The organism is Nocardiopsis sp. LDBS1602 (assembly GCF_035818715.1).
GTDB classification, from domain to species: Bacteria; Actinomycetota; Actinomycetes; order Streptosporangiales; family Streptosporangiaceae; genus Nocardiopsis; species Nocardiopsis alba.
The window spans coordinates 694849-752519 of the sequence record NZ_JAYLVW010000002.1 but is presented as its reverse complement, the minus strand read 5'-3'; the positions used below and the strand labels follow the sequence as shown (position 1 = coordinate 752519).

The window sequence follows — 57671 nt, the reverse complement described above, 5'->3', positions numbered from 1 at the left end:
GCCCCGGTGGTGAGCACGTCGTCCACGACCACGACCCTGCGCCCTCGTACGTCCACGACACCACCGGATCGGCTCCGCGGCCCCCGGGCGCGACCCCGATCGGATGGAACGACCTCGAGGGTCCCCACCCGGTTGGCCAGACGTTCGGCCCGCCCCAGTCCGACCTGGCCGCGCGCCGTGTGGCGGTACCGCAGGACGGGGGCGACCCCGAGGGTGGCCCGAGGGCCCGAGTACAGGACGCACGCGCGCGCCAACCGGGGCACGGCTCTTCGAGGGGCACCGCCTCGACGGCCCGGGACCGGGACCAGGAGAACGTCCGGCCCCGTGCGGCGCGAGGCCAGCAGGGTACGGGCCAGCCGCTCCCCCAAGGGGCGCAGCAACCGGACGTCGCCGTGCTCCTTGTAGGCGAGCAGAACACGTCGCTCGCGACCGGCGTGGCCTCCGGCCGCCCACACCGGTGGGCACCCCGCGCGCGGCGCGCAAGGGCGCGGACCGCGTGCCAGCAGCGTCCGGCAGTCGGGGCAGAGAGGTCCCTCCGTCCCGCCACAGCCCGCGCAGAGGGAGGGCAGTAGGAGGTCGAGCAGGGCCGTGGCGAACGTGAGGAGGAGGTCACGGACCCGGAGCGCGTACCGTCCGGGCCACCGACGCGCGAACACGGGTTCGTGGTCCATGTTCCCAGGATCGGTGTTCGGCGTCCGTCCCGCCGGCCCCGTTCCGGGATCTGTGGACAACGCCCCACCCCGACCTCCGGGCGTCAGCCCGGGAAGGTCGGCGACCCGCCCTCGACCACGTTCTGCCAGTTCAGCGGATCGTTGGAGGCCCAGATGTTGCCGTCGTCGGAGCCGGCGAGCAGAGGTTGCCCCGGGGCTCCCGAGATGGTGACCATCCCCGCCGCCGGGGTACCGGCGCTGGCCGCCGGGCTCCCTCCGTCCAGGGACACCAGAAGGGCCTGCGGGGCACCGCCCTCCCGGCTGCCCAGTACGACGAGCTGATCGCTCGAACGCCAGGCCACGTCGATGAGGTCCTCCACGCCCCGGCCCAGGGTGATGAAGGCGTCCACCGTGACCTGGCCGTCCCCGTCCCGGGACACCCGTCCCACCTTCAGGGAGCGCTGCCCGTCCTGTTCGGTGATGACCGCGGCCCGGGTGCCGTCCCGGGAGATCTGGAAGCTGACCAGGGAATGGTCCCGCAACCCGTTGACCTGGACCCGGGCCACCTCGTCCCCGTCTCTCAACACCCACAGGGTGCTGTCGCCGGGTTCGGGCGGCTCCTCCGTCCCGCTCCCACTGAGGTTGGGGTCGCCCTCGGCGTCGGAGGCGTCCTCGGATTCCTCCTCGTCGTCCCCGTCCTCCTCGTCCCGGGTCTCCTCGACCACCCACAGGTCGCCGTTGATGTCCCAGGACAGATCGGTGAACAGGCCCTCGTCGAGCACCTCGTCGGTCCGCGCTCCGGGGCTCACGAAGCCGGTGACGACCTCACGGCCGCCCTGGGTGATGCCCGCGATGGTGCTCTCGTCGATGGAGACCGCGAACCTCTCCAGCCGCACGTCGCCCCGGCCGAGCGGACCGGGGACGGGCTCCACGTCGCCGAAGCTCTCCGCGCTCCAGTCGGATGCGGACCAGAGCTGCCCCTCCTGCGTGTAGTAGGCGCGGATACCGCTGGAGATGGCCCCGGGGCTCACCCTCGACCACAGTTCGCTGCCCGGTCGTGGGCGATCGGCGCTGTCCCCGTCGGAGTTGGGGAAGGAGACGTCCTCGCCGTCGATCTGGAGGGTGAACTCCTGGACCTCGGGAAGCTGGCGCAGGGTCCAGGCGATCTGGGCCCCCATCGCGTACTCGTCGGGGTCGGAGACGCCGCGGATGTCGATCACGGCGCGTTGGGAGTCGATCTCCAGATCCACCCGAGCGTCTTCGGGGAAGGCCGATTCGACGGACGGCGAGAGCCAGTCGGTGGGGCCGGAGATGAGCTTGCGGAGCAGGCGTTCGGCCAGTTTGTCCGTGCTCACGGGCAGGTAGACCGGGTCGGGGACCAGGGCCGTCCCCTCCGGGTTCAGGTAGTACAGGTTGAACGGCCGGTGCGTGCGTTCGACGTCGAGTTCGCTGAGGAGCAGTTCGTCGGGGAGGTCCTGGATCCGCCACTCGCCCTCGGGGTCCTCGTTCTCCCGGGCCAGGGTGAAGGTCTCGTCGAGGAGGGCCGCCCCGACCTGGGTCGGGACGTACTTGCCGCTCTCGTCGATGTCGGCCACCAGGTTGCTGCGCACCCGGACGGTCGCGGTGAGGCCGTCGGCGGAGATGTCGGCGTCGAAGTCGGCCGAGTCCAGGTCGTTGAAGACCCGGACCGCCCCGTTGGGCGACCAGTCCTCGGCCGTCGGCGGCAGCATGTAGCTGCGCGCGGCCTTGTGGTCGTCCTCGAAGCTGCCCATGTCCTTGAGGAAGCCGTCGACCAGCCCTTCCGGGGCCACACCGGGTTGGGGGCCCGCCGGAAGGAGACGCACATAGCCGTCATAGGGGTCGCCCGAGACGTCCCCGCCCTCTCCGGGGACCACCGGACCGGTCATGGGGATGGTCGCGCAGGCCGTCAGGGACACGCAGACGGACAGACAGACCGCGATGGTACGCGTGATCACGGTGGGTCTCGCCGACCCCGCCTTGTGCGTCACAGGGCCTCCTCGTCGTCGGTCCCTCCCCGCGCCTTGGCGGACTGGTCTCCCATGGAGGTGAAGTTACGGCCCAGGGCGATCTCCGGCGGCACCAGCGGCAGCGGCGATCCGCGCAGCTCGGCCCCCGAACGTCGGGGCAGGGACAGGCGGAACTGGGACCCCTGACCGGGCATGCCCCAGGCCTGGAGCCAACCGCCGTGCAGGGTGGCGTCCTCCTTGGCGATGGACAGCCCGAGCCCGGTGCCCCCGGTGGTGCGCACACGGGAGTAGTCGGCCCGCCAGAAACGGTCGAAGCACAGGTGCTCCTCCCCCTCCTTCAGACCCACGCCGTAGTCGCGCACGGCGACGGCGATGGCGTCGCGGTCCCCCGCGGCGGCGACCACCACGTCCCGTCCCTCGCTGTGCTCGATCGCGTTGACCACGAGATTGCGCAGGATGCGGTTGATCCGTCGGGTGTCGAACTCCGCCAGGCAGGGCTCGGCCGGAAGCCGGAGGACGACCTTGATGCCGCGCCGTTCGGCGATCTGCTCGGCGTCGCCGACCGCCTTCATCACCGAGTCGCGGATGTCGGCGGACTCGATCCCCAGGGTGGCGGCCCCGGCGTCGTGGCGGCTGATCTCCAGCAGGTCGGAGAGGAGTTCCTCGAACCTCTCCACCTGGCTCTGGAGCAGTTCCACCGAGCGACGGTGGGAGGTGTCCAGTTCCTCCCGATCCTCGAAGAGCAGGTCCCCCGCCATCCGAATGGTCGTGAGGGGGGTGCGCAGTTCGTGCGAGACGTCGGAGACGAACTGGCGCTGGACCTTGGACAGCTCCTCCAGCTCCTGGATCTTCTCCTGGAGGTTGCCCGCCATGTCGTTGAAGGACATCGCGAGCCGGGCCAGGTCGTCCTCGCCGCGCACGGTCATGCGTTCGGTGAGGTCGCCCGAGGACAGACGTTCGGCGGACTGGGCCGCGGAGCGCACCGGCGTGACCACCTGACGGGTGATCATGAAGGCGATCAGTCCGAGCAGGATCACCAGCAGGACCGCGATCAGCGCGACCGTGTTCTGGAGCAGGTCGAGGATCTCCTGCTCGTGCTGGAGCGGGAAGACGTAGTAGAGCTCGTAGGCGTGGGTGAGCTGGGCGCCCACGACCAGCGCCGGCTCGATCGATCCGTCCTCGGTCTCGATCCGCGTGTACGTGTGGTACTGCTGATCGGGTGTCTCGGAGAGCCGGATCTGTTCGACCAGACGATCCGGGATGCTCTCGTCGACCGTCTCCTCGTCGACGGTCGCCCAACCGCGCTCGTCGCTCACCGACGGCAGGATCACCACGCCGTACAGTCCGGTCTCGCCGCTGCGGCTGGTCAGCTCCCGGGCGATGTCGTTCAGGAGCCGTTCGCGGTCGCTGCTCTCGTCCTCGCGGAGCTCGGCCAGCGCGTAGCCGAGCCCGGCCCGGTGGTCGTTGACCGCGGCGCTGGTCTTGGCCTCCAGCAGCCCTCCGCGCACCTCGGAGATGAGCACGTAGCCCAGACCCGCCATGACCACCAGTGACAGCACCAGGGTGGTGCTGATGACCCGGAGGTAGAGCGAGCGACGCCAGTTGGTGTGCACGACGCTCACCAGGGCGCGTGCGGCCCGCTGCGCGAGGAAGTAGGCCCGGGTCAACCCCGTGGTCTGTTCCCGGCGCCGTCCCCCGGCCTCGGACAGCCCTCCGGAGGACGGGACGGACCGCACCCCTTCGGGGTCGGCCGCCCGCCCCTCCTCGGGTTCGGACACGGTCATAGGGAACCCGGCCGGATCAGGCGGTACCGGCCTTGTAGCCGACGCCGCGAACGGTCACGACGACCTCGGGGTGCTCCGGGTCCTTCTCGATCTTGGCGCGCAGGCGCTGGACGTGGACGTTGACCAGGCGCGTGTCGGCGGCGTGGCGGTAGCCCCAGACCTGCTCCAGGAGCACCTCGCGGGTGAAGACCTGGCGCGGCTTGCGGGCCAGGGCGACGAGGAGGTCGAACTCCAGCGGGGTGAGGCTGATCTGCTCGCCGTCACGACGTACGGCGTGACCGGCGACGTCGATGGTGATGTCGCCGATCTGGAGCACCTCGGGAGCGGGCTCCTCGGTGCGGCGCAGTCGAACGCGCACGCGGGCCACGAGCTCCTTGGGCTTGAAGGGCTTGACGATGTAGTCGTCGGCCCCCGATTCCAGGCCCAGAACGACGTCCACGGTGTCGCTCTTGGCGGTGAGCATGACGATGGGCACGCCGGACTCGGCGCGGATCTGACGGCAGACGTCGATGCCGTCGGCCCCGGGGAGCATCAGGTCGAGGAGGACCAGGTCGGGCTTGGTCTCGCGGAAGGCCTCCAGGGCCTTGTCCCCGTCATGGACGAACGAGGGCTCGAACCCCTCACCCCGCAGCACGATCCCCAGCATTTCGGCGAGGGCGAGGTCATCGTCGACAACCAGTACACGTCCCTTCATCGGTGTGTCCGGCACCGGGTGTCCGTCACCGCCTCGTGGGCGGAGAGCCCGGCGCCTACTCCTCTCTCCTGGAACACTCAAGACTGCGTCAGTGATTCGGTGCCCGTGGTTCCCCGGTCCGGGGAGCCGGGGAACCGGGTTTCGTCCTCTCCAACCTTGCCGGCTTCCGGCCCGGTAGGAAGAGCGATCAACGGCGTTGGGCCCTTTTGGACCGTTTTCGGCCACCGGCCGTGTCGTTCCTGTCCAGGAGAACCTGGAAAGCTCTACGACTTGGCCACTTGGTAACAGAAAGCATACAAAAGGAATGAAGTGCGTCGGTTGTCCTGGGCCACACTCCACACCCGCTGAGGAGCGGTGGAGCCGGCCGGTAGGTTGGTTTCCGATAGTTCAGAATTCGCGCGAAAATGCTCGCGCCGAGTAACCGAGCCTCACGGAGGGCGGGACGGATGACCCAGGAGGACGACCACCGGGACACCTCCGGGCGGACCCCGGACGGGACCGAGCGACAGGGGTCGCCCGAATCCGGGGAGTCCGGGGCCTCGTCCGAGGGCTGGGCCGCTCCCGGAGGGACCACCCCGCCGCAGGACGCCCCCCGATCGCCCGCGACGCCGGACCCCACGCCTTCTCCCTGGCAGGACCGCCCCGAGGCCGCCGGTTACGGGCCGCCTCCCGGACAGGCCCCCTACGACCCCTATCCCGGACAGCACCAGGCCCCCGGATACGGATACCCCCCGCCCGGAGAGGGCGCGTACGGACACGCCCCCGGCGGCCAGGGACACCCCCCGCACCACGCGGGCCCTTACGGCCCCCACCCCGGCCAGGGCCGTCCCATGGCGCCCAAGCCCGGTGTGGTCGCGCTCCGTCCCATGAGCCTCGGCGACGTCTTCAACGGGGCGTTCGGCTACATCCGCAACAACCCGAAGACCACCATGGGCCTGGCGATCATCGTCATGGGGCTCGCGAGCATCCTGAGCACCATCGGGTCCACGCTCTTCCTGGACGACTACACCGCGTTCCTGGACGAGCTCACGGCCGACCCGTACGCGGTCTCCCCCGATGACCCGATCTTCCCGTTCTCGCCCCTCTCCACGGCCCTGGTCTACCTCGGCTCTCTGATCACCTACCTGGGCGGGGCCGTCCTGCTCGGCCTGTTGGCCGCGGTCATCGGCATGTCCGTGCTCGGCCACAGGCTCACCCCCAAGCAGGCGTGGGAGGCCGCGCGCGGACGGATCGGGGCCGTTCTCGGTCTGTCCCTGATCAAGCTGGTCATGCAGCTGGTCCTCGGCGTCGTCTTCTTCCTCGGAATGTTCCTCGCCCTCTTCGTCGGCATCATGGCCGGCGTGGCGGCCGGAGGCGACGAGGGCGTCCTGATCGGCATCGTCGTGACCCTGGCCGTGGCCCTGTTGACCCTGGCCGTGGTGGTCGCCCCCGCCGTGTGGATCTGGGTCCGGCTCTACTACGCCATGCCCGTGGTCGTGCTGGAGCGGATCGGCCCCTTCAAGGCCATGGCGCGATCCTGGCGACTCTCCCGGGGAAGCTGGTGGCGCACCCTGGGCTACTGGCTCCTGGCCATGCTCATCGTCATGGTCGTGCAGATGGTCCTGAACACCCCGGCCGCCATCGTCAGCGGCGGGATCGCCTTCCTCGCCCCCGAGGCCGCCTGGGGCGTGATCGTGTCGGCCGCCGTCACCTACGTGGCCACCGTCCTCCTCTACGCGATCACCCAGCCGTTCGTGGCGGGTGTGAACACCCTGCTCTACATCGATCTGCGCATGCGCCGCGAGGGGTTGGACCTGCGGCTGCACCAGGCCGCCCAGCGGGGCGAGGGGGTCGGACCGGAGATCTACCTGCCGGAGCGGAGCGCATGACACTCCCGATGATCGTCCCCCTGGAGACGACCGGGGAGGAGGGCCGCCGGCGTGCGATCCAAGAGCTCTCCGACCCCCTGTACCGGGGGAGGGAACCCTCCTTCCTCGACCGCTTCATCGCCTGGCTGGACGAGATGCTGGGACGCCTGGTCATGGCCGGAGACGGCGTGATCCCCGGCTGGGTGTGGGCCCTGATCATCCTCGTGGTCCTCCTGGTCCTGATCGTCGCGCTCATCGTCTTCCTGCGCCCCTCCCGCTCCCGTCGGGCCGGCGCTCCCGTGCACGAGGGCACGGTCCTGTCCGCCGCCGACCACCGCGCCGCCTCCGACCGGCACGAGGCCGCCGGCGAGTTCGCGGAGGCCGTCACCGAACGGCTGCGCGCCATCAGCGTGGACCTGGAGGAGCGGACGATCGTCTCCCCCCGCCCCGGCCGCACCGCGACCGAACTCGCCGACGAGGCGTCCTCGACCCTCCCCGGCGAGGCCGAGGCGCTGCGCGAGGGGACCCGTATCTTCAACGACGTGGTCTACGGCGACCGCCCCGCCACCGCCGAGTCCGCGCGGACCCTGCGGGAACTGGACGTCCGTCTCGCCGCGGCCCGCCCCGCGAACGCCGGGGCCACGACCGTCGAGGAGGAGCGCCGATGACGATCGCCGCACCGCCGGAGGCGCCCCCCGCCCCCGTCCGTCCCGTCCCGGACACGACGGTCCGCCGCCTGTGGCGCGCGTTCCGCTTCCCGGTCATCCTGCTGACCACCCTGTCCGTGGTGGCCGTCCTACTGTCGCTGGGCGCCGAGCGTTTCCCCGACGGGCTCCTGGAACCGGACTCCCCCTCCCCCGACGGCACCCGTGCCTTCACCCGGATCCTGGGTGAGAGGTCCGATGTCACCGTGGTCCGTGACTCCGGGGCCGCCGTGGACGCGGTGGAGCGGGCCGGGGAGGACACCGTCCTCCTGGTCTTCCTCGACCACCGTCTGCTGCCCGAGGAGCTCGACACCCTCTCCGAACTGGGCACGGACACCGTCCTCGTCCAGCCGTCCCTGCGTTCGCTCGCGGCCTTCGCCCCCGGCACCGACGTGACCGGCCGAGGCGAGGCCTCGGAGCCGGTGGCGCCCGAGTGCCCCCTGCCCGCGGCCGAGGCCGCCGGAGCCGCCAGGATCGGCGGGACGCCCCGGTTCGACCGTGAGGCGTCCACGGAGCTGTACTCGGTCGCCGACGGGGTGGTCTCCCAGAGCTGTTACCCCGGCCGGAACGGCTCCGCCCTGGTGAGGGTCGACTCCCCGCACGGTGGCGCCACCACCGTGCTCGGCAGCGGCACCTTCCTCACCAACGACGCGCTGGACTCCGACGGCAACGCCGCTCTGGGGCTGAACCTGGCCTCGGCCGAGAACGTCGTGTGGCTGCGGCCCGACCCGCCCACCCAGGTCGGCGGGGCCACCATGTGGGAGCTGCTGTCGAGCGGACTGCGCTGGTCCCTCCTCCCCCTCGTGCTGACCCTGGCCCTGCTCGCCCTCTGGCGCGGTCGGCGTATGGGAGCGCTGGTCCCGGAGTCGCTGCCCGTCGTGGTGCGCGCCTCCGAGACCACCGAGGGCCGGGCCCGGCTGTACCGTTCCCGACGGGCCCGCGACCGGGCGGTGGCCGCTCTGCGCGCCGGCTTCCTGGAACGCGCGGTCCCCCGGATGGGACTGAACTCCGACTCCGGACCCGACGCCGTGATCGCGTCGCTGGCCGCACGGACCGGCGAGGACCCCGGCACCCTGGGCCCGCTGCTGTACCCGGGCCCGACGGACCCGTACTCGGCGGACGACGAGGCGATGCTGCGGCTCGCCGACACGTTGGACGGGCTCGCCCGGAGGCTGCGGTGATCCGGGTCCGCGCGGGCCGTACCGCGCTCCCCCCCACAGACCGGAATCGACAAGGGATCAGAGAGGTAGACGGCACGTGAGCGCCTTCACACCCGAGGCATCGCCCTCCGCCGAAGAGGCACGGGCGGCCCTGAACGCCCTGCGCCGCGAGGTGGCCAAGGCGGTCGTGGGCCAGGACGAGACGGTGACCGGGCTGGTCGTGGCACTGCTGTGCCGTGGCCACATCCTGCTGGAGGGTGTGCCCGGTGTCGCCAAGACCCTGCTCGTGCGCACGGTCTCCGCGGCCCTGTCCCTGGACCACAAGCGGGTCCAGTTCACCCCCGACCTCATGCCGGGCGACGTGACGGGTTCGCTCGTCTACGACCAGCACACGGCGAAGTTCGAGTTCATGAAGGGCCCGGTCTTCACCAACCTGCTGTTGGCCGACGAGATCAACCGGACCCCTCCCAAGACCCAGGCCTCCCTGCTGGAGGCCATGGAGGAGCGGCAGGTCACCGTCGAGGGCAGCCCGATGGCGCTCCCCGACCCGTTCATGGTGGCCGCCACCCAGAACCCGGTCGAGTACGAGGGCACCTATCCGCTGCCCGAGGCCCAGTTGGACCGTTTCCTGCTCAAGGTGACGATCCCGCTGCCCGAACGCGCCGCCGAGATCGACATGCTGGGGCGGCACGCCGCGGGCTTCGACCCCGGTGACCTGGCCGCGGCCGGGGTGACCGCCGTGGCCGGCGCCGCCGAGCTGCGCGCCGCCCGTGAGGCGGCCGCCCGGGTCCGTGTGGCCCCGGAGGTCCTCGGCTACATCGTGGACCTGTGCCGGGCCACCCGTTTCTCCCCGTCCCTGCAGCTGGGCGCCTCGCCGCGTGGTGCCACCGCGCTGTTGCGGACCAGCCGCGCGTGGGCGTGGCTCTCGGGCCGCGACTACGTGACCCCCGACGACGTCAAGGCCCTGGCCAAGGGCACCCTGCGGCACCGGATCGGGCTGCGTCCCGAGGCCGAACTGGAGGGGGCCACCACGGACGGGATCCTGGACGGCGTGCTCGCCTCCGTCCCGGTGCCGCGCTGATGGTGGTCACCGGCCGGGCGGCCCTGCTCGCGCTCCTGGCGACGGTGGCGGTGGCGATCTCCGGCCAGATCGGTTCCACGGTCACCGCCATCGCCGTGTCCCTGGTGGTGCTGATCGTCGTGGTGGACGTGCTGGCGGCGACCTCCCCGGCGCGGCTGGTCCTGTCCCGGGAGGGCGACACCTCCGTGCGTTCGGGCGATTCCGCGTCGGTGTCGGTCCTGATCGCCAACCCGACGGGGCGCCGGCTGCGCGGTTCGGTACGCGACGCCTGGCCGCCGAGCTCGCACGCCTCGCCGCGCTCTCGTGAGCTGCTGGTGGGCCCCGGCGAGCGTCGACGGGTGACGACCACGCTCACGCCCTCCCGGCGTGGTGACGCGCGCTCCGCCGGAGTGACGGTGCGCAGCGTCGGCCCCTTGGGCGTGGCCGGACGGCAGCGGACGCTCCAGGCTCCCTGGACGGTGCGGACGCTCCCGCCCTTCCACAGCCGCAGGCACCTTCCGGGCAAACTGTCCCGGCTGCGCGAGCTGGAGGGCCGCCACACCGCGATGGTGCGGGGCCAGGGCAGCGAGTTCGACTCGTTGCGCGACTACGTGCCCGGCGACGACGTGCGTTCGATCGACTGGCGCGCCACCGCCCGGGACGACGGGGTGGTGGTGCGGACCTGGCGCCCCGAACGGGATCGGCGCGTCCTCATCGTGCTGGACACCGGCCGGACCTCGGCGGGGCGGGTCGGAGACACCCCGCGCCTGGACCACTCCATGGACGCCGCGCTGCTGCTGACCGCGCTGGCGGGCAAGGCGGGCGACCGGGTCGACTTCATGGCCTACGACCGTGCCGTCCGGGCCCGGGTGAAGGCCTCGGGCAAGGGCAGTCAGGTGCACCGTGTCGTGGAGGCCATGGCGCCGTTGGAGGCCGCCCTGGTGGAGTCCGATCCGGCCGGGATGGTCGGCTCCGTGATGACCCAGGGCCGCAGCCGTCGACTGGTGGTGCTGCTGACCGACCTCAACGCGGCCGCCTTGGAGGAGGGGCTGTTGCCGAGGCTTCCCCTGTTGTCCTCGCGCCACCTGCTCCTGGTGGCGGCGGTACGGGACCCGAAGGTGGCGGAGATGGCCGCCGAACGCGGGGACGCCGACGCCCTCTACCGGGCGGCCTCGGCCGAACGCACCCTGAGCGAGCGGCACCGGATCACCGCGGAGTTGCGCCGGGCGGGGGCCGAGGTGGTCGACGCCGACCCCGAGCGGATCGCTCCGGCGCTGGCCGACGCCTACATCGACCTCAAGGCCCAGGGCCGCTTGTAGGCGCTCTCCCGTGGGGCGCTCTTCCGACGGGGAGGGCGCCCCTCGTGCATCATGGGCGTATGGCCTCTCCCCCCGAAGCCCACAACACCGCGCACGGCGACCTGTACGGGGTGCTGGTCCAGGCACGTGACATCCACGGCGGGGTGACCGTGCACCTGCCTCGCGACACCTCGCCGATCGTGGACGTGTCCCTGGATCCGCCCCGCCTCGCGACCTCCGTCCGCGGACGCTCCGACCTGCTGTCGAGGCTCTGTCAGGCGATGGAGCGGGGGTCCTCGATCCCGCACGTGCTGACCGGACCCGGCGGGTTCGGAAAGACCACCGTGGCCGCGGCCCTGGCCGAGCACGCCCGTGCGCGGGGGCGGACCGTGTTCTGGGTACGCGCGGACGCGATCACGCCGAGCATGCTGGAGATCGCCGTGGAGCTGGCCGCCGCCCCCGAGGAGATCGACCGTCTCAAGGCGGCCCCGAAGGCGGCGACACGCTGGGTGTGGCGGCACCTCGACCGGTCCCCCACCCCTTGGCTGCTGGTGGTCGACGACGCCGACCGACCGGAGGAACCGGACCCCGACCATCGCCCGGGTGAGCGGCTCGGTTGGATGCGTTCGAGCCCGAAGGGGTTCGTCCTGGTCACCAGCAGGCTGGGCGACGCCGGCCTGTGGGCGCCCGCCGAGATGCTCCGGGTCGGACCGCTGACCGGCGAGGACGCGAGCGCCGCCCTGACCGAGCACGCGAGGGTCCCGGAGCTGTCGGGGGCCGACGCGCTGGCCGAGCGGCTCGGCGGGGTCCCACTGGCCCTCGCCCTCGCGGGGCGCGTCCTGGCCACCCACGGTGTGCTCTTCCCCGACGCTCGTTCCCTGCTGGAGCACCTGGACGAGAACATCGCCGGCATCGACGAACTGGCCGGGCCCCTCTCCCCCGGACCGGTCGACGAACGCCGGCTGCTCTCGGGTGTCTGGGAGCTGTCCCTGCGTCTGGTCGGCGAGCGCCACCCCCGGGCGGTCCCGCTCCTGCGCGCGTTGTCGTTGCTCGGGGCCCGGGGGCGGGCCGTGCCCCTGTGGCGGGTCCCGAGGTGCGGGATGTCCGACGCCTCCTTCGCCCGCGCCGTCGACGCGCTCGTGGTCCACGGGCTGGTCGGGGTCGAACGCACGGACGAGCGGACCTCGCTGCTCCTGCACCCCCTGATCTCGGAGACGGTGCGCGCGGGCCTGGGCGAGAACGACGCCCCCTTGGTGTCGGAGGTGGAGCGGCTCTTGGAGGAGCAGGGCGAACGGGACCCGTGGTTCGAGCTGGACGCCCTCACCTCGCTGGCGTCCCTGGCCGGCCGAGCGCCGGCGCTCGGCTCCGGCTTCCGGGTCCGGGTGGGGCTGGGGGCCGCCCGCGCACGTCTGCGCCTAGGACGTTTCGAGGACGCCGAACGGACCGCGACGGCCGCTCTGCGCACCGCCGAGGGGGCGTTCGGCGCCGACCATCCGCTCACCCTCCATTCCCGGCACCTGCTCGCCGAGAGTCTGCTCTTCCAGGACCGTGTCGAGGAGGCCGAGCGGGGCTACCTGGCGCTGCTCGCGGACCGGGAGCGGGTGCTCGGCGCGGACCATCCGCGCACGCTGGACACGCGTCACCAGATCGCCCTGGTGGCGGGGGCGCGCGGGGAGTGGAGGAAGGCGCGCGCCCTGCACGAGAGGGTGTTGGAGGCGCGGCTGCGCGAACAGGGGGCCGAGGCCGACGAGACCCTGGCCTCGATGGACGCCCTCGGGTACGCGGCGCTGCGGCTGGACGACCTGGACACGGCGGAGCGCCTGTTCGACCGGGTCCACGAGGTCCGTCTGCGGCTTCTCGGGGACGAGGAGCTCCTCACCCTGAACGCGGACTACAAACGCGGCCTGGTGGCGTTGCGACGCGAGCACCGTCCTCGGGCGAGGGAGATCTTCCACCGGGTCATGGAGGGGCGGGCACGGATCCTGGGCCCCGATCATCCTCAGACCCGTCTGGCCCGCGACCGGATGAGCGAGTCCTTCGTCGACCCCGGAAGGGAGTTCCGCGGATCGGGGGCCTCCGGCTAGGCCACGGGGACGGCGGCGGGGGCGTCGGCGATGTCGCCGGTCTCACCCTCCTCGTAGGCCTTCCGGCCGACGGTGAACACGTAGAGGAAGAACAGCGCCTCGGCGACCACGCCGATACCGATGGCGGCCCAGGTGTTGGTGATCCAGCCGGTCACCAGGCCCTCGATGAGCCCGGAGATGAACAGGACCACCACCAGCCCCAGGGCCACCGCGATCGCGGCCCGGGCCTCCTCGCCCAGGGCGCGCATACGGGTCCGGTCGCCCGGGGAGATGATGGACCAGCCGATCCTCAACCCCACGCCTCCGGCCACGAACACCGCGGTGAGCTCCAGCAGACCGTGCGGGAGGATCAGCGCGAAGAACACGTCGCCGCGCCCCAGCGCGAACATCATGCCCCCGGCCGATCCGATGCCGATCGCGTTGACCAGCAGTACCCAGAGGGTCGGCAGACCGAGGAACACCCCGAAGATGATCGCCTGCGCGGACACCCAGGCGTTGTTGGTCCACACCTGGGCGGCGAACGACGCGGGCGGTGTCTCGACGTAGTAGTTGGCGAACTCGTACTCGACGTACCGGGCGATGTCCTCGGGGGTACCGAGCGCGGCGAGGGCCTCGGGGTCGTTCGCGATCCACACACCGACGGCGGTGGCGACCAGCACCGTGCCCGCGCTGACACCCAGCCACCACCAGCGCAGACGGTAGAGGATGCCTGGGAAGACCCGGGTGAAGAAGGAGCCGACGTCGGCCCATCCGGAGGAGTGCGAACCGGTCACCGCCGAACGGGCACGGGCCACCGAAGAGGACAGTCGCCCGGCCAGTACCGGGTCCTGTCCCGAGCTGCGCACGACCGACAGGTGCGTGGAGACCCGCTGGTAGAGCTCGACGAGTTCGTCGATCTCCTCACCTGAGAGCGAACGGCGCCCGCGCACCAGTTCGTCCAGCCGTTGCCACTCTCGCGCGTGAGCCGCCGCGAACACGTCGATATCCACGTATCGGACACTACTGGATCGTCATCGGAGCTTCGCGGGCGATGCGAACACGGCCCGCCGACGCCGGGTAATGTCGGGGGGAACGTGACAGAACACCCGGCGAGGGAGTGTGTACTGGTGTCCTACCCCGGCGGCGGCGCGACCGGAGACGACGTGTACGGCACGACGCCGTTGGTCACCGGGGACGCGGTCGTCCTGGAGCTGCGTCCGGCCGGGTTCGTCACCCGTATCGCGGCCATGGCCATCGACGGCATCCTCCAGATCGTCATGATCATCATGGTGATGGTCGTGATGATGTGGGTCGGTACGTCCCTGGACACGGCGGCGACCGCCGCCCTCGGTCTGGCGCTGCCCGTCCTCATCATCGTCGGTTATCCGACCGCGTTCGAGACGATCTCGCGTGGCCGGACCCTGGGCAAGATGGCGCTGGGACTGCGTGTGGTCGGCACCGACGGTTCGCCCGTGCGCTTCCGGCAGGCCCTGGGCCGCGCCCTCTCCGCCTCCGTGGAGATCTGGGCGTCCTCCGGACTGATCGCCCTGCTCACCTCGATGATCAACCCGAACGGCCGTCGGGTCGGCGACTTCGTGGCCGGGACGATGGTGGTGGAGGAGCGCACCGGAAGCCGCCGGGACGTGGAGATCCCCATGCCGCCGCAGATGGCGGCCTGGGCCGCGGCGGCGGAACTGTCGCGTCTGGCCCCGGAGACCGCCAACGCCGCCCGCCAGTACGTGATGCGCTATGGGGAGCTCGCCGAGCACACCCGCCACGAGATGGGTTCCCGGTTGGCCGACTCGGTCGCCTCTCAGGTGAGTCCGCCGCCGCCTCCCGGAACCACGCCTCCGGTCTTCCTGGCCGCCGTGCTGGCGGAGCGGCGTCGGCGCAGTCTGGAGTCGTTGCGCGGCGCCTCGGCCCCGCGTTCCCCGTGGGAGGGCGCCCCGCACGCCCCGGGCCCGTGGTCGGCGTACCAGGGCGGGCCTCAGGGCCCCGGCGGCCCCACCCCGCCCCCGCCGCCCTACGGCCGATGATCCCCCGAGGTCAGGGACGCCAGGAGTTCAGGTAGGACTCCTGCTCCGGGGTGAGCGTATCGATGCCGACCCCCAGGGCGGCCAGTTCCAGGCGGGCGACCTCGTGGTCGATCTCCTCGGGCACCTCGACGACGCCCGGTGAAAGGTCGGTGTGCGTCCGAGCCAGCCACTCGGTGGTCAAGGCCTGGACCGCGAAGGACAGGTCCATGACGGCGGCGGGGTGTCCCTCCGCGGCGCCCAGGTTGACCAGACGCCCTTCGGACAGCAGGAGGATGCGACGGCCGTCGGCGAACACGTACTCGTCGGCCTGTTCGCGCACCCCCCGGTCGACCGAGACCGCGAGGGAGTCGAGGGCGTTGAGGTCGATCTCCAGGTCGAAGTGACCGGAGTTGGCGAGGATCGCCCCATCGCGCATCGACTCCAGGTGCTCTCGACGGACCACGTCGCGATTCCCGGTGGCGGTGACGAACACGTCGCCGAGGTGGGCCGCGACGTCCATGGTGGTGACCGTGTACCCCTGCATGACGGCGTCCAGGGCCTTGACCGGATCGACCTCGGTGACGAACACGTTCGCGCCCATGCCGCGAAAGCGTTCGGCCAGGCCTCGGCCGCAGTAGCCGTAACCGGCCACCACCACCGTGCGTCCGGCCAGCAGCGTGTTGGTGGCGCGCAGCACCCCGTCCACCGTGGACTGCCCTGTGCCGTAGCGGTTGTCGAACATCCGCTTGGTACGGGTGTCGTTGACCGCGACCATCGGAAGTCGCAGCTCCCCCTCGGCGCTCATCCGGCGCAGCCTGATCACACCGGTGGTGGTCTGTTCACAACCGCCCAGGACGCCCTCCAACAGGTCGGGCCGGTGGCTGTGCGCCGTGTTGACCAGATCGCAGCCGTCGTCCAGGAGCAGATGGGGGCGGGACTCCAGGACGGTGACCAGGTTGCGGTCATAGGCGGCGGTGTCCATACCGGCCCAGGCGTGCACCGCCACACCGTACTCGGCGACCAGGGCGGCCGCCGTGTCGTCCTGGGTGGACAACGGGTTGGAGGCGGCCAGCCAGACCTCGGCGCCCCCGGCGCGCAGGACGCGGAGCAGGTTCGCCGTCTCGGCGGTCACGTGCAGGCAGGCCGCCAGGCGCAGACCGGCCAGGGGGCGTTCGGCCGCGAAGCGTTCACGGACGCTGCGCAGCGCCGGCATGGAGCGTTCGGCCCAGGCCACACGGCGGACCCCGGCCCCGCTGAGGCCGAGGTCCGCCACCTCGTGTGAGGGGAGTGTCATCTCCGGAGGAACTCGCCTCTCAGTAGCGGTAGTGGTCCGGCTTGTAGGGACCGCTCACGTCCACGCCGATGTAGGCGGCCTGCTCCTTGGTGAGGCGGGTCAGCTTGACGCCGAGCGCGTCCAGGTGCAGACGGGCGACCTTCTCGTCGAGGAGCTTGGGCAGCGTGTAGACGCCGGTCGGGTACGCGTCGGTCTTGGTGAACAGCTCGATCTGCGCGATGACCTGGTTGGTGAAGCTGTTGGACATCACGAAGCTCGGGTGACCGGTGGCGTTGCCCAGGTTGAGCAGACGGCCCTCGGAGAGCACCAGGACGGACTTGCCGTCCTCGAAGGTCCACTCGTGGACCTGCGGCTTGATCTCCTTCTTGGAGATACCGGGGATCTTCGCCAGGCCGGCCATGTCGATCTCGTTGTCGAAGTGACCGACGTTGCCGACGATCGCCTGGTGCTTCATGCGCGCGATCTGGTCGGCCATGATCACGTTGAAGTTGCCGGTGGTGGTGATGAAGATGTCACCGGTCTCCAGCACGTCCTCCAGGGTGGCGACCTGGAAACCGTCCATGGCCGCCTGGAGGGCGTTGATCGGGTCGATCTCGGTGACGATGACGCGGGCGCCCTGGCCGCGCAGCGCCTCGGCCGAGCCCTTGCCGACGTCGCCGTAACCGCAGACCACGGCGACCTTGCCGCCGATGAGGACGTCGGTGGCGCGCATGATGCCGTCCGGCAGCGAGTGGCGGATGCCGTACTTGTTGTCGAACTTGCTCTTGGTGACGGAGTCGTTGACGTTGATCGCGGGGAAGGACAGGACGCCGTCACGCTGCATCTCGTACAGACGGAGCACACCGGTGGTGGTCTCCTCGGTGACGCCCATGATGCCCTCGGCGATGGTCGTCCACTTGCGGGCGTCCTTCTTCAGGCTCTCCTGGAGAAGCGTGAGGACGACCGAGAACTCCTCGCTGTCGGCGGTCGCGGGGTCCGGGACCACGCCGGCCTTCTCGTACTCGGCGCCCTTGTGGACGAGCATCGTGGCGTCGCCGCCGTCGTCCAGGATCATGTTGGGACCCTCGGCACCCGGCCAGGTCAGCGCCTGCTCGGTGCACCACCAGTACTCCTCCAGCGTCTCGCCCTTCCAGGCGAAGACCGGGACGCCCTTGGGGTCGTCCACGGTGCCGTCGGGGCCGACGACGACGGCGGCGGCCGCGTGGTCCTGGGTGGAGAAGATGTTGCAGCTCACCCAGCGGACCTCGGCGCCCAGGGCGACGAGGGTCTCGATGAGGACGGCGGTCTGCACGGTCATGTGCAGCGAGCCCATGATGCGGGCGCCCTTGAGGGGCTTGCTGTCCCCGTACTCGGCGCGGGTGGCCATGAGACCGGGCATCTCGTGCTCGGCGAGGCGGATCTCGTCGCGGCCGAACTCGGCCAGGGAGAGATCGGCGACCTTGAAGTCGAATGCCATGCGTTCCTCACTCGTCAAGTCGTGGTGGCGACCTTGATTCTAGGCCCGTGCCCCGGCGCCGGTCACAAACTTGACAACAGGGCGTCAGATTGATCCCGTGCGACCGTCCGGGTGGGTTACAGTCACACGCATGGCCGCCCGCGACGACGTCTTCACCGCTTCCGGCACCGAATCCGCCCCGGTGCCGATCTCGGCGGCCGCCGAACGGGTCGGCGGAACGGCCCGGATGCTCCGTTATCGGGAGGCTCTCGGTCTGCTCCCCCGTACCCAGGACCCGCCGACCGGGCGCGGCCATCGGCACCGCCGTTTCACCGAGGAGGATCTGCGGACCATAGAGGTCGGGCTGGAGCTGGAGCGCGAGTTCGACATCCCTCCGGCCGCCCTCTCCTTCGCTCTGCGCGTTCTGGCCGAACCCGAGGTGCTGGCACGGGTACGCGCGCACGGGGAACGTCTGGGCCGTCTCACCGCCGCTCCCACCCGGGCTCTGGACTTCGAGAAGGAGAAGGCGATGCGCCTCCTCCGCACCAGGCGTCCCGTGCCGCCGAGCGCTTCGAACGTCCCGAAAACCCCATAGGTCACGTACGCATCAGCAGTCTCGAAAAACCCGTTGGTCCCCTGGGAATACCTCCTTCACAGAGGCCCCAGACCAACCGTTCGGCATGTTTTGGCAAACCGTCGACGGGCTACGTGAACACACGTGAACAGCCGACTCGTCGCCCCTGTCCCGGAGGCCCTCCCGGACCGCGTGCGCGCAGAACTCACGGACGTCGACCGCCTCAGGGAGATCTGGGCCAGACGTCTCCAGCGCAACCCCCTGACGGAGCGCACCGCCGCCAGACGCGCCCTCACCCACGACCGGGTCCAGGAATGGGGCGGCGGCCCCGAGCTCGCGGAACTGCTGCTGGCCGCCCCGGCGGGGGCCGAACCGCCTCTGACCGGCCCTTACGTGGCGACCCTGGCAGGACGGGCCGCGGGACTCCCGCCCTCTCCGCGCACGTCCGGCGCCCCCTTGACCAGCGAACACACCCTGGCCCTCGCCGAGGCCGCGGGGATCACCGCCCACCCGGTGGTCCGCGCCGCCCACGCCTACGCCGAATGTGTCCGGCTCATGAACGAACTCGACGGATCCGAGAGCGAGGGCGAGGCTCTCCACGCGCTGCCGTGGGCCCTGGCCTCCCGGGTCCTTCAGCGCGCCGACCACCCGCCCCTACTGCTGGATCCGCGCACTCCCCCACCGGTGTTCCGCAAGGGAGAGGATCCGGAGGAGCACTTCGCCGCGCTGGTCGCGCACTTCGCCCGTCTGGTGATCGAGGCACTGCGTCGGGAGATCGGTTGGAACCCGGGGAACCTCCCCGTGACGGGTGGCCGTGTGCCGCCCTTGGCCGTCGCGACCCGCCGACGCGTCATGGAACACGTCCGTTCCCGGAGCGCCCCGGTCGAACTCCTCCTGCGCGCGCTGGACCCCGCCGCCCGGGCCGCCGTCTCCTCCGAGGACGGTGAGAAGGACACGGATCGCGACGCCGTCCCCCCGCCCCGCAGACCGCTCACCCACGGGGCCGCCCAGTGGTGGACCCGCATGGAACTGGCGACGGAAGGGGCGACCCTGAACCTCTACGTGATCGTGCAGGAGGTGGGGGACCCGCCCTCGGGTGTGCTGGCGGTGACCGCCGACACGCACCTGACCATGCCCGACGGTACCCGGCGGGCGTGGGAGACCTCCGGCGGCGACAGTGTCACCGTGTTGCCGAGCGACTCCGCAGACGACAGGTGGCCCCGGATCCGCGAGTTGGTGGACGAGGCGATCTCCCGCGCGGTGGACGAGCTCACACGGGTCTGACCACCGGACGCGTGGACGCCCCGATCAGCCGCTGAGAGCCAGGATGAGCAGGAGCAGCATGAGGATGACGATGGTCATGAGCACGAGCGGGATCACCCAGCTCTGCTGGAGCACCGAGTCCTTCCCCCTCTGCTGCGGATAGCCTCCCTGGAAGGTCTGGTCGGGGCGCACGGCCCCGGTCGTCATCGGGTTCCCGCCGTGCTGCGGCATCTGCGGACGGTGTCGGTAGGCGGGCATCCCGGGGCGCGGATCGGACATGCCCGGGTGCCCCGCGTACCCGCCCTGACGGGGATCCGAGCTCATGGGGTGCCCCATCTGCCCGGGGCGCGGGTCCGACATGCCCGGGGCGCCCAGGCCCGGGGTCGGGTTGGAGATCGCGGGGTTCTGGCCCGCCCTCGGGTCGGAGACCCCCGGCGGATAGCCCATACCGGGGTGTCCACCGGTCTGCGGATACTGGACCTGCGGCAACCGCGCGCCGTTCAACAGACCGGTCTGGGCGACCTGTTCACCCTGCCGGAAGGCGTCCGCGGTGTCGGCGTCCTCGGAGTCGTGGCCGAGCAGCCGCATGAGCAGCCGCTGGGCGTTCGGACGCCGGGCCGGGTCCTTGTCCAGGCAGGACTCGACGATGGGGCGCAGGGCCTCGTCGATGCCCTCCAGGTCCGGCGGAGCGCTGACCACGCGGTGCACCACGGCCGGAACGGTGTCGGATCCGAACGGCGCCCGCCCCGTGGAGGCGAACGCGATCACGCAGCCCCACGCGAAGATGTCGCACTTGTCGGTGATCCCACGCCCCTCGATCTGCTCGGGGGCCATGTAGGAGGGCGTACCGACGATCGAATTGGTCATGGTGGCGGTGCCGTCGTCGACCCGGGCGATACCGAAGTCGATGACCCGGGGCCCGTCCGGACCGAGCAGCACGTTGCCGGGCTTGAAGTCACGGTGGACGATGCCGGCCTTGTGGATCGCCACGAGCGCGGTCGCCGTGGACACGGCCAACCGCTGGAGCGCCGCCCCGCGCACCTGCTTGCCCTTGGCGACGGCCTCCTGTAGGTCCTTGCCCGGCACGAACTCGCTGACCACGTAGGGCGGATCACCGTCGAGCCGGGCGTCGATGATCGCCGCCGTGCAGAAGGAGGCGACCCGCTGGGCGGCCCGGACCTCCTTCTCGAACCTCTTGCGCAGATCGGAGTCCTGCGACCACTGGTCGTTGAGGACCTTGACCGCGTACTCCTCCCCATCGGCGTCCTCGGCGAGGTAGACGACGCCCTGGCCGCCCTTCCCCAGACGTCCGGTCACGCTGTATTCACCGAACGATGAGGGGTCGCTCGGCAGTAGCGATTCGGGACCGGGCATCGGTGTCCTCCTGGGAGGTCGTCACGGGCTGGGGGCAAGACCAGAGTACGGGCAGGCAACGTCGATCACGCCACGCGCGGGCGACCGGAGCCCACTGAGGGCTCCGCCCGCGCCGACGTACCCCCTATGACTGTCGGAACCGAAGGAACGTTCCATTCCGGACCCGACCTTTTCGGTCCCGACCCGTCGCCCTCTAGGAGATCTTGCGCGCCTCGTCGACGAGCAGGACCGGAATACCGTCCCGAATCGGGTAGGCCAGGCCGCTCTCGTCGCAGACCAGCTCGTCCGTCTCGGGGTCGTGACGCAGCGGGGCCTGGCTCTGCGGGCAGGCCAGGATCTCCAGCAGCCAGCCGTCGATCTTCGTGCTCATGGTTCTCGTTCCTCGTGTGATGGCCTCGTGTGAGGCGGGGTCAGGCGCGGACGATGTCCAGGACCTCGTCGCGAAGGCGCGCCACCTCGTCGTCGTCGGCGGCCTCCACGTTGAGCCTCAACAGCGGCTCGGTGTTGGAGGCTCGCAGGTTGAACCAGGCCCCGCCGGGCAGGGTGACGCTGAGGCCGTCGAGTTCGTCGACGGTGACACCGTCACGTTCGGCGAACGCCGAGCGTACCGCCGCCATACGGCCGGGGGCGTCGGCGACCTTGGAGTTGATCTCGCCCGAGGCCGCGTAGCGGGAGTACTCCTCCGTGATCCGCGAGAGCGGGCGGTCGCCCGCCCCCAGGACACGCAGGACGTGCATCGCCGCGAGCATACCCGTGTCGGCCCGCCAGAAGTCCCGGAAGTAGTAGTGGGCGGAGTGCTCACCACCGAAGATCGCACCGGTCTCGGCCATGGTCGCCTTGATGTAGGAGTGACCGACGCGGGTGCGGACGGGCCGGCCGCCGCGCTCGGCGACGATCTCGGGCACCGCCGCCGAGGTGATGAGGTTGTGGATGATGATGGAGCCCGGCTCGCGCTTCAGCTCCTCGGAGGCCACCAGAGCGGTGACCGCCGAGGGCGAGACCGGTTCGCCGCGCTCGTCGATGACGAAGCAGCGGTCGGCGTCCCCGTCGAAGGCCAGGCCGACGTCGGCACCGGTCTCGCGGACCTTCGCCTGGAGGTCGACCAGGTTGTCCGGGTCCAGGGGGTTGGCCGGGTGGTTGGGGAAGGTGCCGTCGAGTTCGAAGTAGAGGGGCACGATCTCCAGCGGCAGCCCCTGTTCCAGAACGGCCGGGACGGTGTACCCGCCCATGCCGTTACCGGCGTCCACCACGACCTTCAGCGGACGGGAACCGGACAGGTCGACCAGGCCGCGCAGGTAGTCGGCGTAGTCGGACAGCAGGTCCTTCTCCGTCACCGTGCCCCGGGGGCCGTCGTACTCGGGCACACCCTGTTCGGCGAGGCGGCGGATCTCGTCCAGACCGGTCTCCGCGCTGATCGGCGCCGCGCCGGCCCGGCACATCTTGATGCCGTTGTACTCGGCGGGGTTGTGGCTGGCGGTGAACATCGCGCCCGGAAGGTCGAGGGCGCCCGAGCCGTAGTAGAGCAGGTCGGTGGAGCCGAGTCCGGCGAACACCACGTCGACGCCCTGGGAGGTGACCCCGTCGGCGAAGGCGTGGGAGAGGTCGGGAGAGGAGGGTCGCATGTCGTGGGCGACCACCACGGCGGGGCCTTCGACCACGCGGGCGAAGGCCGCTCCGATCGCTCGCGCGATATCGACGTCGAGAGTGTCCGGAATCACACCTCGCACGTCGTATGCCTTGAAGATGCTTCCGAGGTCAGCCACGTCTGCTCCGGCCAGGTCGGTTCTGCCACGAGTTCGGTCCAGCGCCCGAAGGTTCCGGGCGCCGTACAAAACTAGCAAGGGAAGACCGGCCGGCCCCACGGGCATCGCCCGGAGAGGTTCGTGCCGCGCGACGTTCGAGGCCGTGCCGCTCAGGGCAGGCGCGGGTCGCGGTGATCGTCTCGTTCGGACCTGACCACGCGCAGATGGCCGCGGCGCATGGTCTCCCGACCTTCTCCCACGGGCTCCCCCGGGGACGACTCCGGACGCGCCGGCGGCCGCGCCGCCTCACGTACGGCGTCGGCGAGGGCCTCCAGGTCATCGCTGCCGGGACCACCGCCCGACGTCTCGACCGGAAGCCGGACCACCTCCCAACCGCGCGGCGCGGTCAGCCGCTCGGCGTGCATGGCGCACAGATCGTAACAGTGCGGTTCCACATAGGCGGCGAGCGGGCCGAGAACGGCCGTGGAGTCGGCGTAGACGTACGTGAGCGTGAATACGGCGGGCTGCCTGCACGCGGTGCGGGAACAGCGTCGAACATGGCTCACAGCGTTCGACTGTATGCCTTTACCGAAGGACACGCCAGCATCGTCCCATGAGCCGTATGTTTTCGGATGCCCGTTCTTTACCCGGAAGTGGTCGAAGAGCCGTCCCGCGGCTTCGACACCGCCCGAGGTCCCTCCCATAACGGGGCTACGCGTCCGGCCTCCGATGGCTTAGTCTCGAAGTGTGCGACGAGTGCGCCTTTCCAGTGGCCAACCAGACCGAGTGCGGCGCCGGGACCGCCGCGGCCGAGGCATCCGCGGTCCTCTCGTGCCCTCTGACCTGCCGGTGTTCCGCAGCCGAGCCCAGGCCTTCGACGACCTTGTCCTGGACGCCGTCGAACGCCTGGAACGCCTGTGGGCACGCGAGCTGGCGAACGTGGACTTCCTCGTCGAGGACGTCCCCCCGTTGCCGCTCCATCGTGATCCCTCCGAAACGATCCCCTTCTCCCGTTTGGAGACCAACCCCACAGGGCGGGCGAGGATCGTCGTCTATCGACGCCCGGTGGAGATCCGCACCAAGGACCCCGACGAGATGGCCCTCCTCGTCCACGAGGCGGTGGTCGAGGAGGTGGCCAACCTGCTCGGAGTGGAACCGGAGTCCGTCGACCCCGAGTAGGGGCCGTGTTCGCTTCGGGCCTCCGCCGGCGCTTCGGGTGATGTCCGGGGTGAGATGAGAGATCACCTGCCGGTCACCACAGGGGGTCGAGGTGGAGACCGCGGGTCGGTCACTCGCCGGGGACCAGGCCGGTCATGCTGTCGCGGACGATGGGCAGCCGCACCTCGATGGGGGCGGGCGGGACGGGCATGACGCTGACGCCGGGGTCGGATCGCAGGACACGGGCCGCGTACACCGGGCCGGAACCCTCCAGGAGCTCCAGCCGGATCGTGTAGCCGTCGTCGGGGTCGATGCCCGTGGGCGGGCCCCAGCCCTCGGTCTCGGTGTCGAAGACGTGGGTGGTCCCGGCCGTCACCTCGGCGCGTACGGCGTCGCCCATGCTGCCGTCGGCGGCGATGGGGGTGGCCACGATCCGGGCGTCGCTCTCGGGGGCGCCCAACATCAGTTCCACGTCGAGGCCCTCGGGCATCTCGGGGATCACGGCCGTGACGTCGAGCGGCCACGAGAGCGGTTCGACCGCGGACGTGTAGGCGGTGTCCACGACGTCCTTGTCGTCGCCGTCCACCTCGGTCTCCTCCACGATCACACCGGCGACGATCGGAGCGTCGGCCTCCAGCACGACCGTCCCCGGGAGTCCTCCCAGGGCGCTCTCCAGACTGGCCCAGGCGGAGGCGGCGGGCGGGACGTTCAGGACGATCGGCTCCTCTTCGGAGGCCCCGTCCCCCTCTTCCTCGTCCCCGATATCGGGGATCACGCGCGCACGGACCTCGACGGGTGCGTCTCCGGGGGCGGCGACGATGAGCCGACGGGTCCCGTCCCCACCGGGGACTCCCGGGACGACGTGCTCGGTGTCGGGCGCCCGGGTGGGCGGAACCCAGTCGGTGTGGCCTTCGGCGTGCTCGGCGAGCAGGGAGGCGGCGACCCGTCCGGTACTGGTCCGCACGTGGACACCGACGGAACCGGTGCTCTGGACCAACTCGGTGACGTCGAGGGTGGTCGACTCCCCCGCGCCCAGGTCGATCCCCCGGCTCTCCGGCGAGTACGAGGGCCCCTCCGCGGTGTAGAGGTCGACGCTGACGGTGGCCCTGAACTCCTCGGGATTGGTCAGGTGCACGGTGAGGGTGTCGAGTTCGACCTCGTCGATCCCACCGGCCCCGGGCACGGCGAACCAGGTGCCGATGGCCGGTTCGACGCAGCGGACCTCGGTGACGGCGTCGTCGGTGAGGGTGATCTGGGCGGCGTCGAGGCCGGAGGCGAGCGCCCCCTCGGCACGCAGGGCGGTGGGCAGGACCGCGTCGCCGACGTCGGCCCGCCAGATCCTCCCGGGTTCGGTGAGCTCGTCGGCGAGGAGGTCCCTGCGTTCCTCGGAACCGCCGTCGTCGGTCTCGTCCTCCCGGTCGGAGCCGCTCGCGTCCTCGTCGTCCTCGTCCCGTTCGGGGGCCCGGTTGACGGGGACGGCCCACAGTTCCCCCTCGTCGTCGCGGCCGACCCTGGGGGCGAAGGCCGCCACCGAGCTCTCCGCGTCGCCCGAGGTCTCGTGGGGCGCGGGACACACGCGTGAGGCCAGTTCGGGGCGCAGGGTGCCCGCCTCCCTCACCCCCAGCGAGGGGGTGAGGGGCCGCAGCCCGAACGCGAGCCCGAACAGGGCCAGCAACGCCAACGCGACCAGCCCGAACAGGGCGAATCGGTTCTCGACGATGAGCCGCACGGCCTACCCCTCCCTCGTGTCGTCGTTCTCCGGCCGCTCCGGTTCGCGCGGGGAACCGGCGCGGCGTCGGCCCGTCGCCCTGCGCCTACCGGCCTTCCGGCCCCCTCGTTCGGCGCGACGTCGGCCGCGTACCGCGGGGATGGAACCGGTGGTGGTCGGCTCGTCCGCCGACCGTTCCGCGGCGGGTCGGGCGGTCCCTTCGTCCGCTCCACGGTCCTTCGTCCCGGTGCCCTCGTCCCCCGGTACGGAGTCGTTCTCCGGCACGGGCTCCTCCGGCGCCGCGACGCCGCCCGTGGAGGGGGCCTCGGTCGAGGACCGTGCGCCTCCGCCACGCCCCCGACGTCCTCGGCGCTGTGCGGGCCCCGCCCTGCGAGGGCGGCGGGGGCGGGGCATCGGTGTGGCCTCGATGAGCCGGCGTTCCTCCTCGGTGCGCACTCCCGGAGCGGCGAGCACGGATACGACGAGGAGAAGGAGACCCTGGGTGATCACCCAGGCGGTGTGCACCGGATCGGAGTGTCTGATCAACAGCTCTCCGCCGTCGACCGGCAGCTCCCAGGCCTGGGTGCCGTTACCGGTGTCGACCGGGGACAGCGCGACCCCGTCGAGGGTGGCCCGCCAATCGGCTCCGGCGGGTTCGGCCAGGGCCAGGAGCCGACCGGTGTGCCCCGGCTCCAGCGTGGCGGTGAACTCGTCGGCGCTCCCGTCGACCACGAGGGCCTCGTCCGTGGTCCCGTCCTCGGAGACCACGCGCAGTTCCCCGGTGGGCTCCGCGATCCGCCAGAGGCCGTAGTGGTCCGACAGCGACTGTCGTCCCAGACCGGGGGTCCCATCGAGGGTGTCGACCATGGTGGCGTCGGAGGGCGCACCCAGTTCGGGGCGGGGGTAGAGCACGTACTGGACGCCGTGGTCGAGAAGGGTCACCAGCGGGTCCCCGCCCCGACCGGCGGCCAGTTCGGAGACGGCCCGGTCCATGGCGACGCGGGTATCGGGCGGCGGCATGACGCGCTCCTCGCCCAGACGCGGCTCGCGTCCGCGCACCACCACGTAGTCGACGCTCCCGTCCTCTCGCGGGGTGACGACGAGCGTGCGCGGACGTGTCCCGTCGGAGCTGACGCTCTCCAGAGCGCCCGGGACGGTGGGCGCGGCGTTCGCGGTGAGCGGGCCGTCGACGCCCTCCCACATCCACATTCCGGCGGCGGAGAGGGGCGTGGCCAGGGCCAAGGTCGCCACACCCACGGCGAAGCAACGTTCGAGCCCCCGCCTCCACCGCCCTCCGGTGGTCGTCTCGCGCGCGCTCCCCCACTTGATCATGTCGCCGAAGGCGCGGGCCGCCGTGGCGGCGGTCAGGAGTACGGCGGTGGCGGAGAAGGCCAGCGCGACCCCGGGCCAGACCTGGGCGGGCGGTCCCCCGTAGTAGGGCTCGATCACGATCCGGCTGGTCACGATGGCGATGAGCAGCCCGAACAGGGCCAGAGACCATCCCGCCGCGACGAGCATCCGGTTGCGGAGCAGCAGCAGGGAGCACAGGGCGGCGGCGATGAAGCCGGACGTCACCCAGAAGGGCGGGGTGCCGGGACCGCCCGGGGAGAGTAGGAGCAGTTCGCCCGGGGTGGCCCCCGGATCGGACAGTTCGGGCCGGTGCAGCCCGGCCTCCAACAGCCATAGTCCGGGGTGCAGCAGCAGTTCCAGGGTCCACGGCATGAGCAGCACGATCGGCACGGCCAGGGCGATCGCGATACTGACGTAGACGCGACGTCCCAGGTGGCCGAAGGCGGCCGCGACCAGAACCCCGGTGACCAGGCACAACAGCCACACGAGCGGCACGAAGGCGGTGGCCACCGTCAGGACCAGCCCCAGCCCCCAGGCGGCTCTTCGTGAACTCTTGGGCGGCATCGACAACAGCCGGACCAGGAGCAGGCCGAGCACTGGCAGCAGGGCGTGGACGAGCGCGGTGCCCAGGCGTCCCTGGGCGACGGCCCCGGTGGCCATGGGCATCAACGCGTAGGCGCCGGCCATCCACAGTCGGGCCGGGCGATAGCGCAGGACCTCGCGGGCGAGCAGGTAGGCGGTCGACCCGGCCAGGGGGACACAGCCCAGCAGGATCACCATCACCGCGAGCCACGGTTGGCCCAGGGTCAGGGTGGACAGCAGAGCGATCAGACCCACGTAGGGCGGCACCGGACCATCGGCTCCCACCCCGCTGTCGGGATGGGCGGACAGGTACAGGTGCCACAGGTCGAACGCGTTGCCCGCGACCGGTGGAAGCGCGCCCCCGGCGAGCAGGGTGCCGAAGAACAGAGAGCGCTCGGCGATGATCGTGACCACGGTCAGACCGATGACCAGCAGCACCCCGGGTCGGAGGATCACGCGCCGGAAGAACGAGGTGGAGTCGTCGACCACTCCGTCGTCCTCGCTCGGGGCCACGGTGACCGCCTGGTGTCGGCCGGCGGTGTCTCCGACGGGCTCCCCGGTGAGCAGCCCCGTGACGGCGTCGGCGAACTGCCGCATGGCCACGCCCCGGGCCAGGAAGGGGCGGATCGCGCTGTAGGTGCGTCTGCGGTCGCGGCGACGCCGGAACCGGGCCCGGGCCAACCGGAAGGGCCTCCCGTAGACCAGGGTGATCGCGGCCGCCTCGTCCAGGGCGTTGGCCGGCTGTTTGATCAGCAGGTACATGATCACGCGCAGCAGGGACCCCACCGAGTTGCGCAACAGGGCGAACACCATGCCGCCCACCGGCAGGTTGGCGAGCAGGACGAACACCGCGTGCCGGCGGTCCACCCGACGCGGGTGGTTACGGGTGGCGGTGATCCTGCGCCGACGGCGGGCCGAGGCCTCCGCGTGGTAGGCGACGGCCTCGGTGACCAGGCGGACCCGGAGACCGGCACCGCCCACGCGCCAGCAGAAGTCGATGTCGTCGCGGAAGAGGGGCAGCGCCGGGTCGAACCCCCCGAGGCGTTCCCACACGTCGCGACGGATCAGCATGCCCGCGCTGGAGACGGCCAGCACCTGGCGGGTGCCGTCGTGCTGACCATGGTCGAACTCACGCTGTTCCAGACCGGTCTCGCGGCGACCGGCCCCGTCGATGGTGACGCCGGCCTCCACCAGGAGACGACGGTCGAACCAGTCGCGGAGCTTGGGCCCCAGCACGGCGGAGCGCGGGTCCTGGTCGGCCGCTTCCAGCAGCCGTTCGAGGGTGTCCTGTTCCGGGGTCAGGTCGTCGTGGATCAGCCAGATCCACTCGGTGGCGTCGTCGTCGAAGCCCCGAACCTCGGTGCTGGAGCGGGGGAGTTCGAGGGCCGCGCGGATCGCGTCGCCGTAGCCGGTATCGGCGGGCAGGTCGATGATCGCGTCGGCGGGCAGGTACTCCGCCAAGAGGTCGGGGCTGCCGTCGGCGCTTCCGGTGTCCGCGGCCACGACGCGTTGGACGGGGTGGGACTGGGAGCGCAGCGCGGACAGGGTCTCCGGCAGCCAACGTGCGCCGTCGTGGGACACGATGACCGCGGTGACGACGTGGCGGGCGGAATCCAGGTCAAGCACGGCGGTGGCGGGTTCTCTCCGGGAGAAGGGGCCGGCCCTCGTCTACGGGGCCGGGGTGCGGCGCGGCCGGGGGAACGACCGGTGAGAGCGTATGCGCGCCGGACACGGTTCGCGAGCGCGAACGCGGGACCTCACGATACGCCACCCGCGCCATTGCGGGGCTATTCGGGCCGGGGGGACCGAGCCGACCATATCGGAGCATTCACCGCTCCGGGGGTGGAGTGACCAATCCCTCCGAAGTCACGCGATCGCCGCCGAACATGAAAAAGCGCGCCCGGGCTCATCGCCCGGACGCGCATCGCGACACTCGCCCCTAGAGCATGTCCGCCAGGAAATCGAAATCTCCCCCGGCGGCTTTCTTCAGCCTTCGGCGCTCGCGTTCGGAGAGTCCCCCCCAGATACCGAAGCGTTCGTCATGCTCCAGCGCGTATTCCAGGCACTCCGCCCGTACCTCGCACGACTGACAGACCTTCTTGGCCTCCCGGGTCGAGCCGCCCTTCTCGGGGAAGAACGCCTCCGGGTCCGTCTGCGCGCACAGGGCACGTTCCTGCCAGCCCAGATCTTCATCCGAGCCGTGCGCCAGCGGGATGACCTCGCTCATGCGCACCTCCTGTAGCCCCCCAATAGATGTCCCCGACCCTTTTCATCCCCCAGGTCGGGTGGAAATCCCACATTGGAATTACACGCGGGCGCATCACCAAGAGTCAAGCGCCCTACGTGGTAATCCACTGAATATCATGTAACGAACCGCCAACGGCAGGCCCGCGATGTCCGTTCTGTGGATTACCACGCAATTCACGTACCTTCCAAGGCGCGCGAGTGCGGGGCGAACCGAGGCGGGTCAGCGTCGGCCGTCGTTGCCGTACCAGTTCTGCTGATTGTCGGCCCCGCCCTGTCCCTGCTGGTCAGAGCCGTAGCCGGCGCCGGAACCGTACTGGCTTCCGTACGTCCCACCACTCTGGTCCGACGTCTGCCCACCAGTGTTCTCATTGGAGTTAAAGAATGGTTCAACTCCTGGGGCGGCGGGGTTCTCCTGACCGGTCTGCTGCTGCGACTGGTCCTGGTACCACCCGTTCTGGATGGCTTCCTGCGCCTGCTGGTCCGCGCCGCCCTGAGCGTCGTAGGGCTGCTGCGGGGCGTACTGGGAGGGGTCGTAGGCCTGACCGTACTCGTTCTGCTGAGCGGCCCCCTGGCCGTACTGCTGACCATAGGCCTGCTGGGAGGCATCGGCCGTGTACTGCTGACCGTAGGCGTCGGCGCCGTAGGCCTGCTGCTGAGCGGAGTCCTGACCGTAGGCGGCCTGCTGGGCACCGGTGCCGTACTGCTGACCATAGGCCTGCTGAGCCCCGGTACCGTACGCCTGCTGCTGAGCCGCGGAGTCCTGACCATAGGCCTGCTGAGCGCCCGTGCCGTACTGCTGCTGAGCGGCCTCCTGGCCGTACTGCTGACCGTAGCCCTGCTGGGCGTCGGTACCGTACGCCTGCTGGGCGCCGCTTCCGTAGCCCTGCTGGGCTCCGGTGCCGTAGGCCTGCTGCTGAGCCGCGGCGTCCTGACCATAGGCCTGCTGAGCGCCGGTACCGTACTGCTGCTGAGCGGCCTCCTGGCCGTACTGCTGACCGTAGCCCTGCTGAGCGTCGGTACCGTACGCCTGCTGCTGAGCCGCGGCGTCCTGACCATAGGCCGCCTCCTGGCCGTAGGCCTGCTGCTGGGCGTCGGTCCCGTACGCCTGCTGAGCGGCGTCCTGGCCATAGGCCTGCTGCTGAGCGGCGGCGTCCTGGCCGTACACGGACTCCTGGCCGTAGACGGCCTGCTGGGCGTCCTGTCCGTACTGCTGACCGTAGACCTGCTGGGAGGCGTCGGCCTGGGCCGGGTAGCCGGGCTGGGCGAACGGCTGCTGCGTGCCCGTCGGGGACGGGAACTGCTGCCCGTACTGCGCCTGCTGCGGCTGCGCCCGCGGAACCACGGTCGGGTCGTTGAAGATCTTGATCAGGTAGAACCCGAAGAAGCCGAGCACCGCGCCCTGAGCCGCCCTGGACAGGAAGCCGGCGAAGGCGAGACCGCCGTTGTCGACCTCGATGAACCCGCTGATCAGCCCGATCAGGCAGAAGAGCAGACCGACACCGGCCAGGATCATCGTGGTCAGGACCACGGGGAAGGCGGACTGACGGGCCCGCTCACTGGTGAAGACCAGGACCACCGCGGCTACCAGAAGCAGCGTGACCGTGAGACCATAGAAGGAGTCTCCGGCCCAGTTCATGGACCGGGCGAAGCTTCCGCCGATCTCGCTCGCCTCGATGATGAGCCTGATGAGGCCCGAGAGCATCGTGACGCCCGCCGCTCCCAGCAGGACCCAGGCCCCGGGGAGGCGTAGGCGTTCCAGTGTTTCGTTGTTCAAGAGAGGTTCCCCTCTGCTGCTTCGCCGTCGCGTCGGAGGAAGCTTGGCATATCGTCGGACTGTCGGGTGAATCGGCTCGGCCGGGCACGGGCGGACACTGGGGACACCGAACGCGGAGCCGATGGGGTGGGATGGCGGCCGAGGCCCGAAGGTTCACCGACCTTCGGTACCGGATCGGACACGAAGGATCGCGCCCACCACGGGGCAGACGACCCATACACGACACCAGCCTGCCAGACTTGGGCGCATGCGGATAGTCGTACCGGCCGGCGGTATCGGCGGCGCGCGTTTCCTCCGCGGCCTCAAGGCCGCACTCGGAACGGACGCGTCGACCGGCCCCGACCAGGCCACAGACCACCAGATCACCGTCATCGGCAACACCGGTGACGACATCACCCTCTTCGGTCTCCGGATCTGCCCCGACCTGGACACCGTGATGTACACCCTGGGGGGTGGGATCAACGAGGAGCAGGGCTGGGGCAGGGCCGACGAGACCTTCACGGTCAAGGAGGAGCTCGCCGCCTACGGGATGAAACCCACCTGGTTCGGTCTGGGCGATCGGGACACCGCCACGCATATCGTACGTGCCCAGATGATCGCCGCGGGCTACCCCCTCTCCGCGATCACCGAGGCGCTGTGCGACCGCTGGCGCCCCGGCGTGCGCCTCCTCCCGATGACCGACGACCAGGTCGAGACGCACGTGGTCATCGAGGACGAGCGGGGACGACGGGCCGTCCACTTCCAGGAATGGTGGATCGAGCACCGCGCCGCTCTGCCCGCCGAGCGGATCATCAGCGTGGGCGCGGAGGACTCCCGCCCCGCCCCCGGCGTGATCGAGGCCGTGAAGGAGGCCGACCTCGTCCTCCTCCCCCCGTCCAACCCGGTGGTGAGCGTGGGCTCCATCCTCAACGTTCCCGGGATCCGCGACGCCCTGGTCGACAAGACCGTGGTGGGCGTCTCTCCCATCATCGGCGGCGCGCCCGTCCGCGGGATGGCCGACGCCTGCCTGACCGCGATCGGCGTGGAGACCTCCGCGGGCGCCGTCGCCGCGCACCTGGGCTCGGATCTACTGGACGGTTGGCTGGTCGACGAGGCGGACGCCGGCACCGAGGTCGAGGGCATCGAGGTCCGTTCCCGTCCGCTGTACATGAGCGATCCCGAGTCCACCGAGGCGATCGCCCGTGCCGCTCTGGACCTGGCGCTGGAGCTGCGCGGGGACGGGGGCCGATGAGCGTCGAATTGCGGATACGCGGTCTTCTCGGCATCCCGGAGGTCCGTTCGGGCGACGATCTCGCGGAACTGGTGGCCGAGGCCGTGGCCGGTTCCGGCCGGCCCCTGGTCGACGGGGACGTGCTCGTCGTCACCTCCAAGATCGTCTCCAAGGCCGAGGGACGTTCGGTCCGGATGGACCGCGAGAAGGCCATCGACGCCGAGACCGAGCGGGTCGTCGCCCGCATGGGTCGCACACGGATCGTGCAGACCCGGCAGGGGTTGGTGATGGCGGCGGCGGGAGTGGACGCCTCCAACGTCGAGCCGGGCACCGTTCTGCTGTTGCCCGAGGACTCCGACGTCTCCGCGCGGACCCTGCGGGCCGGAGTCCTCGACCGTCTGGGCGTGCGCGTGGGCGTGGTGATCTCCGACACCTTCGGACGCCCCTGGCGAGAGGGGCAGACGGACGTGGCCATCGGGGCGGCCGGGCTGCGCGCGCTCCAGGACCTGCGCGGCACGACCGACGCCCACGGCAACCTCATGGAGGCGACGATCAACGCGATCGCCGACGAGGTGGCGGGCGCCGGTGAGCTGGTCAAGGGCAAGACCTCCGCGATACCGGTGGCCGTGATCTCCGGCCTGGGCGATCTGGTGACCGAGGAGGACGGTCCGGGGGCGGCCGAGCTCGTGCGGCCCGCCGACGAGGACATGTTCCGTTACGGGTCGCGTGACGTGGTCCCGGCCCGACGGACCGTACGCTCCTTCTCCGACCGTCCGGTCGACCCGGCCCTGGTACGTCGCGCGGTCGCCTCGGCGATCACCGCGCCGGCCCCGCATCACACCACGCCGTGGCGGTTCGTCCTGGTGGAGTCGCCCGAGACCCGCGAACGTCTGTTGGACGCGATGCTCCAGGCCTGGGTGGAGGACCTGCGCGGGGACGGTTTCACCGAGGAACAGATCGCACGACGGACCCGGAGGGGCGACGTCCTGCGTCGGGCCCCCTATCTGGTGGTGCCCTTCCTGGTCGCCGACGGGGCCCACCCGTATCCGGACGAGCGTCGTGCCGACGCCGAGCGGTCCATGTTCCTGGTCGCCATGGGCGCCGGGGTACAGAACCTGCTGGTGGGCCTGGCCATGGAGGGTCTCGGGTCGGCCTGGATCTCCTCCACGATGTTCTGCGCGGACGTGGTCCGCGAGGTGCTGGAGGTCCCGGAGGAGTGGCGTCCGATGGGGGCCGTGGCCGTGGGGTACGCGGCCGAACCGCCCAAGGACCGTCCGCCCCGTGATCCGGAGGACTTCGTCGTGGTGCGCTGAGGCTCCCACCCCGTGTGAACACGGACGACGCGCCGTACCGGCCCACCGGGCACGGGCGGCGCGTCCTCACGTCGAGTGGTCCCGCCGAGCGGCATGCTGGTGCGGTCGACCGACGGGAGGGGCCGGGTGAACGTCGAGGAGTATGTGATCGCCGCGCTGGTCGTGGTGATCGCGGTCATCGTGGGGCAGTTGATCTCCGGACGTATCCGCGTGCCCGGATCGGTGGTCCTGGTGATGGTGGGGATGCTCCTCGGAGTGATCCCGTGGATGCACTCCCTGTCGGTCAGCCCGGAGATCATCCTTCTGGTCTTCCTGCCCCCGCTGATCTACAACGCGGCGTTCTTCTCCTCTCCCAAGGACATGCGCGACCTGATGCGCCCCATCATCGTGATGTCGGTGGGGGTCACCCTGCTCACCGCCCTGGGGCTGGCGTCCGTCATCCACCTGTTGCTCCCCGACGCCGGGTGGCCGGCCGCCATCGCCCTGGGCGCGGCCATCGCCCCGACCGACGCCGTCGCCGCCTCGGCGATCCTCAAACGCGCCGGCACCCCGCGCCGCGTGCTCACCATCCTGGAGGGCGAGTCCCTCATCAACGACGGCGTGGCCCTGACCCTGTTCAGCCTGGCCTTGACCGCGATGGCCCATCCGCTCACCCCGGGAGACGCCCTCCTGGAGCTGGGCAAGGTCGTGGTGGGCGGGCTGGCCTATGGGGCCCTGATCGCCGTGCTGGTCGCCTGGGCCCGTGTCCGGATGCGCGACGCCTCCCTCCAGCTGATGACGGTGCTGGTCACCCCGTTCGTGGCCTACATCCCCGCGGAGATGGCCGGGTTCTCCGGGGTTCTGGCGGCGGTCGTGGCCGGCTTCTATCTGGGCACGCACGGCGAGGGGCTGCTGCCTCCCCGGGTCCGGTTGAACGGTCGGACCATCTGGACCGCCCTGGTCGGCCTTTTGGAGGCCACCCTGTTCGTCCTCTTGGGCCTGCAACTGGACGCGGTGGTGCTCGCCGTCCGCGAGAGCTTCGGCTTCGTACAGCTGTTCCTGGTGGCCTTGGTGGTGACCGCCACGGCGATGGCGCTGCGCATGACGCTGATGCTGTTCGTCGTCCCGATCCAGAGATTCGTCCCGAAGATGCCGCTGGGGGTGTCGACCTTCCGAGAACGCGTCGCGATCGGGTGGAGCGGTATGCGCGGCGCGATCTCGCTCGCGATCGCCCTGTCGCTCCCGACGACGTTGGACGGACAGGCCTTCCCCGAGCGGGGCGCGCTCATCTTCATCGCCGGGGTGGTGGTGATGGGCACCCTGGTCGGCCAGGGCACGACCCTGCCGTGGGTGCTGCGCAGACTGGGCCTGACCGACGAGGGGACCCGGCAGAGGGAGTACCTGCGGGCCGAGTACGAGATGGGCTGCGCCGCGGTCCGCAAGGTCGACGAACTGTTCACCGAGGGCGACGTCGACGGTAGGACCGCCGACGCCATGCGCGAGCGTTACTCCATCCGGATCGGACAGGTGAAGAGCCTGTTGGAGGCGGAGGAGGAGAAGTCGGAGCTGGAACTGCACAAGGCCAAGAAGGGCCTCGAGAACCGTCGCGCGATCCACGAGCAGATCATCCAGTCGCGGCGGGACGCCCTGATGGACCTCTACCGTTCCGGCACGATCGACTACGACGTGTTCACGAGGCTGAACCAGGACATGGACATCCGTGACGGCGGAAGCGGCCAGTACGGGCTTTGACCAGCGGGGAAGGCGTTCCTGGTACCGGGTGCCCAAGAAAACCGCAAACTTTCCTTACCGTTTCCGTTGACGCACCCCGTCGTCAACTTTAAAGTTTCCTAACAATTACCGGCTCACGGAGCTAGGACCCTTCGTCCCCCCGCTCGACGAAAGGAGCACCCCCCCGATGCTCACCTTCCGGAAGACCCGGCTCGCCCTCCTCGGCGGCCTCGCCGCGGTCGCCACCGCGCTCGTCTCCACCGGTGCCGCGGCCGCAGAGCCCGCCCAGGTCGAGAACACGCCCGACTCCGCGCAGACCCAACAGACCGAACAGTGGCTCACCGGCTACTGGCACAACTTCGACAACGGCTCCACCGTGATGCCGCTGTCCGAGATCCCCTCCGAGTACAACCTGGTGGCGATCGCCTTCGCCGACAATCACCCCCAGCTCGACGGCGGTATCACCTTCAACCTCGCCGAGTCGGAGCTCGCCGGTTACACCGACGCCCAATTCCGCGAGGACATCGCCGCCATCCAGGCCGAGGGCCGCAAGGTGATCATCTCCGTGGGCGGCGAGCTCGGTCACGTGAACGTCACCAACCCCACCCAGGCGCAGAACTTCGCCGACACCACCTACGAGCTCATGCAGGACTACGGGTTCGACGGCGTCGACATCGACCTGGAGCACGGCATCAACGCCGAGCACATGTCGAACGCGCTGCACGACCTCAGCGGCAAGGCCGGCTCCGACCTGATCGTCACGATGGCCCCGCAGACCATCGACTTCCAGAGCCCCACCGCCGAGTACTACAAACTGGCGGAGAACATCTCCGACATCCTCACCATCATCAACATGCAGTACTACAACTCCGGCTCCATGCTGGGTTGTGACGGCAACGTCTACCAGCAGGGCACACCCGACTTCGTCGCCGCCCTCGCGTGCATTCAGCTGGAGATGAACCTGACCCCCGACCAGGTCGGCCTGGGTCTGCCCGCCGTCTCCTCCGCCGCGGGCGGCGGATACATGGCGCCGAGCGGCGTCGTCTCCGCCCTGGACTGCCTCCAGACCGGCAACGGCTGCGGCTCCTTCTCCCCCGAGACCCCCTACGGTCAGATCGGCGGCGTGATGACCTGGTCCATCAACTGGGACGCCACCAGCGACTACGCCTTCGCCCGGACGGTCTCGGCCGCCCTGCGATAACCGACGAGAACACCCGCGGGACCCACACTCCCACCCGCGGTCCCACGCGGCCCCCTCCTCCCATCCCGGGGCCGCCTCCCCAGAGGGGCGGGACGCCATCCCCCGGCGTCCCGCCCCTTCTTCGCGCCTCCTCGGTCAGACCAGGGGGAGACGGGGGCGCAGGATGCCGGGGGCGACGCCGTCGCTGGCCTCCGCCGCGCGCAGGCGCTCCTCGGAGACCGGACCGTACGTGGTGGTCCGCTGACGCAGCGGCCGGCCGGTCGGCTCCACCAGCGCCTTGATGTCACTGATCGTCTTGTACGAGCCCTGACCGGAGCCCGCCATACGGCTGATGGTCTCCTCCATGAGGGTGCCGCCCGCGTCGTTGACCCCACCCTCGAGCAGCCGTCGGAACGTATCCTCGGCCAACTTGACCCACGAGCCCTGGATGTTGTCGATCCGACCGTGCAGGAGCAGCCGGGCCAGGGCGTGGACCGCCCGGTTCTCCCGGACCGTCGGGCCGGTGCGGGCCAGGCCGGCCAGGTAGATCGGCGCGCTGGTGTGCACGAACGGCAGCAGGACGAACTCGGTGAAGCCGGGGCGCCCGTTGTGTTCGAGGGAGCGTTCCTGAAGGGAGCGCAGCAGCTTGAGGTGAGCGACCCAGTGGTGGGGGGAGTCCACGTGGCCGTACATCATCGTGGAGGTGGTGGGGATCCCCAGGTCGTGGGCGGTGGTGATCACCTCGATCCACTCGCGCGCGGGCAGCTTGCCCTTGGTGAGGATCCAGCGGACCTCGTCGTCGAGGATCTCCGCCGCCGTGCCAGGGATGGAATCGAGCCCGGCCTCCCGTGCCCGGGTCAGCCACTCGCGGATCGGCAGGTCGGTGCGGGCAGCGCCGTTGACCACCTCCATCGGGCTGAAGGCGTGGATGTGCATGTCCGGTACGCGTTCGCGCACGGCGGCCGCGATGTCGAAGTAGGCGGTACCGGGCAGGTCCGGGTGGATGCCGCCCTGCATGCACACCTCGGTGGCGCCGGCCTTCCACGCCTCCTCGGCACGGTCGGCGACCTGGTCGAGCGAGAGCGTGTAGGCGTCGGCGTCGGTGCGCCGCTGCGCGAAGGCGCAGAAACGACAGCCGGTGTAACAGACGTTGGTGAAGTTGATGTTCCTGGTGACGACATAGGTGACGTCGTCGCCGACGGTGTCGCGGCGCACCCGATCGGCCAGGCCGGTGAGGGCTTCCAGGGCGTCGTCGTCGGCGTGCAGCAGGGCGAGCGCCTCGTCGTCGGAGAGCCCCGCCGGATCGCGTTCGGCGCTGCGCAGGGCCGCGGCGATCTCCGGGTCCGCACGTCGGGGCACCGCTCCGCGGCGGTCGACCCCGGGGGCGAGCTCGTCCCAGTCCCCGTAGACCGCGTCGAAGTCGCCGCGCCGATCCTCGGTACGTCCCTCGGAGTCGATGCCGGTGTGCAGGTCGGTGCGGCCGGTGGAGACCAGGACCGCCTCCGGCTCCTGCCAGGGGCGGCCCACCGGTACGGCGTCCTCGCGGGCCAGACCGGTGGCCGGATCCACCAGGGCGTCGATGTGTCCGCGCAGACGCGGGTCGACCCAGGGCTCACCGGCCCGGATGTACTCGGGGTAGACGGTGAGACGCTCACGCAGTGTGAAGCCCTGGGCGGAGGTGCGTTCGGCCAGATCGTCGATCTGCGGCCAGGGACGTTCGGGGTTGACGTGATCCGCGGTGAGCGGCGAGACGCCGCCCCAGTCGTCGATGCCCGCCCGGATCATGAGCGCGTACTCGTCCACGCCGCCGTTCTCGGCGCCGATGAGGTTGGGCGGGGCCTGGATGTGCGCCTTGGGGCCCATGACCAGACGGGTGACGGCGATGGTGGCGGCCATCTCCTCCCGTTCGGCGTCGGGACGGTGCATCATCGCGGTGTCCGGTTTGGCGCGGAAGTTCTGCACGATGATCTCCTGAACGCCGCCGTAGCGGCGGGAGACCCCGCGCATCGCGAAGATCGACTCGGCCCGGTCGGCGAGCGTCTCGCCGATGCCCAATAGGAGGCCGGTGGTGAAGGGCACGCTGGAACGGCCGGCGTCCTCCAGGGCGCGCAGCCGGACGGCCGGATCCTTGTCGGGGCTGCCGTAGTGGGCCTGGCCCTTCTCTCTGAAGAGTCGGCGCGAGGTGGTCTCCAGCATCATGCCCATGGAGGGGGAGACCGACTTCAGGCGCTGGAGGTCGGACCAGGTGAGCACACCCGGGTTGAGGTGCGGGAGCAGCCCCGTCTCCTCCAGCACCATGATCGCCATGGCCCGGACGTAGGACAGGGTGTCGTCGTAGCCGCGGGAGTCGAGCCACTCCGCCGCCTGCCTCCACCGGTCCTCGGGGCGGTCCCCCAGGGTGATGAGGACCTCCTTGCAGCCCATCTCCGCGCCTTTTCGGGCGATCTCCAGAACCTCGTCCGGGGACATGTAGGGGGCTTCGAGGCGGCCGGGGACCGTGGCGAAGGTGCAGTAGTGGCAACGATCGCGGCACAGGCGGGTGAGGGGGACGAACACCTTGCGGCTATAGGTGATCACGGCGCCTCGGCCGGAGGCCTCCAGGCCCGCGTCGCGGACCCGTCCGGCGTATTCGAGGAGGCGGTCGAGTTCCTCTCCTCGCGCGTGCAGGAGGGTCTCCACCTCGGTGGCGTCCAGGGTCTTGCCGTCTCGGGCACGGGCCAACGCCCTGCGTATGGACGATGCCGTGGGGGTGGGGATGGGGACGGGATCCGACTCGTTCGCACCACTCATAGGTGCACCCTACGTTCCCGCCCCGCCACGGAGACAGCCGCACCCGCCGTCGGATCGAGGGCGGATCCCGGGGCCGTCGAGACCGGACGGATCCGCCCTGTGGACGAACGGAAAGGGAGGGGTCGCGCCGGTTAGGCTTGCGGGGTGCTGACTCGGCTGCGACACAACGTGTGGATCCGCCTTCTCCTGCTCGTGCTGGTGTGCGCCTGCGCGGGGCTGGCGCTGCACACCAACTGGACCCAGGCGCGCGGGGCCGTGACCGACCTCCCGCTCTGGGTGCCGCCCACCGCCGTCCTGGCCGGCATGGCCGGGTTGGCCGCTCAGATGCTCGCCTGGCGGTCGCTGCTGTCCGGGCTGGGCTCCCCTCTGCCACGTGCCGCCGCCGCGCGGGTGATGTTCGTCGGTCAGCTCGGCAAGTACCTTCCCGGGTCGGTATGGGCCTTCGTCGCCCAGGTGGAGCTGGCCCGGGACTGGAACGTGCCCCGCTCCCGCGGAGCCACGGCGACCCTGGTGGCGATCGCGGTGACGGTGTCGGTGAGTCTCGCGGTGGCGGCGGTGGCGCTGCCGCTGTCCTCCGTCGAGGCGGCCCGCCGCTGGTGGTGGGCGCTGGCCGCCGCCCCCGTCCTGCTCGCCTGCCTGCACCCTCGGATCCTGGGGCTGGGGCTTCGTGTCGCGGCCCGCCCCTTCGCCCGGTTCCGCGAGGTCGCCGAGGCCGGCCCCCTACGGATCGGCGGGGGCGCGGTGGCGGCCTCGGTCGGTTGGACCCTCGTCGCCTGGATCCCGCTGGGCCTGCACGTGTGGCTGTTGACCTGGGCCGTGGGCGGCGACGCCCTGCGTTCGCTCGGACCCGCGGTGGGCGCGTACGCGCTCGCCTGGACCCTGGGGCTGCTCGTGGTGTTCGCCCCGGCCGGGCTGGGCGTGCGCGAGGTGGTCCTGGTGGTGGCGTTGGCCCCGGTGGTGGACGCCGGAGCCGCGCTGGTGGTGGCGGTGCTCTCCCGCCTGGTGATGACCGTCGCCGACGTGGGGTGGGCCGGACTGTCCCTGGCCCTGTCCAGAGCCCCGGCCGCCCCCGAGCCCGAGCCCGAACGCGCCTGACGCCTCACGACGGCCGGCCCCGTTCAGGCCTCCAGGAGGCGTTCGATGTAGGCCTTCCAGTACGGTTCGGCGTCCACCGGACGCACCCCGGCGCGCAGGCGCTCGGGGACACCCGGTCGGTAGAACTCCGCCAACACGCGCGCCAGGTCGGCGACGTCGTCGGGGGCGCACAACAGGCCGTCCACCCCTTCCCGGACGTGGTCGGCGAGCGCGCCCGCCCGGGTCGCGACGACCGGGAGCCCGTGTTCGTGGGCCAGCCACACGTTCTGGCTCGCGGTGGCGGCCCGGTAGGGCAGGACCACCGCGTCGGCCTCGGCGAACAGCTTCGGAAGTTCCTCGGCGGGGACGTACCCCTCGCGCAGATGGACCCGATCGACCAGGCCCAGTCTCCGGATCAGGGCGACCGTCTCCTCGGAACCGCCCCAGAACTCGCCCGCCACCGTGAGGGTCACGTCGCCGGGGACACCCTCGGCCATGGCCCGCAGCAGCACGTCCACCCCCTTGTAAGGGCGGACGATCCCGAGGAACAGCAGGTGGCGTCGCTCGCCGGCCTCTCCCCCCGGATGCGCCCGCTCCCCACCGGTCTCGGGCAGGTGCGGCGGCATCGACGCGACCAGAGGACGGCGCCGCCCGAAGCCCAGCAGCCCCTCGGCGAGGTGGGCCTGCTCGTCGGTGTGGGTCAGGACCCCGTCGACCCGGCGCAGCAGAGCGCGGACGAGTGAGACGTCCACGGCTCGACGTTCGTGCGGCAGGACGTTGTGGCACAACACCACCACCCGGGCCCGTCGACCGCGGACCGAGCGCAGCCCGGCGAGGACGCCGAGGTAGGCGGGGACCTGGACCGGCGAGAACAGGGTGAGCACCACCAGGTCCTCCGAACGTGCCAGACGGCGGCCGGTGGCCCACCAGCCGTCCGGCCGGTACCAGGCCAGCGCGTGGCGGGTGTCGGCGAACGGCTCTCCCTCGGGGGCGGTGATGGTCTGCTCGCCCGGGTAGAGCGCCGAGGGGTACTGGGCCGCCCACGACTCGATCCGGGTCCGGTGTCCCGCTCCGGCCAGATGATGGGCCAGCTCGGTGGTGTGCCGTGCCCCGCCGCCCTTGTAGGGGTGGGCCGGGCCTACAAGGGTGATCCGCGGGTTCACGGGTGCTCCCTGGAACGCACGATGAGGTCGGCCAACAAGGCGATCGCCGCGAAGATCAACCCGGTCATGAGGATCATGACGGTGTTGTTGGGGATGTAGAGCGGCTGTTGTACCTGGTCGTAGACGAACTTGACGGTCCCCAGCCCCAGGAGCCACAGCGCGGGCGGCATGAGCACCTTGAGCGGGTTGAAGTACATGACCATGCGCAGCACCTGGAGGATGTACCGGTAGGCGTCGCGCACGAAGTGGAACTTGGAGGTGCCCGCGCGCTTGGCGTACTCGATGGGCACGTACTCGACCCGATGCTGGTTGGACAGGAACGCCAGGGTGATCGTGGTGACGCAGGAGAAGCCGGGCGGCAGCAGTCGCAGGTAGGGGCGGGCCACGTCCCTACGGAACACCCGCAGGCCGGAGTTGAGGTCGGGGATCCTGGTGTTGGTGAGGCGTTCGGCGATCTTGCGGATCATCCACTTGGCCGGGACCCGCAACAGCTTGTGCGTCCCCATCTCCTGGGTGCGCGCCCCGACCACCTGGTCGATCTCCGGGGAGGCGTCGAGCCTGGCCACCAGTTCGGGGATGCGCTCGTTGGGGTAGCTCATGTCCGCGTCGGTCCACACGACGTACTCGCCGCGCGCCCGTTGGCTGCCGATGCGTCGAACGGTCCCCGCTCCCCCGTTGTGCCCGAAGGCCACCACCCGCATGTGCGGGAAGAGGTGTTCGACGTCGCGCAGCCGGGCCAGGGTGCCGTCGTTGGAGGCGTCGTCCACCGCGAGCAGTTCGTATCCGTATCCGGAGGCGTCCATGGCCGAGCAGATCCGCTTGACCTCGTCGACGACGTGCTCTTCCTCGTTGTAGCAGGGCAGGACGATCGTGACCCGTACGGAAGGGTCGTCGGTGTGCTCTTCGCTGTGGCTCATACGGTTCTTCTCGACGGGGCGGTCGGTGGCGGGTCCCCGGCACGGCGGTCGCCGTCGGGAACGGGAACGCGGTTCACTCCGGAGCCGGTGGGACGACGGTCCACACACTGCCCTGGAAGTCCCAGGAGCCGGTCGGGGGTGTCATGAGCGTACTCGGGTCCATGTCCGCGATCACGTGGAAGTGCCGCTCGGCTTCGGCCCCGTTCCCGGTGAGCTCGTCGAGCGTCGCCCACTCCGGTGCGGCGAGCACGGGGACGCGGCCACGTTCGTACACGGCGGCGGTCACTCGTTCGACGGCCTCGGGGCTGTGGTCGTTCAGGGCGGCGGTGGGGGCGCCGCAGACGTTGCGGATGAGCGGCATGTAACCACCCGCCATGCCGGAGTCGACCACGAGCACCGACGCCTTCGGCGGGAGCGAGGCGCACAGGCGTTCCGTCTCGGCGACCGTCCCCACGTCCTGGCGGTAGCCCATGATCCCCGCGGCCGAGGTGGCGGCGGTGGGGACCAGCAGGGAGGCGACGGCCCCGGCGACCACGACCGGGGGCAGCGACCGCATGAGGGACCGCTGTCCGGTGTTGCGGGCGACCGCCTCGCAGTAGCGGGTCAGCCTGGCCAGGAACCACAGGGCGAAGAGGATGAACGCCGGGATGACCAGCACGATCAGCCGTCGACTGGCCCAGGGGTGGTCGGGGGTGATGGCCGGACGCAGGAGCGTGGTGGTCACCGTCCACACCAACAGCATGGCGGGCAACATCCACCAGAGGTCGCGGCGCAGGGCGAGCCGCCTCAGGACGAGGGCCACGCCGAGGGAGGCGAACAGCACGGCGCCCAGCCCCACGTACCAGCCCACCCAGTACAGGCTCATGTCGTAGTAGGTGCGGCTGCCCTCGATCGGCAGCCCCTCGAAGCCTTGGACCGCCGCCACCCACTGGTCGGTGAAGTCGCTGCCGTGCCCGTAGTCCGGCCACAGCAGGGGTCGGACGGCGAAACCGAGCATCACCAGGACGGTGACCCCCGCGACCGCGTCGGGCAGCCATCGGACGCGTTCGGTGTGCGGTGGTCCGTGGCGCCACAGGGCCGCGGTGAGCACGACCGTGGCGAAGACGACCCCTCCGCTGATGAGGAGCAGCGGGACCATGGAGTCCGACAGGTATTCCAGGTACGGGAGTGAATAGCCGTATCCCGCGACGAGCCCGTACACCACGCCGACGACGAGCCCTCCGAGCAGCGGGAGGGCCTGCCCCCTTCGCGCGACGAGCAGCAGACCGATGAAACCGATGACCGGGAGCAGATCGCGGATGGCGTCGATCCGCACCAGGACGCCGAGTCCGAACACCACGCCCGCGGTGGCCGCGAGGGTGTGGACCGCACTCCAACGATCCGTGAGGGCGCTGCGCCGGGACAGGGCGTCGAACGCGATCACCAGCCCGCCGAGCAGGAGGATCTGGGCGAGGGGCTCACTGTAGGTGAACCTGCTGACCCACTGTTGGGGCAGGCAGATCGCCAGTACCAGGGCGGCCAGGGGCGCCCAGCGCGCTCCGACCAGACGCGCGGTGAGCCCCGCGAAGGTGAGGACCCCGAGGGCTCCCAGGATCGGGGTGGTGACGAGCATGCCGTCGAGACCGCCGAGCCAGTAGCCGATCGAGAGCACCAGGGGCGCTCCGGCCATGAACTGGGGCCAGATGACGTCGTCGCGCTCGTAATGCGCCAGGCTCTGGTAGCTCAACGCGGGATCGTCCCCCGCGATCAGCTCCCGCTGCTGTGGGATGGGCAAGTGCCCGTATTCGGCGATCCACGTCGTGTACATGGCGTAGGACGCGGGATCCCTACGGATGACCAGGGCCTCGGCGTGGTAGGCGATCTGGACCGCGGCGAAGGCCACGGTGATCAGCAGGACCGCCACCACCGGCCACCAGGGGACGTCGTCCAGGTCGGGGACCAGGCGGGGCAGGAGGGCACCGGCGGCCACCACGGCGGGCAACCCCAGCACGAGGCCGATCATCGGGGTGAACCAACCGCCGACCAGAAGCGGAAAGGCGACGAGAAGCCAGGCGGAGAGGGCGATCGCGGGAAGCGCGGTCACGCGGGCGAGGAGCCGTCCGGGAAGCAGACGCATGGGGCAACTCTGACAGCTTCCGGCATCGTACGCACACCGATCGGCCTTCTCGGAGCGGCCATGACAAACACCCACACCCCCGGTCACCTCGGCCTTGTGGGTCGGGTCCGGGCGCCGGGAAAGTAGCATGAGCCCATGTCCGATTCTCCCGCGCCCCTGTGGCGTGCCCTCGTCGCCTCCGAGCCCTCCCGCCCGTTCGTGACCTCCTACGACGATCTCGGCGATCGGGTGGAGCTGTCGCGGGCGACCCTCGACAACTGGGTCTCCAAGACCTCGAACATGCTGGTGGACGGGTTCGGTACCCAGCCGGGCGACCGGATCGCGGTGGCGCTGCCCGTGCACTGGCAGTCGTTGGCGTGGGCGCTGTCCGCCTGGTCGGTGGGGGCCGCCGTGGTGCTGGACGGTGACGGGGTCGCTCCGGGCACGGAGGTCGCGGTGACCGACGAAGGTCGGTTGGACGCGGCTCTGGACGGGGGCGCCGAGGAGGTCGTGGGCACCTCGCTCGATTCCCTCGGGATGCCGATGCGCGAGGTCCCGCCGATGGTCACGGACTACACCGTGGAGGTGCGCGGGCACGGGGACCACTTCCCGGCCTATCGGGTCTCCGCCGAGGAGCCCGCTCTGGAATCGAACGGTCGGACGTTCACCGGGGCCGAACTGGTGGCCGCCGGACGTGAACGCGCCCGCGTGTGGAAACTGGGAGAGGACGACCGGTTGGCGGTCGTGGTCCCCTCGGACGCTCCGTTGAGCGCCCTGGGCGAGGATCTCTCGGTACTCCTGGCGGCGGTGGTGTCCGGTGTCCCCTTGGTCGTGACGCCCGCCCCGGCCGAGGGCGAGCGGGAGCGTTTCCTCAAGAGGCTGAGCGCCGAGCGGGTGACCGTCCTGTTCGGTGAGGGCCTCGACGAGGATCTCCCCTTCCGGCGAGTGAGCTGACCGGCACCTCGAAAAGGGGCGATGGCCGGTTCCGGACCTTTCCACCCATAGGTCCGCTCTGTTAGAACGACCCGGTGGACAACACGACCCTCATACCTCTCCTCATCATCCTCGTATGCGCCGGTTCCTTCCTCTATAAGGGGATACGCGGCTTCTTGGCCGCCTCCAAGGAGAACCGACGTGTACGAGAGCTGGACCGATCCGGTGTTCGCGCTCGCGGAGTGATCGCCGTCGTGCATCCGCTGGAACGCTCTCCCCACGGCCACCGGGTGACCGTGACCGTGGAGGGGGGCGACGGCCGCCGTTGGGAGGCCGTCGACGCGTCGGGGCTGAACGGCTACCTGGTACGCGAGGGCACCCCGGTCGAGCTGACGTACGCCGCCGGAGACCCCCTGAACATCCGGGTGGAGCGCGCGGCGTTCCCCCTACCGCCCCAGGGCCTCTATCCCCTGTATCCGCACGGGCTCCCGAAGCCGCCCTCGCCGGTGTGGCCCCTGCTGTACGCGGTGGGCGGCGCGGCCCTCGTCCTGGGCGTCGGCGTCCTCGTTCTGAACGGGGGCGAGGCCGCGGGGAGGTTCGTCCCGCTCCTGTTCGCCGTCCTCGGACCGGTATTCCTCGTTCTCGCCGTCCGCGGCCTGATCCGTCGCGGTACCGGAGAGCGGAGACTCACCGCGGAGGCGACCGGGGTGGTCACCGACGCCTGGACCGAGGTACGTCGGCGAAAAGGGAACAACGAGCGACACCGCACCTATCGAGTCCACCCGTTCACCCTCCACTTCCGGGCGGCCGACGGACGCGAGGTCCACCACCGTCATCCGGTCGCGAGCGGCTCCTTCGAACCGGTGGTCGACCAGCCCCTCCAGGTCCGCTACGACCCGGAACACCCCGCCGACCACGCTCTCGTCGGCCACATGAACGCGGCTCTGGGCAAGAGTGTCGCGCTGTTCTTCATCGGACTGGTGTCCACCGTCCTCGGGGTGGCGCTGACCTTCGTGTTCTGGTCGACGCCCCCGGTCTGATCCGCCCTCCCGACCGAACCCGGCCACCGGGTCGCGGTGTCACCGCCTCCTCCTCTTCTCACGTTCCTTCTCCCGCTCCGTCCTCCTCGCCTCCCGTGCCATCCGCTCCTCCCGGGCGAGACGTTCCATCTCGACCCGGTACAGGTCGGCCGCCTGAGCGCTGAGATCGTGGTGCATGGGCCCTCCTCGGTCCGTCACACCGGGAAACCTCTTCCCGATGTCTCCAGACTTCCGATAAGGACCCCCGCGGCACATCGGGAGAGTTCCTCGAACGACGACGCCGCGACCCTCCTTAGAGGAGGCGTCGCGGCGTCGGGGGTCCTTAGACACCCCTCACGGAGCGAGGCGGGCCCGAGGTCCGAACGACCGGTGGAGCGCTACGGGCCGTCGGGTTCGCGCGGGTCAGGCCTCCCTGTAGTAGGGGTCGGCCGCCTTACCCTCGCGTCGTTCCTCGTCGTAGGTGTACACCTCACGGCCGCCGACGAACACCCGCAGAGCGCGACTCATGATGTCGAGCGGATCTCCCGACCAGACCACCACGTCGGCGTCCAGACCCGGCTTCAACGAGCCCACGCGGTCGTCCAGGCCCATGATCTCGGCGGGGTTGATCGTGAGCGCGCGGATCGCGGAGTCGCGGTCCATGCCCTCCTTGACGCACAGGATCGCCTGGTAGACGAGGTATTCGATGGGGATGACCGGGGCGTCGGTGGTCAGGGCGACCTTGACGCCCGCCCGGTCCAGGATCCCGGGACCGGCCAGCGTACGGTTGCCGACCTCGACCTTGGAGCGGCTGGTCATCAACGGTCCGGTGATGACCGGGATCTCGCGTGCGGCGATCTCGTCCGCCAACAGGTGGCCCTCGGTGCAGTGGTTGATGATGAGCCGGTAGCCGAACTCGTCGGCCAGCCGCATCGCGGTGTGCATGTCGTCGGCGCGGTGCACGTGCTGGCACCAGGGGACATCGCCGTCGAGTACCTGGACGAGGGTCTCCAGGGTGTTGTCCCGGTCGAAGGGGGTCCCCTCGCTCCGGGCGTGGTCGCGCTTGGCCTTGTAGTCCTGCGCCTTGGTGAAGGCGTCACGGATGACCGCGGCCACACCCTGGCGGGTGGAGGGGAGTGTGTTCTTGTCGCCGTAGACGCGCTTGGGGTTCTCGCCCAGGGCGCTCTTGACGCTGGCCGGCTCCTTGAGCAGCCGGTCCTCCATGCTGCGGCCCCACATCTTGATGGCGACGGTCCGGCCGCCGATGGGGTTGCCCGAACCGGGCTTGATCACGGAACTGGTGACACCACCCGAGAGAGCGTCGACGAAACCCTGGTCGGCGGGGTTGATCGCGTCGATCGCCCGCATACGGGCACCGTTGGGGTCGGTCATCTCATTGGTGTCGTCACCGGCCCAACCGATGGTCTCCTCGTGGATTCCGACGTGGCCGTGGGCCTCGACGAAGCCGGGCAGGACCCACTTGCCGGCGGCGTCGACGACCTCGACGCCCTCGGGCACGGTGACCTCGTCGGCGGCGCCCACCGCGGTGATCCGCCCGTCCGAGATGAGGACCGTCCCGCCCTCGATGGGGTCTCCCACGACGGGCACGACGTATCCGGAGGTGATAGCGATATCCATGGCGGGCAACCTAACCCATCCCCGGACACACCCCCAAGACCTTTCCGGCACCGATCGGTCAACGACCCGCGCCCGGTGTCACTCGGCGGAGGGGTGCCCGCAGAGGAGCTCGGACTCGGGGGTGAGGTCGACACAGGCCTCCTCGATGGCGTCGCGCACCATCCGGCAGTGGCCGACGTCCTCGCTGTCCCCGGTGAGCTCGCCTCCTTGAGCGGCGAAGGCGTAGACCATGCTGGGTCGGTCGGCGAACTCCATCATCCGGAAGGCCCCGCCCAATCCCGGGTGCGAGGGCGTCTCCTCGGGGATGATCGCGAGGCTGACGATGCCCGCCTTGATCAGATCGGCGAGGAAGGCGCGCTGCTCGTTGAGGACCTGGGGACCGCCCTGGGGGCGTTGGAGCACCGACTCGTTGAGGACCACCCGCAGTTCCGGACCGTCCGGGCCGGTCATCGCCGCCCTGTCGGCCATCTCGTCGTCCACGAGGGCCTCGATCTCCTCCGGGCCCACATGGGAGTAGAGCGGTTCCAGGATCGCCCGCGAGTACTCCCGGGTCCGCAGGAAGGCCGGGACCGTCATCGGCTGGTGCTCCCACAGGCGTGTGGCGTGCGTACCGAGTTCGCACATGTCCCCGAACTCGTTCGGGAAGGCCTCGGCCTGGAGCGTGATCGCCCAGGCGTCGACCAGGCGGTGTTCGGCGCCCAGGGCCGTGTCGACCCGTTCGACCAGGGAGCGGGCGGGTCGGCAGTGCGCGTCCTCGACCTCGCGGAGCTTGTCGTCGGTGACCCCGACGCTCTCGGCCAGTTCGGCGCGAGAGAGCCCCCGGTCGGAGCGGGCACGCAACATCCGCGCCCCGAAGGGGAGCCACATCGCCGAAGGCAACGCGGAGTTCATACCCATAACCTCTCCCGTTCTCGCCGACGCCTCGAGGGGCGTGGCGTGACATACCCTCGGTGCGACACCCCGGCCCCTTGGAGACGACCTTCTCTTGGCTCGGGGTGAATGGTCAAGCGACGAGGCGGGTGCGGCCATCCTTGACAAGTCAGGACAAAGTCGGCGATGTCGCCCTAGCCTGTCGAGTGTTTCCCCCGATTGGAAGGTCCGTTGGTCTACCTCGCCCTCTTCCTCACACTGATGTCGCTGGCGTTCTGGGTGTACGTGCTCTTCGACGTCATCGGGTCCGACGCGGAACGGATCCGGCTCCTCCCCAAACCCGCCTGGGCCGTGATCGTCCTGCTCCTCCCCAAGATCGGCGCCATAGCGTGGTTCCTGCTCGGCCGTCCGCCCCGTGAGCCCGCCGTGAACGGACCGGTGGGGCCGCCCTCCCCCTTCCCCGAATACGAGCACCCCGGGCGGGCCCGGGCCGCCACCCCGGAGGAGGACGAGGAGTTCCTGCGTCGCTGCCGTGAACGCGCGGAGGAGCAGCGCCGTCGGGCCCGCGAGTTCCAGGAGCGTGAGGAGCGCGAGCGTCGTGAGCGCGAGCGACGTGAACAGGGATCGGACCGTCGTGAACGGGACGGTGACGAGGACCCGACCGGACCCTCCGTATGAGAGATGTCCGGGTTTCGGCCCTACCCCCGAAGCTCTCGCCTCTACCGATTCGCAGTAATCTGTGTGCCGCCCCCGCCGCGCATCCGACCTCGGAAGTGAACCGATGAACCGCTTGACCCTGCCGGTCTCGATCCTCGCCTGTACCGCTCTGTTCGCCACCGCCGCCTGCGGCTCGTCGGAGAACGACTCCGACGCCGCTCCGGACGCGGAGACCCCCGCCGCCCCCGATGAGTCGCCGCTCCCCGCCGAAGTGGACATCGACGGCGTCGAGGGCGCCGTGCTGCACACCAGCGCGGGCGACATCGAGGTGGAGCTGTACCCCGAAGAGGCCCCCATCACCGTGGCCAACTTCGTGGGTCTGGCCGAGGGCGATCTGGCGACCAACCCCGAGACCGGCGCGGACGAGTTCTACGACGGCACGATCTTCCACCGGGTCATCCAGGACTTCATGGTCCAGGGCGGAGACCCGCAGGGCAGCGGTCGGGGCGGTCCCGGCTACCAGTTCCAGGACGAGTTCGAGTCCGGTCTGACCTTCGACGACCCCGGGATCCTCGCCATGGCCAACTCCGGCCCGGGCACGAACGGCTCCCAGTTCTTCATCACGGTCGCCCCCACCCCGCACCTGAACAACATGCACACCATCTTCGGCAAGGTCGCGGACGAGGAGTCGCTGGAGATCGTGAACGAGATCTCCACCGTCGAGACCGACGGCAACGACCGCCCCACCGACGACATCGTCCTGGAGTCGATCACCGTCCAGCGCGCCGGCTAGCCGAGGCCCCGCCCGAGACCAGGGCCGGCACCCCCTGGAGTGGGGCCGGTCCGCGGTCTCCTACCTTCAGCGTCGGCGTTTGGCCATGGCCGCGCGGGCGCGTTCGACGGCGGGTCCGATCTCCTCGACGAGCCGGTCGATGTCCTCTCGGGTGGAGGTCCGTCCGAGGGACAGGCGCAGGCTGCTGAGCGCGGTCTCGGGGGCGGCGCCCGTGGCCAGCAGCACGTGGCTGGGCTGGGCCACCCCGGCCGAGCAGGCCGAGCCGGTCGAGCAGGAGACGCCGCGGGCGTCGAGGAGCATGAGCAGGGCGTCGCCCTCGCATCCGGGGAAGGACAGGTGGGAGATCCCCGGCAGCCGGCGGTCGAGGTCGCCGTTGACGACCACGTCGGGCACGACTCGGCGTACCCGGTCCTCCAGTTCGTCGCGGAGCTCTTTCAGGTGCGCGACGTGTTTCTCGCGGCCCTCGACGGCGAGGCGTACGGCGGTGGCCAGGCCTCGGGTGAGGGGCGCGGAGAGGGTGCCGGAGCGGATGTCGCGTTCCTGGCCTCCCCCGTGCAGGACGGGGGTCGGGGCGAGGCCTCGGGCCACCACGAGGGCTCCGGTCCCCACCGGGCCGCCGAGTTTGTGGCCGCTCAAGGTCAGCGCGCCGACCCCGGACGCGGCGAAGTCGACCTCTTCGACGCCGATCGCCTGGACCGCGTCGGTGTGGAAGGGCACCCCGTACTCGGCGGCGACGGCGGCCAGTTCTCGAACCGGTTGCAGGGTGCCGATCTCGTTGTTGGCCCACATCACCGACACCAGGGCGACGGACGCGGGGTCGCGTTCGATGGCGGCGCGCAGCACGTCGGGTTCCACCCGGCCCCGGGCGTCCACGGGGAGCTCTTCGCAGAGGGCCCCTTGGTGGTCGGCCATCCAGCGGGCGGGGTCGAGGGCGGCGTGGTGTTCCACGGCGCCGATGAGGATCCGGGTCCTGGCGGGGTCCTCGGCGTGCCGGGCCCAGTAGAGGCCCTTGATCGCGATGTTGTTCGACTCGGTCCCGCCGGCGGTGAAGACGACCTCGTGCGGGGTGGCGCCCACCGCGTCGGCGATGTGTTCTCGGGACTCCTCGACGACACGGCGGGCGGACCGGCCGTGCGCGTGGAGTGAGGAGGGATTGCCGAGGGCACCGAGCTGCGCCGCCACATCGGCGATCACCTCGGGGCGGACCTCGGTCGTGGCTGCGTGATCCAGATACACCATGGCGCATTCCAGGATACGTCCGGCGCCCGGGGGCTTCGGGCCCCGGCCCCCGGGCCCGGGCTTTTCCACAGGTCGGTCTCCGTTCCGGCACCGGCCGCCCCGGCCCGATAACCTTGTGTCATGCCTGACTCCGTGCCCACGCCTCCCCGACCGACCGACGTCCCCGCCGGGGAGCACTGGCCCGCGCCTCGCGCGGACAGCCCGGTACGGGCCCGTGTCCGCCTGCCCGGTTCCAAGTCCGTGACCAACCGGGCCCTGATCATCGCCGCGCTCGCGGAAGGGCCCTGCGCGGTACGCCGCCCCCTGGTGAGCCGGGACAGCGAGCTGATGGTGGGCGCCCTGCGCGCGCTCGGCACGCGGGTCGAGGAGGTCCCCTCCGACGATCCGGACACCCCCGACCTCGTCGTCACCCCGGCCCCGCTGCGCGGACCGGCCTCGATCGACGTGGGCAACGCCGGAACCGTCATGCGCTTCGTCCCACCGGTGGCCGCCCTGGCCGACGGTCGGGTGGACTTCGACGGCGATCCGCGCGCGCGGGAACGGCCGGTGGACGAGCTCCTCCGCGCGCTGCGCGCCCTGGGCGCCCGTATCGACGACGAGGATCGCGGTGCCCTGCCGCTGACCATCCACGGCACGGGGTCGGTGCGCGGCGGCGAGGTCACGTTGGACGCCTCCGGTTCCTCCCAGTTCGTCTCGGCCCTGCTGCTCGCGGGGGCCCGGTTCGACGAGGGGGTGCACGTACGCCACGAAGGGCCGCCCGTGCCCTCCCAGCCGCATCTGGACATGACGGTGGAGATGCTGCGGGCCGCCGGGGCCGCGGTCACCACCGGTGAGAACTCCTGGAGGGTGGAGCCCGGCCCGCTCCGGGTCTCGGAGATCGCCGTGGAGCCGGATCTGTCCAACGCGGCGCCCTTCCTGGCGGCGGCCCTCGTGAGCAAGGGCGAGGTCACCGTCGAGGGCTGGCCGGAGCACACCACCCAGCCCGGTGACGTGCTGCGCGAGTTGTTCACCCGTATGGGCGGCGAGGTCTCCCGTTCGGGTGACCGGGGCGAGAACCTGACCCTGCGCGGTACCGGGGCGATCCACGGCATCACCGCCGACCTGCGCGACGTCGGGGAGCTCACCCCGACCATCGCCGCCGTGGCGGCCCTGGCCGATTCCCCCTCCCGACTGACCGGCATCGCGCACCTGCGCCGGCACGAGACCGACCGGATCGCCGCCCTGGCCGCCGAGATCAACCGCCTGGGCGGGGACGTCGAAGAGCTGCCCGACGGCCTGGTGATCCGTCCTCGACCGTTGCACGGCGGGGTCTTCCACTCCTACGACGACCACCGGATGGCCACCTCCGGAGCGGTGATCGGGCTCGCGGTGCCCGGGGTGGAGGTGGAGAACATCGCCACCACGCGCAAGACGATGCCCGACTTCCCCGGCCTGTGGGCGGAGGTCCTGTCATGAGCCGCACCCGGGGCGGTGGGCGTCACCTGGACGAGGACGACATCAGGGTGCGGGCCCGGGGCGGTTCCCGCCCGCGCACCCGTAAACGGCCCAAGCACGAGGACGCCCGTGAGGGCCTGGTCACCGCGGTCGACCGTGGGCGCTACCGCTGTCTGGTGGACGGCGTCCCCGTCGTGGCGATGAAGGCCCGTGAGCTCGGCCGCGGCTCCATCGTGGTCGGCGACCGTGTGGACGTGGTCGGCGACCTGTCCGGCCGACCCGACACCCTGGCCCGGGTGGTCCGGGTGCGCGAACGCGCCTCCGTCCTACGAAGGACCGCCGACGACACCGACCCGGTGGAACGGGTGATCGTCGCCAACGCCGACCAGCTCGCCATCGTCTGCGCCCTGGCCGACCCGGCCCCGCAACCGCGTTTCGTGGACCGTTGCCTGGTGGCCGCCTACGCCGCCGGGCTGGAGCCGCTGCTCTGTCTGACCAAGGCCGATCTGGCCTCCCCCGATGAGATGTTGGCCATCTACCGGCCGTTGGGGCTGCCCTACGAGGTCCTGGAACCGGACGAGGGGTTGGAGGAGCTGCGTTCGCGTCTGGCCGGGAGGACCACGGTGTTCGTGGGTTCCTCCGGTGTGGGCAAGTCGACCCTGGTCAACCGGCTGGTGCCGGGCACCGACCGGGCCGTCGGGCATGTCAACGCCGTCACCGGTCGAGGCCGGCACACCTCCACCTCGGCACTGGCGCTGGAGTTCGAGGGCGGCTGGCTGATCGACACCCCGGGGGTGCGCAGCTTCGGTCTGGCGCACATCGGACCCGAGGAGATCGTGCGGGGCTTCCACGACCTGGACGAGTTCGCCGCCGACTGTCCGCCCGACTGCACCCACCAGGCCGACGCCCCCGATTGCGCCATAGGCGCGGCTTTGGATCGGGGCGAGGCCGACCCGGACCGGGTGGCCTCGCTGAGACGTCTGCTCTCCAGTCGTGAGGGCGAGGACGACTCCGAGCCCGCTCCGCAGAGCCCGACGCCCTGACACCGCCGGGGTGGCCGCGTCGAGCGGCCCCGGCCCCGGAGAGCCGTGCGAGCGCCGTTCTCCGGAGCGCTGGTCTCCCGGCCGATACCACCCGGAACAGACCCCTCACCATCACCAGAGGTAGGTGGAGGTCCGGGTCTCAAGGGCGCCGGCCCGTCGCCGTGCCCGTGGTCAGCGGTCGACCGGGGGCAGGATCCCGTGCACGACCATCTCGACCCTCCGCGCGGCCAGGTCCGGGTCGATCGGCTGAAGCGAGTACGAGACGAGCAGGCGAAGGGTGACGTCGGCGACCGTCTCGGCGACCCAGGGATCGGCGTTCGGACAGTGTTCGCGCAGGGTGCGGTGGATCCGTTCGCCCAGGGCGTCCAGGAGCGGTTCGGAGCGGGTGGTGAGCACGGGGAGGAGTTCGTCGTCTCCGGTGACCACGGCCCGCAGCAACGGGTTGTCCCGGGCGCCGAGCAGCACCATGCGGATGGTGCGACCGACGGCGTGCGCTGGATCGTGACCGTCGGCCTCCAGTACACGTTCGACGGTGTCCATGAGCGCGTTGACCTCGCGTACCACCACGGCCTGGAGCAGCCCCTCCTTGCTCCCGAACACGTTGTAGAGGGTCTGCCTGGACACCCGGGCCGCGCGGGCGATGTCGACCATCCTGCGGCCGCCCCAGTGGCCCGCCAGCACCTCGGTGTAGGCGGCGTCCAGCAGCCGTTCCCGGGCGCCGGCACCCGCTCCCGCGCGTCCGTCTCCGCTCACGGTCCCCATGGCCTCATCCTCACATCCGCTCCGCCGCCCTCGGGTGGGCGCGGGGCGGGAACACGTGTTCCGTTTCGGGCGCCGTTCCCCGGATTCGACGCACACAGGGCAGGGTAGGCGTTCGCGGCACAGGTCATCACACTCCGGTCACGCGCCGGCCCCGCTTTGGGCATGAGCCTTCCCGGGACGGTAGCGTTACCCGCCATGGGGTCCTTTGACGATGATCTGCGGCTGGCACACGTGCTCGCCGACGCTGCCGACGACATCGCGCTGAAGCGTTTCCGCTCGCTCGACCTGGTCGTGGACACCAAACCCGACCTGACCCCGGTCACCGAGGCCGACCGTATGGTCGAGGAGACCCTGCGAGGGGTGCTCTCGCGCGCCCGTCCCCGTGACGCGGTGGTCGGCGAGGAGTTCGGCAAGAGCGGCAACAGCAACCGGGTGTGGGTCATCGATCCCATCGACGGCACCAAGAACTACGTGCGGGGCGTCCCGGTGTGGGCGACCCTCATCGCCCTGCTCGAGGGCGATCGGCCCGTGGTCGGCCTCGTGTCCGCTCCGGCTCTGCACCGGCGCTGGTGGGCCTCACAGGGCGGGGGCACGTGGGCCGGGCGGAACCTCTCCAAGGCCACTCGCTGCCAGGTCTCCCAGGTCACCGAACTCTCGGACGCGTCGCTGAGCTTCTCCTCACTGACCGGCTGGGAGGAGCAGGGGCGGTTGGAGTCGTTCCTGGGACTCACCCGCTCGGTCTGGCGGACCCGCGCCTACGGCGACTTCTGGTCGCACGTGATGGTCGCGGAGGGTGTGGTGGACATCGCCGCCGAGCCCGAGCTGTCGTTGTGGGACGCCGCGCCGCTGCCGATCATCCTGGAGGAGGCCGGTGGTCGCGCCAGTGCTCTGCGAGGGCAGGGTTTCGAGGACGGCGGCCCTCTGGTGTGCACCAACGGGGCCCTGCACGAGCAGACCCTGACCTGGCTCAACGGGGGCCCCACCCCGCTGCGCCGCCCCTGAACCGACACCGACGGGCACGTTCCGCACTCGAAAGAACACGTCGAGTAGTAATGTGCGCTGTGTGCTGACCACAACAACCCGTCTCCCACGTACGGTCGTGCTCTGCGGAGCGGCCCTCCTCCTGGCCACCACCGCCTGCGCGGAGGGCCACGGCAAGAGCCCCATGGAACTCAGCGAGATGATCGCCGAGTCCGTACGCGACTCCGCCGACACACGGATGCCGGGCCTCGGGGTGGCCGAGGCCCACTTCGAACCGGACGGTTTCTCCTGCGATCCGGCCGTCGACCCCGAGGTCCCCGGTCTCTGGCGCAGCCACGCGCCCCGGGAGACCGTCATGGACGAGGCCTCGGTCGAGCTGGGGCTGATCGACGCCGACCACGAGCGTTCCGGCACCGTCTTCGCCACCGTCACCGATCCGGAGGGCGGAACCGCGACCGCCGAGGCCGAGCTCGCCTCCGACGAGTGGACCGGCCTCGTCTACCCCGACGACTTCGACGCCGCCCCGCTCCGGACCGGCGTGTACACGGTGATCTGGTCCGACGCGGCCGAGGGGGCCCGTATCACCTGCGACGGTTTCGAGGTCGGCTGAGAGCCGCTCACGCCCCCGCCCCTTCGGATACGTGCGTGGCGTAAGGGACTTTCGAACGGTCCTGTAGAAAAATCCTCCCAGAGTGAACCGAAACCCCTCGGTCCCGCGATGGGTCTGTTGTCAGCCCGCCTTCGTGGGCCACCCCGGCGCCGCCGAAGCCGCGCCGGGTCCTACAGACACACACGGGAAGGGGCCCAATGCTGCGTTCCCTCACCGCCGGGATCCTGCTGGCCTTCGCCGGTTCCCGGGCCAACGTGGCCCGGACCATCCTGTCCTGCGCGGGGATCGTCGTCGGTGTCGGCGCTCTGATCATCGTGGTCACCGCCGGCGACCTCGGGCAGCGCTACGCCACCGCCGAGAGCGAGGCCAACGCGGGGCGAGCCGCCACCATGGAGGTGACGTCCTTCTCCGCGGTCACCGACATGGCCGCCTACGAGGAGGACATCGCGCGCGCCGGGGCCGAAAAGGTCTCGCTC

General features: G+C 70.7%; 48 protein-coding genes (2 of these 48 only partly in view). 24 read left to right on the top strand and 24 right to left on the bottom strand.

Annotated elements, in window-relative coordinates; translation table 11 throughout:
• From U9J66_RS11445 to mtrA, 4 genes are all read right to left on the bottom strand, one after another.
• A protein-coding gene (locus U9J66_RS11445; RefSeq protein WP_017533519.1) for a ComF family protein crosses the window boundary here: on the bottom strand, positions 1–671 show its 5' portion. Its footprint begins 166 nt before the window's first position; the window shows 671 of its 837 coding nt (coding positions 1–671); its start codon is at positions 669–671; its stop codon lies beyond the left edge, outside the window.
• 83 nt (positions 672–754) lie between these two features.
• Complete coding sequence (locus U9J66_RS11440) at positions 755–2659, bottom strand: LpqB family beta-propeller domain-containing protein (RefSeq protein ID WP_442789852.1); 1905 nt, start codon at positions 2657–2659, stop codon at positions 755–757.
• The gene (gene mtrB / locus U9J66_RS11435; RefSeq protein WP_014911551.1) at positions 2656–4422 is read right to left on the bottom strand and encodes an MtrAB system histidine kinase MtrB; all 1767 of its coding nucleotides are present in this window, start codon (positions 4420–4422) and stop codon (positions 2656–2658) included. The genes U9J66_RS11440 and mtrB overlap by 4 nt, the downstream gene beginning before the upstream one ends.
• Before the next feature lie 16 nt (positions 4423–4438).
• Positions 4439–5116 (bottom strand): MtrAB system response regulator MtrA, encoded by a 678-nt coding sequence (gene mtrA / locus U9J66_RS11430; protein WP_014908694.1) that lies wholly within the window; start codon positions 5114–5116, stop codon positions 4439–4441.
• Between the two features lie 446 nt (positions 5117–5562).
• Between mtrA and U9J66_RS11425 the strand changes: the two genes are divergently transcribed.
• From U9J66_RS11425 to U9J66_RS11400, 6 genes are all read left to right on the top strand, one after another.
• A complete protein-coding gene (locus tag U9J66_RS11425; RefSeq protein WP_014910740.1) occupies positions 5563–6984 on the top strand; it encodes a glycerophosphoryl diester phosphodiesterase membrane domain-containing protein in 1422 nt (473 codons plus the stop codon).
• The gene (locus U9J66_RS11420; protein WP_026124814.1) at positions 6981–7631 is read left to right on the top strand and encodes a DUF4129 domain-containing protein; all 651 of its coding nucleotides are present in this window, start codon (positions 6981–6983) and stop codon (positions 7629–7631) included. The genes U9J66_RS11425 and U9J66_RS11420 overlap by 4 nt, the downstream gene beginning before the upstream one ends.
• Positions 7628–8848, top strand: a complete 1221-nt coding sequence (locus U9J66_RS11415; RefSeq protein ID WP_326337648.1) for a DUF4350 domain-containing protein — start codon at positions 7628–7630, stop codon at positions 8846–8848. Before U9J66_RS11420 ends, U9J66_RS11415 begins: the two co-directional genes overlap by 4 nt.
• 76 nt (positions 8849–8924) lie before the next feature.
• Positions 8925–9908: an AAA family ATPase gene (locus tag U9J66_RS11410; RefSeq protein ID WP_014912556.1), complete on the top strand. Its 984-nt coding sequence runs from the start codon at positions 8925–8927 to the stop codon at positions 9906–9908.
• Positions 9908–11206 carry a DUF58 domain-containing protein gene (locus U9J66_RS11405; RefSeq protein WP_161110556.1) on the top strand — a complete coding sequence of 433 codons (1299 nt, stop codon included), beginning with the start codon at positions 9908–9910 and terminating at the stop codon, positions 11204–11206. The genes U9J66_RS11410 and U9J66_RS11405 overlap by 1 nt, the downstream gene beginning before the upstream one ends.
• 59 nt (positions 11207–11265) lie before the next feature.
• Positions 11266–13269, top strand: coding sequence for a tetratricopeptide repeat protein (locus U9J66_RS11400; protein WP_326337647.1), 2004 nt, complete (start codon positions 11266–11268; stop codon positions 13267–13269).
• Here U9J66_RS11400 and U9J66_RS11395 read toward each other — a convergent pair.
• A complete protein-coding gene (locus tag U9J66_RS11395; protein WP_161110558.1) occupies positions 13266–14258 on the bottom strand; it encodes a stage II sporulation protein M in 993 nt (330 codons plus the stop codon). The two genes, U9J66_RS11400 and U9J66_RS11395, sit on opposite strands and share 4 nt — an antisense overlap.
• A gap of 117 nt (positions 14259–14375) precedes the next feature.
• Between U9J66_RS11395 and U9J66_RS11390 the strand changes: the two genes are divergently transcribed.
• A complete protein-coding gene (locus tag U9J66_RS11390) occupies positions 14376–15284 on the top strand; it encodes an RDD family protein (RefSeq protein ID WP_014909656.1) in 909 nt (302 codons plus the stop codon).
• A gap of 10 nt (positions 15285–15294) precedes the next feature.
• On the opposite strand, the gene ahcY (U9J66_RS11385) is transcribed toward U9J66_RS11390, so the two are convergent.
• Positions 15295–16557, bottom strand: coding sequence for an adenosylhomocysteinase (gene ahcY / locus U9J66_RS11385; protein WP_014908260.1), 1263 nt, complete (start codon positions 16555–16557; stop codon positions 15295–15297).
• A 19-nt stretch (positions 16558–16576) separates the two neighbouring features.
• Positions 16577–18013, bottom strand: coding sequence for an adenosylhomocysteinase (gene ahcY, locus U9J66_RS11380; protein WP_014911909.1), 1437 nt, complete (start codon positions 18011–18013; stop codon positions 16577–16579).
• Positions 18014–18143: 130 nt separating this feature from the next.
• Here ahcY (U9J66_RS11380) and U9J66_RS11375 point away from each other — a divergent pair, with 130 nt between their 5' ends.
• Positions 18144–18587, top strand: a complete 444-nt coding sequence (locus U9J66_RS11375) for a helix-turn-helix domain-containing protein (protein WP_014912113.1) — start codon at positions 18144–18146, stop codon at positions 18585–18587.
• A 171-nt stretch (positions 18588–18758) separates the two neighbouring features.
• Positions 18759–19850 carry a hypothetical protein gene (locus U9J66_RS11370; protein ID WP_326337645.1) on the top strand — a complete coding sequence of 364 codons (1092 nt, stop codon included), beginning with the start codon at positions 18759–18761 and terminating at the stop codon, positions 19848–19850.
• 24 nt (positions 19851–19874) lie between these two features.
• On the opposite strand, the gene U9J66_RS11365 is transcribed toward U9J66_RS11370, so the two are convergent.
• From U9J66_RS11365 to U9J66_RS11350, 4 genes are all read right to left on the bottom strand, one after another.
• On the bottom strand, positions 19875–21203 hold the full coding sequence (locus U9J66_RS11365) for a protein kinase domain-containing protein (RefSeq protein WP_014910894.1): 1329 nt from the start codon (positions 21201–21203) through the stop codon (positions 19875–19877).
• Between the two features lie 193 nt (positions 21204–21396).
• Positions 21397–21573 (bottom strand): Trm112 family protein, encoded by a 177-nt coding sequence (locus tag U9J66_RS11360; protein WP_014911237.1) that lies wholly within the window; start codon positions 21571–21573, stop codon positions 21397–21399.
• Between the two features lie 40 nt (positions 21574–21613).
• Entirely contained in the window at positions 21614–22966 is a 1353-nt protein-coding gene (locus U9J66_RS11355; RefSeq protein WP_014910935.1) for a phosphomannomutase/phosphoglucomutase, read from the bottom strand.
• A 149-nt stretch (positions 22967–23115) separates the two neighbouring features.
• A complete protein-coding gene (locus U9J66_RS11350; protein WP_014908818.1) occupies positions 23116–23511 on the bottom strand; it encodes a DUF3499 domain-containing protein in 396 nt (131 codons plus the stop codon).
• Between the two features lie 220 nt (positions 23512–23731).
• Here U9J66_RS11350 and U9J66_RS11345 point away from each other — a divergent pair, with 220 nt between their 5' ends.
• Entirely contained in the window at positions 23732–24124 is a 393-nt protein-coding gene (locus tag U9J66_RS11345) for a metallopeptidase family protein (protein ID WP_017533510.1), read from the top strand.
• 109 nt (positions 24125–24233) lie between these two features.
• On the opposite strand, the gene U9J66_RS11340 is transcribed toward U9J66_RS11345, so the two are convergent.
• The 4 genes from U9J66_RS11340 to U9J66_RS11325 form a co-directional block, all read right to left on the bottom strand.
• Positions 24234–25832, bottom strand: coding sequence for a DUF5719 family protein (locus U9J66_RS11340; protein ID WP_161110560.1), 1599 nt, complete (start codon positions 25830–25832; stop codon positions 24234–24236).
• Positions 25833–25835: 3 nt separating this feature from the next.
• Positions 25836–29369 (bottom strand): glycosyltransferase family 2 protein, encoded by a 3534-nt coding sequence (locus tag U9J66_RS11335; protein WP_326337644.1) that lies wholly within the window; start codon positions 29367–29369, stop codon positions 25836–25838.
• Between the two features lie 313 nt (positions 29370–29682).
• Positions 29683–29970 carry a WhiB family transcriptional regulator gene (locus U9J66_RS11330; RefSeq protein WP_014908913.1) on the bottom strand — a complete coding sequence of 96 codons (288 nt, stop codon included), beginning with the start codon at positions 29968–29970 and terminating at the stop codon, positions 29683–29685.
• Between the two features lie 240 nt (positions 29971–30210).
• On the bottom strand, positions 30211–31764 hold the full coding sequence (locus tag U9J66_RS11325) for a hypothetical protein (RefSeq protein WP_326337643.1): 1554 nt from the start codon (positions 31762–31764) through the stop codon (positions 30211–30213).
• Positions 31765–32011: 247 nt separating this feature from the next.
• Between U9J66_RS11325 and cofD the strand changes: the two genes are divergently transcribed.
• The 4 genes from cofD to U9J66_RS11305 all read left to right on the top strand — a co-directional run bounded on the left by cofD (position 32012) and on the right by U9J66_RS11305 (position 37198).
• Positions 32012–32995 carry a 2-phospho-L-lactate transferase gene (gene cofD / locus U9J66_RS11320; protein WP_014913327.1) on the top strand — a complete coding sequence of 328 codons (984 nt, stop codon included), beginning with the start codon at positions 32012–32014 and terminating at the stop codon, positions 32993–32995.
• Positions 32992–34287, top strand: a complete 1296-nt coding sequence (locus U9J66_RS11315) for a coenzyme F420-0:L-glutamate ligase (RefSeq protein ID WP_326337642.1) — start codon at positions 32992–32994, stop codon at positions 34285–34287. The genes cofD and U9J66_RS11315 overlap by 4 nt, the downstream gene beginning before the upstream one ends.
• Before the next feature lie 126 nt (positions 34288–34413).
• Positions 34414–36018: a Na+/H+ antiporter gene (locus U9J66_RS11310; RefSeq protein ID WP_017533506.1), complete on the top strand. Its 1605-nt coding sequence runs from the start codon at positions 34414–34416 to the stop codon at positions 36016–36018.
• A 166-nt stretch (positions 36019–36184) separates the two neighbouring features.
• On the top strand, positions 36185–37198 hold the full coding sequence (locus U9J66_RS11305; RefSeq protein WP_161110564.1) for a chitinase: 1014 nt from the start codon (positions 36185–36187) through the stop codon (positions 37196–37198).
• A 135-nt stretch (positions 37199–37333) separates the two neighbouring features.
• On the opposite strand, the gene U9J66_RS11300 is transcribed toward U9J66_RS11305, so the two are convergent.
• Positions 37334–39967, bottom strand: a complete 2634-nt coding sequence (locus tag U9J66_RS11300) for a bifunctional FO biosynthesis protein CofGH (RefSeq protein ID WP_326337641.1) — start codon at positions 39965–39967, stop codon at positions 37334–37336.
• A gap of 144 nt (positions 39968–40111) precedes the next feature.
• Between U9J66_RS11300 and U9J66_RS11295 the strand changes: the two genes are divergently transcribed.
• Complete coding sequence (locus U9J66_RS11295) at positions 40112–41062, top strand: lysylphosphatidylglycerol synthase domain-containing protein (protein ID WP_042283083.1); 951 nt, start codon at positions 40112–40114, stop codon at positions 41060–41062.
• A 23-nt stretch (positions 41063–41085) separates the two neighbouring features.
• On the opposite strand, the gene U9J66_RS11290 is transcribed toward U9J66_RS11295, so the two are convergent.
• From U9J66_RS11290 to U9J66_RS11280, 3 genes are all read right to left on the bottom strand, one after another.
• The gene (locus tag U9J66_RS11290) at positions 41086–42204 is read right to left on the bottom strand and encodes a glycosyltransferase family 4 protein (protein ID WP_326337640.1); all 1119 of its coding nucleotides are present in this window, start codon (positions 42202–42204) and stop codon (positions 41086–41088) included.
• Positions 42201–43121, bottom strand: coding sequence for a glycosyltransferase family 2 protein (locus U9J66_RS11285; protein WP_014913525.1), 921 nt, complete (start codon positions 43119–43121; stop codon positions 42201–42203). Before U9J66_RS11285 ends, U9J66_RS11290 begins: the two co-directional genes overlap by 4 nt.
• A gap of 73 nt (positions 43122–43194) precedes the next feature.
• A complete protein-coding gene (locus tag U9J66_RS11280) occupies positions 43195–45237 on the bottom strand; it encodes a hypothetical protein (protein WP_326337639.1) in 2043 nt (680 codons plus the stop codon).
• Between the two features lie 135 nt (positions 45238–45372).
• Between U9J66_RS11280 and U9J66_RS11275 the strand changes: the two genes are divergently transcribed.
• Both U9J66_RS11275 and U9J66_RS11270 read left to right on the top strand, forming a co-directional pair.
• Positions 45373–46170 carry a TIGR03089 family protein gene (locus tag U9J66_RS11275; protein ID WP_326337638.1) on the top strand — a complete coding sequence of 266 codons (798 nt, stop codon included), beginning with the start codon at positions 45373–45375 and terminating at the stop codon, positions 46168–46170.
• Between the two features lie 74 nt (positions 46171–46244).
• Positions 46245–47189 (top strand): DUF3592 domain-containing protein, encoded by a 945-nt coding sequence (locus U9J66_RS11270; RefSeq protein ID WP_017533499.1) that lies wholly within the window; start codon positions 46245–46247, stop codon positions 47187–47189.
• A gap of 39 nt (positions 47190–47228) precedes the next feature.
• Here the strand turns inward: U9J66_RS11270 and U9J66_RS11265 are convergent, their stop codons facing one another.
• The 3 genes from U9J66_RS11265 to U9J66_RS11255 all read right to left on the bottom strand — a co-directional run bounded on the left by U9J66_RS11265 (position 47229) and on the right by U9J66_RS11255 (position 49703).
• Positions 47229–47366 (bottom strand): hypothetical protein, encoded by a 138-nt coding sequence (locus U9J66_RS11265; RefSeq protein ID WP_014908672.1) that lies wholly within the window; start codon positions 47364–47366, stop codon positions 47229–47231.
• A gap of 225 nt (positions 47367–47591) precedes the next feature.
• Positions 47592–48806 carry an amidohydrolase gene (locus U9J66_RS11260; RefSeq protein WP_326337637.1) on the bottom strand — a complete coding sequence of 405 codons (1215 nt, stop codon included), beginning with the start codon at positions 48804–48806 and terminating at the stop codon, positions 47592–47594.
• 78 nt (positions 48807–48884) lie between these two features.
• A complete protein-coding gene (locus U9J66_RS11255; RefSeq protein ID WP_014911076.1) occupies positions 48885–49703 on the bottom strand; it encodes a helix-turn-helix domain-containing protein in 819 nt (272 codons plus the stop codon).
• A gap of 204 nt (positions 49704–49907) precedes the next feature.
• Between U9J66_RS11255 and U9J66_RS11250 the strand changes: the two genes are divergently transcribed.
• Complete coding sequence (locus U9J66_RS11250) at positions 49908–50354, top strand: PLD nuclease N-terminal domain-containing protein (protein WP_014912790.1); 447 nt, start codon at positions 49908–49910, stop codon at positions 50352–50354.
• A gap of 103 nt (positions 50355–50457) precedes the next feature.
• Entirely contained in the window at positions 50458–51126 is a 669-nt protein-coding gene (locus U9J66_RS11245) for a peptidylprolyl isomerase (protein ID WP_161110570.1), read from the top strand.
• A gap of 66 nt (positions 51127–51192) precedes the next feature.
• On the opposite strand, the gene U9J66_RS11240 is transcribed toward U9J66_RS11245, so the two are convergent.
• On the bottom strand, positions 51193–52365 hold the full coding sequence (locus tag U9J66_RS11240; RefSeq protein WP_017533496.1) for a cysteine desulfurase family protein: 1173 nt from the start codon (positions 52363–52365) through the stop codon (positions 51193–51195).
• Positions 52366–52485: 120 nt separating this feature from the next.
• On the opposite strand from U9J66_RS11240, the gene aroA reads away from it, so the two are divergent.
• Entirely contained in the window at positions 52486–53820 is a 1335-nt protein-coding gene (gene aroA / locus U9J66_RS11235; RefSeq protein WP_161110571.1) for a 3-phosphoshikimate 1-carboxyvinyltransferase, read from the top strand.
• The gene (rsgA, locus tag U9J66_RS11230) at positions 53817–54842 is read left to right on the top strand and encodes a ribosome small subunit-dependent GTPase A (RefSeq protein ID WP_014910152.1); all 1026 of its coding nucleotides are present in this window, start codon (positions 53817–53819) and stop codon (positions 54840–54842) included. The genes aroA and rsgA overlap by 4 nt, the downstream gene beginning before the upstream one ends.
• 171 nt (positions 54843–55013) lie before the next feature.
• Here the strand turns inward: rsgA and U9J66_RS11225 are convergent, their stop codons facing one another.
• Positions 55014–55604, bottom strand: a complete 591-nt coding sequence (locus tag U9J66_RS11225; RefSeq protein WP_326337635.1) for a TetR family transcriptional regulator — start codon at positions 55602–55604, stop codon at positions 55014–55016.
• Positions 55605–55799: 195 nt separating this feature from the next.
• On the opposite strand from U9J66_RS11225, the gene hisN reads away from it, so the two are divergent.
• From hisN to U9J66_RS11210, 3 genes are all read left to right on the top strand, one after another.
• Positions 55800–56606: a histidinol-phosphatase gene (gene hisN / locus U9J66_RS11220; RefSeq protein ID WP_161110573.1), complete on the top strand. Its 807-nt coding sequence runs from the start codon at positions 55800–55802 to the stop codon at positions 56604–56606.
• 61 nt (positions 56607–56667) lie between these two features.
• Positions 56668–57195: a hypothetical protein gene (locus U9J66_RS11215; protein WP_326337633.1), complete on the top strand. Its 528-nt coding sequence runs from the start codon at positions 56668–56670 to the stop codon at positions 57193–57195.
• A 197-nt stretch (positions 57196–57392) separates the two neighbouring features.
• On the top strand, positions 57393–57671 hold the 5' end (the start) of the coding sequence (locus U9J66_RS11210; RefSeq protein ID WP_326337632.1) for an ABC transporter permease. The gene runs 975 nt beyond the window's last position; only the first 279 of its 1254 coding nucleotides appear in the window; it begins with the start codon at positions 57393–57395; its stop codon lies beyond the right edge, outside the window.

What these genes read in the sequence shown, in the direction of transcription:
- mtrB (WP_014911551.1), bottom strand. Translation starts at nt 4,422, where the DNA reads ATGACCGTGTCCGAACCCGAGGAGGGGCGGGCGGCCGACCCCGAAGGG.
- mtrA (WP_014908694.1), bottom strand. Translation starts at nt 5,116, where the DNA reads ATGAAGGGACGTGTACTGGTTGTCGACGATGACCTCGCCCTCGCCGAA.
- U9J66_RS11425 (WP_014910740.1), top strand. Translation starts at nt 5,563, where the DNA reads ATGACCCAGGAGGACGACCACCGGGACACCTCCGGGCGGACCCCGGAC.
- U9J66_RS11420 (WP_026124814.1), top strand. Translation starts at nt 6,981, where the DNA reads ATGACACTCCCGATGATCGTCCCCCTGGAGACGACCGGGGAGGAGGGC.
- U9J66_RS11415 (WP_326337648.1), top strand. Translation starts at nt 7,628, where the DNA reads ATGACGATCGCCGCACCGCCGGAGGCGCCCCCCGCCCCCGTCCGTCCC.
- U9J66_RS11405 (WP_161110556.1), top strand. Translation starts at nt 9,908, where the DNA reads ATGGTGGTCACCGGCCGGGCGGCCCTGCTCGCGCTCCTGGCGACGGTG.
- U9J66_RS11400 (WP_326337647.1), top strand. Translation starts at nt 11,266, where the DNA reads ATGGCCTCTCCCCCCGAAGCCCACAACACCGCGCACGGCGACCTGTAC.
- ahcY (WP_014908260.1), bottom strand. Translation starts at nt 16,557, where the DNA reads ATGACACTCCCCTCACACGAGGTGGCGGACCTCGGCCTCAGCGGGGCC.
- ahcY (WP_014911909.1), bottom strand. Translation starts at nt 18,013, where the DNA reads ATGGCATTCGACTTCAAGGTCGCCGATCTCTCCCTGGCCGAGTTCGGC.
- U9J66_RS11375 (WP_014912113.1), top strand. Translation starts at nt 18,144, where the DNA reads ATGGCCGCCCGCGACGACGTCTTCACCGCTTCCGGCACCGAATCCGCC.
- U9J66_RS11365 (WP_014910894.1), bottom strand. Translation starts at nt 21,203, where the DNA reads ATGCCCGGTCCCGAATCGCTACTGCCGAGCGACCCCTCATCGTTCGGT.
- U9J66_RS11360 (WP_014911237.1), bottom strand. Translation starts at nt 21,573, where the DNA reads ATGAGCACGAAGATCGACGGCTGGCTGCTGGAGATCCTGGCCTGCCCG.
- U9J66_RS11330 (WP_014908913.1), bottom strand. Translation starts at nt 29,970, where the DNA reads ATGAGCGAGGTCATCCCGCTGGCGCACGGCTCGGATGAAGATCTGGGC.
- cofD (WP_014913327.1), top strand. Translation starts at nt 32,012, where the DNA reads ATGCGGATAGTCGTACCGGCCGGCGGTATCGGCGGCGCGCGTTTCCTC.
- U9J66_RS11315 (WP_326337642.1), top strand. Translation starts at nt 32,992, where the DNA reads ATGAGCGTCGAATTGCGGATACGCGGTCTTCTCGGCATCCCGGAGGTC.
- U9J66_RS11305 (WP_161110564.1), top strand. Translation starts at nt 36,185, where the DNA reads ATGCTCACCTTCCGGAAGACCCGGCTCGCCCTCCTCGGCGGCCTCGCC.
- U9J66_RS11300 (WP_326337641.1), bottom strand. Translation starts at nt 39,967, where the DNA reads ATGAGTGGTGCGAACGAGTCGGATCCCGTCCCCATCCCCACCCCCACG.
- U9J66_RS11285 (WP_014913525.1), bottom strand. Translation starts at nt 43,121, where the DNA reads ATGAGCCACAGCGAAGAGCACACCGACGACCCTTCCGTACGGGTCACG.
- U9J66_RS11280 (WP_326337639.1), bottom strand. Translation starts at nt 45,237, where the DNA reads ATGCGTCTGCTTCCCGGACGGCTCCTCGCCCGCGTGACCGCGCTTCCC.
- U9J66_RS11275 (WP_326337638.1), top strand. Translation starts at nt 45,373, where the DNA reads ATGTCCGATTCTCCCGCGCCCCTGTGGCGTGCCCTCGTCGCCTCCGAG.
- U9J66_RS11265 (WP_014908672.1), bottom strand. Translation starts at nt 47,366, where the DNA reads ATGCACCACGATCTCAGCGCTCAGGCGGCCGACCTGTACCGGGTCGAG.
- U9J66_RS11260 (WP_326337637.1), bottom strand. Translation starts at nt 48,806, where the DNA reads ATGGATATCGCTATCACCTCCGGATACGTCGTGCCCGTCGTGGGAGAC.
- U9J66_RS11255 (WP_014911076.1), bottom strand. Translation starts at nt 49,703, where the DNA reads ATGGGTATGAACTCCGCGTTGCCTTCGGCGATGTGGCTCCCCTTCGGG.
- U9J66_RS11245 (WP_161110570.1), top strand. Translation starts at nt 50,458, where the DNA reads ATGAACCGCTTGACCCTGCCGGTCTCGATCCTCGCCTGTACCGCTCTG.
- U9J66_RS11240 (WP_017533496.1), bottom strand. Translation starts at nt 52,365, where the DNA reads ATGGTGTATCTGGATCACGCAGCCACGACCGAGGTCCGCCCCGAGGTG.
- aroA (WP_161110571.1), top strand. Translation starts at nt 52,486, where the DNA reads ATGCCTGACTCCGTGCCCACGCCTCCCCGACCGACCGACGTCCCCGCC.
- rsgA (WP_014910152.1), top strand. Translation starts at nt 53,817, where the DNA reads ATGAGCCGCACCCGGGGCGGTGGGCGTCACCTGGACGAGGACGACATC.
- U9J66_RS11225 (WP_326337635.1), bottom strand. Translation starts at nt 55,604, where the DNA reads ATGGGGACCGTGAGCGGAGACGGACGCGCGGGAGCGGGTGCCGGCGCC.
- hisN (WP_161110573.1), top strand. Translation starts at nt 55,800, where the DNA reads ATGGGGTCCTTTGACGATGATCTGCGGCTGGCACACGTGCTCGCCGAC.